Origin of the sequence: Arthrobacter sp. OV608, assembly GCA_900110595.1 — a bacterium.
Taxonomy (GTDB): Bacteria; Actinomycetota; Actinomycetes; order Actinomycetales; family Micrococcaceae; genus Arthrobacter.
This window is the reverse complement of record FOEZ01000002.1, coordinates 225,493-283,163: the sequence shown is the minus strand read 5'-3', so window position 1 is coordinate 283,163 and position 57,671 is coordinate 225,493. Positions and strand designations below refer to the sequence as shown.

43 protein-coding genes and 2 pseudogenes (2 of these 45 only partly in view) are annotated in these 57,671 nt (G+C 60.1%); 20 read left to right on the top strand and 25 right to left on the bottom strand.

Going from position 1 to position 57,671, the window contains the following annotated elements:
- The 4 genes from BMX78_RS04025 to galU form a co-directional block, all read left to right on the top strand.
- Positions 1–666 carry the 3' portion of a DctP family TRAP transporter solute-binding subunit gene (locus BMX78_RS04025; RefSeq protein WP_091416689.1) on the top strand. 369 nt of this gene lie to the left of the window's left edge, so 666 of the gene's 1,035 nt are visible here — the last part of the coding sequence; its start codon lies off the left edge, out of view; it ends in the stop codon at positions 664–666.
- 84 nt (positions 667–750) lie between these two features.
- Positions 751–2,670, top strand: coding sequence for a TRAP transporter large permease (locus BMX78_RS04020; RefSeq protein WP_091416687.1), 1,920 nt, complete (start codon positions 751–753; stop codon positions 2,668–2,670).
- Between the two features lie 4 nt (positions 2,671–2,674).
- Complete coding sequence (locus BMX78_RS04015) at positions 2,675–3,586, top strand: NAD(P)-dependent oxidoreductase (RefSeq protein WP_091416685.1); 912 nt, start codon at positions 2,675–2,677, stop codon at positions 3,584–3,586.
- 671 nt (positions 3,587–4,257) lie between these two features.
- Positions 4,258–5,148, top strand: coding sequence for a UTP--glucose-1-phosphate uridylyltransferase GalU (galU, locus tag BMX78_RS04010; RefSeq protein WP_091416682.1), 891 nt, complete (start codon positions 4,258–4,260; stop codon positions 5,146–5,148).
- 10 nt (positions 5,149–5,158) lie between these two features.
- Here the strand turns inward: galU and BMX78_RS04005 are convergent, their stop codons facing one another.
- From BMX78_RS04005 to BMX78_RS03985, 5 genes are all read right to left on the bottom strand, one after another.
- Entirely contained in the window at positions 5,159–5,617 is a 459-nt protein-coding gene (locus tag BMX78_RS04005) for a VanZ family protein (RefSeq protein ID WP_091416679.1), read from the bottom strand.
- Between the two features lie 292 nt (positions 5,618–5,909).
- Positions 5,910–6,515 (bottom strand): LPXTG cell wall anchor domain-containing protein, encoded by a 606-nt coding sequence (locus tag BMX78_RS04000; RefSeq protein WP_091416677.1) that lies wholly within the window; start codon positions 6,513–6,515, stop codon positions 5,910–5,912.
- 173 nt (positions 6,516–6,688) lie between these two features.
- Complete coding sequence (locus BMX78_RS03995) at positions 6,689–8,548, bottom strand: DUF4012 domain-containing protein (protein WP_286138769.1); 1,860 nt, start codon at positions 8,546–8,548, stop codon at positions 6,689–6,691.
- 2 nt (positions 8,549–8,550) lie between these two features.
- The gene (locus tag BMX78_RS03990) at positions 8,551–9,864 is read right to left on the bottom strand and encodes a UDP-glucose dehydrogenase family protein (RefSeq protein WP_091416674.1); all 1,314 of its coding nucleotides are present in this window, start codon (positions 9,862–9,864) and stop codon (positions 8,551–8,553) included.
- Between the two features lie 47 nt (positions 9,865–9,911).
- Positions 9,912–11,348 (bottom strand): sugar transferase, encoded by a 1,437-nt coding sequence (locus BMX78_RS03985; RefSeq protein WP_091416671.1) that lies wholly within the window; start codon positions 11,346–11,348, stop codon positions 9,912–9,914.
- 277 nt (positions 11,349–11,625) lie between these two features.
- Here BMX78_RS03985 and BMX78_RS03980 point away from each other — a divergent pair, with 277 nt between their 5' ends.
- Positions 11,626–12,765: a glycosyltransferase gene (locus tag BMX78_RS03980; protein WP_353615421.1), complete on the top strand. Its 1,140-nt coding sequence runs from the start codon at positions 11,626–11,628 to the stop codon at positions 12,763–12,765.
- Between the two features lie 343 nt (positions 12,766–13,108).
- Here the strand turns inward: BMX78_RS03980 and BMX78_RS03975 are convergent, their stop codons facing one another.
- A complete protein-coding gene (locus BMX78_RS03975) occupies positions 13,109–14,569 on the bottom strand; it encodes a tyrosine-protein kinase domain-containing protein (RefSeq protein ID WP_091416666.1) in 1,461 nt (486 codons plus the stop codon).
- A gap of 869 nt (positions 14,570–15,438) precedes the next feature.
- Here BMX78_RS03975 and BMX78_RS03970 point away from each other — a divergent pair.
- The 5 genes from BMX78_RS03970 to BMX78_RS03950 all read left to right on the top strand — a co-directional run bounded on the left by BMX78_RS03970 (position 15,439) and on the right by BMX78_RS03950 (position 22,412).
- Complete coding sequence (locus tag BMX78_RS03970) at positions 15,439–16,500, top strand: glycosyltransferase family 4 protein (protein ID WP_091416663.1); 1,062 nt, start codon at positions 15,439–15,441, stop codon at positions 16,498–16,500.
- Positions 16,501–16,505: 5 nt separating this feature from the next.
- The gene (locus BMX78_RS22685) at positions 16,506–17,624 is read left to right on the top strand and encodes a polysaccharide pyruvyl transferase family protein (RefSeq protein ID WP_286138789.1); all 1,119 of its coding nucleotides are present in this window, start codon (positions 16,506–16,508) and stop codon (positions 17,622–17,624) included.
- Positions 17,625–17,941: 317 nt separating this feature from the next.
- Positions 17,942–18,736 (top strand): glycosyltransferase, encoded by a 795-nt coding sequence (locus BMX78_RS03960; RefSeq protein ID WP_170850677.1) that lies wholly within the window; start codon positions 17,942–17,944, stop codon positions 18,734–18,736.
- 194 nt (positions 18,737–18,930) lie between these two features.
- A complete protein-coding gene (locus BMX78_RS03955; RefSeq protein WP_091416655.1) occupies positions 18,931–21,318 on the top strand; it encodes an oligosaccharide flippase family protein in 2,388 nt (795 codons plus the stop codon).
- Positions 21,315–22,412, top strand: a complete 1,098-nt coding sequence (locus tag BMX78_RS03950; protein ID WP_091416652.1) for a polysaccharide pyruvyl transferase family protein — start codon at positions 21,315–21,317, stop codon at positions 22,410–22,412. Before BMX78_RS03955 ends, BMX78_RS03950 begins: the two co-directional genes overlap by 4 nt.
- Before the next feature lie 1,450 nt (positions 22,413–23,862).
- Here BMX78_RS03950 and BMX78_RS03945 read toward each other — a convergent pair.
- On the bottom strand, positions 23,863–25,107 hold the full coding sequence (locus BMX78_RS03945; RefSeq protein ID WP_091416649.1) for an EpsG family protein: 1,245 nt from the start codon (positions 25,105–25,107) through the stop codon (positions 23,863–23,865).
- A 1,060-nt stretch (positions 25,108–26,167) separates the two neighbouring features.
- Here BMX78_RS03945 and BMX78_RS23840 point away from each other — a divergent pair.
- The 3 genes from BMX78_RS23840 to BMX78_RS23830 all read left to right on the top strand — a co-directional run bounded on the left by BMX78_RS23840 (position 26,168) and on the right by BMX78_RS23830 (position 27,654).
- Entirely contained in the window at positions 26,168–26,977 is an 810-nt protein-coding gene (locus tag BMX78_RS23840; RefSeq protein ID WP_502686266.1) for a transposase, read from the top strand.
- A complete protein-coding gene (locus tag BMX78_RS23835) occupies positions 26,931–27,083 on the top strand; it encodes a hypothetical protein (protein ID WP_502686265.1) in 153 nt (50 codons plus the stop codon). The genes BMX78_RS23840 and BMX78_RS23835 overlap by 47 nt, the downstream gene beginning before the upstream one ends.
- A gap of 121 nt (positions 27,084–27,204) precedes the next feature.
- Positions 27,205–27,654, top strand: a complete 450-nt coding sequence (locus BMX78_RS23830; RefSeq protein ID WP_502686271.1) for a transposase — start codon at positions 27,205–27,207, stop codon at positions 27,652–27,654.
- 117 nt (positions 27,655–27,771) lie between these two features.
- Here BMX78_RS23830 and BMX78_RS03935 read toward each other — a convergent pair whose 3' ends face one another.
- Together BMX78_RS03935 and BMX78_RS23350 are read right to left on the bottom strand one after the other, a co-directional pair.
- Complete coding sequence (locus tag BMX78_RS03935) at positions 27,772–29,796, bottom strand: right-handed parallel beta-helix repeat-containing protein (protein ID WP_139204875.1); 2,025 nt, start codon at positions 29,794–29,796, stop codon at positions 27,772–27,774.
- A 179-nt stretch (positions 29,797–29,975) separates the two neighbouring features.
- A pseudogene (locus tag BMX78_RS23350) lies at positions 29,976–30,327 on the bottom strand (transcriptional regulator); the annotation flags it as partial.
- 727 nt (positions 30,328–31,054) lie between these two features.
- Between BMX78_RS23350 and BMX78_RS03925 the strand changes: the two are divergent.
- Entirely contained in the window at positions 31,055–32,383 is a 1,329-nt protein-coding gene (locus tag BMX78_RS03925; RefSeq protein ID WP_091416644.1) for a MinD/ParA family ATP-binding protein, read from the top strand.
- 259 nt (positions 32,384–32,642) lie between these two features.
- On the opposite strand, the gene BMX78_RS03920 is transcribed toward BMX78_RS03925, so the two are convergent.
- The 3 genes from BMX78_RS03920 to BMX78_RS03910 all read right to left on the bottom strand — a co-directional run bounded on the left by BMX78_RS03920 (position 32,643) and on the right by BMX78_RS03910 (position 34,605).
- Positions 32,643–33,107 carry an Lrp/AsnC family transcriptional regulator gene (locus BMX78_RS03920; protein ID WP_091416642.1) on the bottom strand — a complete coding sequence of 155 codons (465 nt, stop codon included), beginning with the start codon at positions 33,105–33,107 and terminating at the stop codon, positions 32,643–32,645.
- Between the two features lie 229 nt (positions 33,108–33,336).
- On the bottom strand, positions 33,337–33,579 hold the full coding sequence (locus BMX78_RS03915) for a hypothetical protein (protein WP_091416640.1): 243 nt from the start codon (positions 33,577–33,579) through the stop codon (positions 33,337–33,339).
- Between the two features lie 411 nt (positions 33,580–33,990).
- The gene (locus BMX78_RS03910; RefSeq protein ID WP_286138766.1) at positions 33,991–34,605 is read right to left on the bottom strand and encodes an ArsR/SmtB family transcription factor; all 615 of its coding nucleotides are present in this window, start codon (positions 34,603–34,605) and stop codon (positions 33,991–33,993) included.
- Between the two features lie 266 nt (positions 34,606–34,871).
- Between BMX78_RS03910 and pdhA the strand changes: the two genes are divergently transcribed.
- The 4 genes and pseudogenes from pdhA to BMX78_RS03890 all read left to right on the top strand — a co-directional run.
- Complete coding sequence (gene pdhA / locus BMX78_RS03905; protein WP_091416637.1) at positions 34,872–36,092, top strand: pyruvate dehydrogenase (acetyl-transferring) E1 component subunit alpha; 1,221 nt, start codon at positions 34,872–34,874, stop codon at positions 36,090–36,092.
- Entirely contained in the window at positions 36,089–37,201 is a 1,113-nt protein-coding gene (locus BMX78_RS03900; RefSeq protein WP_091416634.1) for an alpha-ketoacid dehydrogenase subunit beta, read from the top strand. Before pdhA ends, BMX78_RS03900 begins: the two co-directional genes overlap by 4 nt.
- 2 nt (positions 37,202–37,203) lie before the next feature.
- The gene (locus BMX78_RS03895; protein ID WP_091416632.1) at positions 37,204–38,730 is read left to right on the top strand and encodes a dihydrolipoamide acetyltransferase family protein; all 1,527 of its coding nucleotides are present in this window, start codon (positions 37,204–37,206) and stop codon (positions 38,728–38,730) included.
- A gap of 398 nt (positions 38,731–39,128) precedes the next feature.
- Positions 39,129–39,242 (top strand): annotated as a pseudogene (locus BMX78_RS03890) (2-oxo acid dehydrogenase subunit E2); the annotation flags it as partial.
- A 99-nt stretch (positions 39,243–39,341) separates the two neighbouring features.
- On the opposite strand, the gene BMX78_RS23605 reads toward BMX78_RS03890, so the two are convergent.
- The 7 genes from BMX78_RS23605 to BMX78_RS23825 all read right to left on the bottom strand — a co-directional run bounded on the left by BMX78_RS23605 (position 39,342) and on the right by BMX78_RS23825 (position 43,707).
- Positions 39,342–39,653, bottom strand: a complete 312-nt coding sequence (locus BMX78_RS23605) for a DUF2752 domain-containing protein (RefSeq protein ID WP_170850676.1) — start codon at positions 39,651–39,653, stop codon at positions 39,342–39,344.
- A 94-nt stretch (positions 39,654–39,747) separates the two neighbouring features.
- The gene (locus tag BMX78_RS03880; protein WP_139204874.1) at positions 39,748–40,401 is read right to left on the bottom strand and encodes a hypothetical protein; all 654 of its coding nucleotides are present in this window, start codon (positions 40,399–40,401) and stop codon (positions 39,748–39,750) included.
- 141 nt (positions 40,402–40,542) lie between these two features.
- Positions 40,543–40,950, bottom strand: coding sequence for a hypothetical protein (locus tag BMX78_RS03875; protein WP_091416621.1), 408 nt, complete (start codon positions 40,948–40,950; stop codon positions 40,543–40,545).
- Between the two features lie 9 nt (positions 40,951–40,959).
- Positions 40,960–41,181, bottom strand: a complete 222-nt coding sequence (locus BMX78_RS03870; RefSeq protein ID WP_139204873.1) for a hypothetical protein — start codon at positions 41,179–41,181, stop codon at positions 40,960–40,962.
- Positions 41,182–41,330: 149 nt separating this feature from the next.
- The gene (locus BMX78_RS03865; protein ID WP_091416616.1) at positions 41,331–42,326 is read right to left on the bottom strand and encodes a DUF8320 family protein; all 996 of its coding nucleotides are present in this window, start codon (positions 42,324–42,326) and stop codon (positions 41,331–41,333) included.
- The gene (locus BMX78_RS03860) at positions 42,323–43,468 is read right to left on the bottom strand and encodes a sensor histidine kinase (RefSeq protein WP_091416613.1); all 1,146 of its coding nucleotides are present in this window, start codon (positions 43,466–43,468) and stop codon (positions 42,323–42,325) included. The genes BMX78_RS03865 and BMX78_RS03860 overlap by 4 nt, the downstream gene beginning before the upstream one ends.
- A 56-nt stretch (positions 43,469–43,524) precedes the next feature.
- Entirely contained in the window at positions 43,525–43,707 is a 183-nt protein-coding gene (locus BMX78_RS23825) for a hypothetical protein (RefSeq protein ID WP_502686270.1), read from the bottom strand.
- 1,356 nt (positions 43,708–45,063) lie between these two features.
- Here BMX78_RS23825 and BMX78_RS03850 point away from each other — a divergent pair.
- Together BMX78_RS03850 and BMX78_RS03845 are read left to right on the top strand one after the other, a co-directional pair.
- On the top strand, positions 45,064–52,803 hold the full coding sequence (locus BMX78_RS03850; protein WP_170850675.1) for a PKD domain-containing protein: 7,740 nt from the start codon (positions 45,064–45,066) through the stop codon (positions 52,801–52,803).
- Positions 52,804–53,483: 680 nt separating this feature from the next.
- The gene (locus BMX78_RS03845) at positions 53,484–54,260 is read left to right on the top strand and encodes a response regulator transcription factor (protein WP_091417090.1); all 777 of its coding nucleotides are present in this window, start codon (positions 53,484–53,486) and stop codon (positions 54,258–54,260) included.
- A 31-nt stretch (positions 54,261–54,291) separates the two neighbouring features.
- On the opposite strand, the gene BMX78_RS03840 is transcribed toward BMX78_RS03845, so the two are convergent.
- The 6 genes from BMX78_RS03840 to BMX78_RS03815 form a co-directional block, all read right to left on the bottom strand.
- Positions 54,292–54,750 (bottom strand): hypothetical protein, encoded by a 459-nt coding sequence (locus BMX78_RS03840; RefSeq protein ID WP_091416605.1) that lies wholly within the window; start codon positions 54,748–54,750, stop codon positions 54,292–54,294.
- A 98-nt stretch (positions 54,751–54,848) separates the two neighbouring features.
- Positions 54,849–55,364, bottom strand: a complete 516-nt coding sequence (locus tag BMX78_RS03835) for a hypothetical protein (RefSeq protein ID WP_139204871.1) — start codon at positions 55,362–55,364, stop codon at positions 54,849–54,851.
- Positions 55,351–56,055, bottom strand: a complete 705-nt coding sequence (locus BMX78_RS03830; RefSeq protein ID WP_139204870.1) for a hypothetical protein — start codon at positions 56,053–56,055, stop codon at positions 55,351–55,353. The genes BMX78_RS03835 and BMX78_RS03830 overlap by 14 nt, the downstream gene beginning before the upstream one ends.
- A 41-nt stretch (positions 56,056–56,096) precedes the next feature.
- A complete protein-coding gene (locus BMX78_RS03825; protein WP_091416599.1) occupies positions 56,097–56,708 on the bottom strand; it encodes a signal peptidase I in 612 nt (203 codons plus the stop codon).
- Positions 56,709–56,718: 10 nt separating this feature from the next.
- Positions 56,719–57,327, bottom strand: coding sequence for a hypothetical protein (locus BMX78_RS03820; RefSeq protein ID WP_139204869.1), 609 nt, complete (start codon positions 57,325–57,327; stop codon positions 56,719–56,721).
- Positions 57,328–57,413: 86 nt separating this feature from the next.
- Positions 57,414–57,671: the 3' portion of an alternate-type signal peptide domain-containing protein gene (locus BMX78_RS03815; protein WP_091417087.1), read on the bottom strand. It continues 285 nt past the right edge of the window; only the last 258 of its 543 coding nucleotides appear in the window; its start codon lies off the right edge, out of view — the gene reads right to left on this strand; its stop codon occupies positions 57,414–57,416.

Genomic DNA, 57,671 nt, shown 5'->3' with positions numbered 1-57,671 from the left:
TTCAAGGACACCAAGGAGGAGGCAGCTTTCCTGAACGGCGAGCCCGGCAAGGAACTGAAGGACAAGCTGAAAGAAAAGGACACCGTTGCGCTCAGCTTCCTGACCCGCACCGGCCGGGAGATCACCAACTCGGTCCGGCCCATCCAGCAGCCTTCGGACCTGAAGGGCCTGAAAATCCGCGTCCCCGGCAACACGCTGTGGACTGACTACTTCACCAAGCTCGGCGCCAGCCCCACCACCATGGCGTTCTCCGAGGTCTTCACCGGCCTGCAGACCGGCACCATCGACGGGCAGGAAAACCCCATCGAAGTACCGTGGACCAACAAGTTCTCCGAGGTCCAGAAGTACGTCTCCCTGACCAACCACATCAACGACGCCTGGGTCCTGGCGCTGTCCTCCAAGAAGTGGGACAGCCTGTCCGAGGACCAGAAGAAGGCCGTCACCGAGGCCTCGGAAGAGACGGCAACGTACAAGACCGGCTATGACGAGGAGCAGTCCAAGAAGCAGCTGGACGAGCTGAAGGCCAAGGGCATGCAGGCCAACGAGGTCAGCGCCGCCGGCCTCGAAGAATTCAAAGCCGCCTCCAAGAGCCTCTACCCGGAGTTCTCAAACCTGATCGGCAAAGAGTTCTTCGACCAGGCAGTCGCCTTCAACGCCAGCAAGTAGCACGCGCGGTCCGGGGAGCCCACCGCTCCCCGGACCCCGCCCACCGCATCCCACTCTCAACGTCGACAGTCCGGAAGAAGACACATGAAACACATCAATACCCCCGAGGAAATAGAGGAGGTCATCCCCTCAGACGCGGAAGAAATCCTCCACCATGACCACGTCCCGCCGCGCTGGAGCGGCGCACTGTGGTTCGATAAGGCCCTCGAAGGTGTGGTGGGTGCGGCCATCATCGCAGAACTCGTGGTCATCCTGCTGAACATCATGATCAGGGTCATTACCGGCGACTCCGTGCTCTGGACGCAGGAAGTCTCCGAAATCGCGCTCCTGACCATCGCCTTCATCGGCGGCGCCATCGCGTACCCCAAGGGCGCGCACATGTCCGTCCAGGCCCTCATCATGCGCCTCCCCGCGGCCTGGAAGCCCTACCTGGCGGCCCTCGTGGACTGGCTCGTCCTGGTGATGAGCGCCGGCACCTTCGCCCTCTTTGTTCCCACCCTGGTCCAGCAGATCGAAGAGAAGACACCCATCCTGCAGCTGCCCGTCTTCTGGGTCTCACTGCCCTTCTCCCTCGGCATGGTCCTCATCGCCTGGTTCGCCCTGCTGAAACTGTGGCGCCAGGAACGCCGGCCCGTACTGGTGGCCGCAGGCATTACAGCTGTCCTCTTTGCCCTCGTGGCCATGGCCCAGCCGCTGTTCTACTACGCGTCCCCCAACGTACTCCTCGCCGTGGTCCTGGCAGTCCTGTTCATCCTGCTGTTCCTCGGCCTGCCCATCGCCTTCGTCCTGGCCCTGGCCTCCGGAATCTACCTGTACCTCGGCGGCATCTCCGAAATCAGTGCCATCCCCATCGGTATGGCATCCGGGGCCAAAGGCTTCGTCCTGCTGGCCATCCCCTTCTTCATCCTCGCCGGAACCGTGATGAACTCCGCCGGACTGACCCTTCCGCTGGCACGGCTCGTGGACGCCCTCATCGGACACCTCCGCGGTGGCCTCCTCCAGGTGGTCGTCGTCACCATGTACATCTTCTCCGGCATCTCCGGTTCAAAGGTGGCAGACGTCGCGGCAGTGGGCACCACCATGCGCGGCATGCTCGAAGAGCGGAAGTACCCCCGCGGCGAAGTGGTGGCCGTCCTGTCCGCCTCGGCGATCATGGGTGAAACCATTCCGCCGAGCATCGTGCTGCTCATCCTCGGCTCCATCACCACCATCTCCACCACCACGCTCTTCCTGGCCGGCTTCGTTCCGGCGGCCTTCCTGGCCCTGGTGGTCATGGCGCTGGTCTTCCTGCGGGCCAAGAAGCAGGGCGGCGTCGCCAGCCCCAAGGCCACCTGGCGGGCCCGCGGTACAGCGACGTTCTTCGCCATCCCCACCCTGCTGCTCCCGGTGGGCATGGTGGTCGGCATCCTCAGCGGCTTCGCCACCCCCACCGAAGTGTCCTCGGTGGCAGTGGCCTACGCGTTCATCCTCGCCGCAGCGTACCGTCGTGGCAGCCGGAAGCTGCTGGGTGACACGCTGCGGGAAACCACCACGACGGCGGGCATGGTGCTGTTCATCATCGCCGCGGCCTCGCCCCTGGCCCAGACCCTCGCTGTTGCCGGCGTCTCCCAGCAGATCCATGACCTCATGTCAGGGCTGGGTGATTCCCCGCTGCTCTTTATGCTCTTCACCATCGTGCTGCTGGTGATCATGGGCCAGTTGCTCGAAGGCCTCCCCGCTGTCCTGATCTTCGCGCCGCTGCTGCTGCCCATCGCCGTCGACTTCGGCGTCAACCCGGTGCAGTACGCCATGGTGCTGATCATCTCCATGGGCATCGGCTCCTTTGCCCCGCCCGCCGGCGTCGGCTTCTACGTTGCCTGCGCCACGGGGCACGAAACGGTGGAACGGAGCCTTAAACACTTCTGGCCCTACCTGATCGCCGTGTTCCTCGGCCTGCTGGTGCTCGCGGCCGTCCCGTGGTTCAGCACGTTCCTGCCCGCCCTTGCCGGACTCATCCCCTTCTAGGCCCATGAAGACGCCCAGACTGGAAGAGCAGCAGCTTCCCGGCACCTATCCGTCCGTTGCCCTCCTGGGCACCGGACCGATGGGCGCCCCCATCGCACGGAACATCCTCAGGCGGGGAGTTCCCCTGACTCTGTGGAACCGGACACCGGAGAGGGCCCGGGCCATCGGGGGAGGCACCCTGGCGGCCTCCCCGGCGGAGGCCGCACGCGACGTCGTACTGACCGTTCTGCCCGACCTGCCCCAAGTCGAAGCCCTGCTCCACGGCGGCGACGGCCTGCTGGCAGGCTGGCGCGCTGCCGGAATACAGCACCCCATCCTGGTGATCCACGGGACGGTGTCGCCCGTGGCGGTGGCCGACTTCGCAGACCGGTGCCAGCGCAGCTGGGGCGTGGTGGTGGTGGACGCGCCCTTGAGCGGCGGCACCATAGGGGCTGAAGAAGCCCGGCTGAGCATCATGGCGGGGGGCCCGAGGGAGGCCGTGGACCGGGTAACACCGCTGTTCGGGCTCTACAGCTCAACAGTGGTGCGGTTCGGGGATACCGGTGCCGGGTCGACTGTGAAGGCCTGCAACCAGATCGTGGTGGCGGCCACGGTGACGGCCCTGGCCGAGGCGATGGCACTGGCGGCAGGCAGCAACCTGGACCTGGAGAAGGTCCAGGCGGTTCTTGCCGGCGGCCTGGCGAACTCCGAGGTCCTGGCGCAGAAGGGACGGCGGTGGGTGGAGCAGGACTTTGAAGGCGGCGGATCCGCGAAGAACCAGCTCAAGGACCTGGGCTTCATCATGGAAATCGCCGGCCAGACGGGACTGAAACTCCCGCTCGCGGCCTGCGTGCAGAACGCCTTCGAAGACATGGTGGCGGCAGGCGACGGCGACCTGGACCACACCGGGATTTACCGCACCATCCGCGCCCGTTGAGCGCGATTGTCCGGTCGTTGAGCCGGGCCCACGCCCGCAGGGTTCCCTGGCCGAGCTTGCGAGGTAAGGGTGCGGGTGGGGAGCGAGACCAAAGCTGGTGGGGGAGTCTGCGGTGACTGCCGGTGGTTGAGCCCGTCGAAGCCATAGGGGGTTTGGGTAGTAGCACCTCACCCGAGTATGGGGAAGTACGGTCTGCCTGAAGGAACGGGTATGGGTTACTCGTGTTTCCCGCTTGGCGTGGTTGTTTACTGGGAGTGCCGGCGAGGAGAGGGTTTTCGCAATTGAAGGCCAGCTCAGCACATCGCCGGCACCATCGTTGCGGTGGTTGAGGCAATGGGTCCCCCGGCAAGCCGGGACGATTCAGGAACGGCAGGATTCCATGCGAGCCAGATTATCCACTGGGGACGGCATCAACCTCTCGGCCTGCCCTCATCAATTTGTTGGCCGCTGCGATGACTGTTCCGCATCAGCAGTCCTGAGCGAATCGGACCAATTGGTGACGGATGAAGGCGGGACTACCTTCTCGCCGGACTCCGGCACTTACCCGGGCGAATAGGTGGCACCTTTGCCCAGGGCCTCGAGATGGGATCCGGGTATTCCCGAAGAAGCGTGAGCCGCAGTTCGGTGAAGGAAAATTGCCTTTGCCTGCCCCTGATTTGTATGGTTCAGCTATGACTACGGGGAAAGCAATAACCAAAGCCGTCATTCCTGCTGCCGGATTGGGGACTCGCTTCCTGCCCGCCACCAAGGCAATGCCGAAGGAAATGTTGCCGGTGGTAGACCGGCCGGCCATCCAGTACGTCGTCGAGGAAGCCGTCAAGTCCGGTCTCACCGACCTGCTAATGATCACGGGGCGCAACAAGCGCTCCCTTGAGGACCACTTTGACCGCGAGCCGGGACTTGAGCGTGCCTTGGAGCTGAAGGGCGACAAGGAACGCCTAGAGTCCGTGCAGTACGCGTCGGAGCTGGGTCCCATTCACTACGTCCGCCAGGGCGAGGCCAAGGGCCTGGGCCACGCCGTCCTGTGTGCCAGCCAGCACGTGGGCAACGAGCCGTTCGCCGTGCTGCTGGGTGACGACCTCATTGACGAGGCCGAGGACCTGCTCACCACCATGATGGAAGTGCAGCAGAAGACCGGCGGTTCCGTGATCGCCTTGATCGAAGTAGATCCGTCCCAGATCAGCGCTTACGGCTGCGCAGACATCACTGCAGTGGAAGGCGAGGACTACGTCCGCGTCAACAGCCTGGTGGAGAAGCCCGCAACTGGAGAGGCGCCCTCCAACCTGGCCGTGATCGGCCGCTACGTACTGCACCCGTCCGTGTTCGGCATTCTTGAGACGACGGCGCCTGGCCGCGGCGGGGAGATCCAGCTGACTGACGCGCTCCAGACCCTGGCCGCCGGAGAGGGCGAAGGTTCAGGGGTGTACGGTGTGGTCTTCAAAGGCCGTCGCTTCGACACCGGCGACAAGCTGAGCTATCTCAAGGCCGTCATAACACTGGCTTCCGAGCGCGTCGAGTTTGGCGAGGACCTGAAGACCTGGATGAAGGGATTCGTCGGCTAGTCTCGACGTTTTATGGCTTCTTGGAGGCCCGTTGTCGCAAGGCAGCGGGCCTCTTCTGCGTCTGGACAGCGAAGGCTGCTAGAAGGGAGCCTATGACCGCTCCTGACGTGTTTGTCACTATATCTGACGGGCTTGCAAAGCGGTCGTGAAGAAACAGCAGTTGACCGAGCTCTATACAGCCCGAAATCAGCAGTCCGAAGGCGCCAATTTGCCACCAGTGTTTGGCGGGAAATGCAAGTGCGCTTACAAAACCGACCGGCATGAAAAGAACAAGGTTCGCGAAGGCTTCAACAAATTTGTAGTCGAACCAGCCCGGCACGCCGTGCCTGTGGAGAAAGTTCAGGACCGCCGTGAGTTGTCCTGAAATAGGCTTATCAACTGGTGAGGGCCAAAAAGCAATGAGCGTCAGGGGAATAAGCATGGCGACCAGTGCCGTGCGCCAGAAGCGATAGTTCTGGAGGAGCCTCAAGCGGAACTCACGAGGTCCGTAGAAGGGCGAAGGCGGCCGTCCCGAGGGCGGACGCGGCTAGGAGGAGAAGAAGCACGTAGTGCAGCACCCTTGTGCGGGGGAGGGGAATGGAAAAGTCGAGCTTGCGTGGTGCTTTGCGCCAATGTCTCCCCATAGCCCTAATAGATACCACAACTCGTTAGTTGAGCTTGTTGCTCCGGTGGTTGAGCCTGTCGAAACCTTAAATGCAGAAGGTGGGTTGTTCTCTATTGGAGAACAACCCACCTTCTTTGGTGCTTCAGAAGCGAGGCAGTTATGCAGCGACCTCAGCCTTCGCGCGGCGGCGAACAACTACCACAGAGGTTGCGCCTGCAGCCAGTGCCCCAGCACCAACCAGGGTCCAGAGGACCAGGCCGGAGTCTGCACCGGTGCTTGCGAGGCCAGAACCGGTGTTGGCCAGCGGAGCGCCACCGGTGGTCGTGCCCGTGTTTGCCAATGAGGCAGCTACAACAACCGTGACGGGACCGACGACAACACCGGACTCGACGCCTTCGGCGGTAAGAGAATAGGTGCCTGCCTCGCTGATAGCAATCGGCAGGGAGAATGCCCCCTGAGCATCGGCGGTTGCCTGCAAGGTCTGTGCCTCAGCCACAACGTTGATTCGTGCTGCTACTGAACGGCCACCGGCGATGTTCGCACCGTTGGAAGCTGGAGCCTGGCCCGGCGTTACGCGGATGATCAGCGGTTCACCGGCGCGGAATCCCTGGCCGCGGAAGACGAAGGTCTCACCCGGCCCAACGACGCCGTCCGAGACCGCTGCCTGAGGCGGAAGTGGCGGATAGGTGGCTGCCATGGCCGGCCCTGCGCCGATGAGTGCTATGGATCCTGCCAATGCGAGTGCTGCGAGTGTTTTTTTCATGTGTGTCCCCCCGGAGACGTTAAGTTTTCTAGATGTACCCGAATTGAGGAGCTTTCCTCACCGCACGAGACCTGTGCGGAAATGACGGATAGTTATCCCAAAAAAACGTTACCATTTTGCGGGCCATGTGAGCAATGTCAATCCAAACGGTTTACATAGTGTTAACGCGATGTCTACGCACCTGGCCCGCAGTCTGAATTTTGCGTGGGCAGTATCACGTCTTCTACGTTCTGTGCTGTTGGTGTCACAAAAACGCTCGGTTCGGCATGCTGCACGATCTTACTGAATGTGAACTCCAGTGTTTGGGTCTCCCCGGGTGCAAGCTGTACGGAAACCATGCCAACCGGACGGTTGCCGTGAAGGTATGGTGCAAAATCCGTTCGCTTGCCTCCAATCGTGGCCATTTCGATATTTGCAAGCGCCGGACCGTAGGTGGCTATGTTCGTGCGCACGGATCCAGGGGGAACTCCATATATGCCATCCCCAGTCACATAGGCGGGTAGGGCGGTAGCAGCATCTGCCGGAGCCGTGTTGGTGCTGCTGACGCGAACCGTTGTCTGTTCGTAGCCGTCTTTCGCGCATTGTCTAACGAGTTGCACGCGGCGCTGGACGTAGTAGTCCATTTTCGCCCCCGTACCATCATTGAAGAAGACGCCGAACTGAGCCGGCGCCACGCTTGGACCCGCTATTGAGCCGCTAATGGGATATTTCGCGATGAGGGCCTGCTCATCCGAAGCACTGGACCAGATGAGAATGCGCCCTTCTTCTACTCCATGGCTAATGCCCGCAAGAAGGGCCTTTGCATCTCCAGTACCCTGAGACAGTGTTTCGAATATTTCCTGTGCCACGCCCGCAAAGTAGGCATCCTGAAGCTTCGGCTGCTCGATTTTCGCGTACACATCAGATAACAGCGTCTTGACAACATTCTTGCCATTTAGCTCCGCGGGGAGTCCGGTCCGCGCTAACAGAGACGGTTCTGTGCTGCTTATCCGGACAGGGCCCGTGGCCTGCAAGACATAACTGAGGGCAACCGGGTCTATTGAAATGACGCCTGCCACACGCTGACCGGTCTTGCGCTCCCACATAGACTGCGCTGTCTTGGCCGCAGTGGGAAAATCGGGAGTGAGGTTTACATCTTGCATGAACTTACCCAGGCGGCTGGAGTAGATGTGTTGTTGCTCCGCGTCAACGGCGATATTGGGCGACGCAGCGCCGAGATCTGTGGCACTGCTCTGCGAAGTCAGGGTGAGGCTTCCCCCGTCCGCATTGAGAACTGCCAGAGCGCCGGGTATGCCGCCTGACGCGCGAGACTCGGCGTTGTTCTGAATCATTAGGAGGTACTGCCGCGGTTCCTTAGACCCAAGCATGTCTGGAATGAGTTGGGACGCTGTCGCCGCGGCATCGAGGGCGCCAGTGACACCTTCCAATTGTTCTCTAGCTTCGGTCAAAGGCTCCGCGACCATTGGCAGGAGACCATCGGCATCTATTTCATCAAGGCGAGCGGCGGATGTCCGAACAGCGTGTGCCGCGGCCGTGACGCTCGGTGCTGCCGCTTGGAGTGGTTTCAAATCCGTTCCGGCGCTGCTTGGGGCTAATCTGTCCCAATCAAGTGAGCTGTAAACGTGGACGAGGGGCGTCAATCCGAGGGTTGTTACGTCTTCCGCCGAGCGAGCAACTTCGGCGACTGCGCCGAAGTTGGCCCCGAGCCAAGGAAAGGTTGAAGCAAGGGTCCAAATTGGATCGTCTGCTGCTTGCTTGGCTGCCGACGTGTGAGTCTTGAGTTGCGTCAGAGTCGCTGACGCTGCTTGAGGGTTGTCTGTAGAAATTGCCTCTTTGAGGGGTGTCACCAAGGCATTCGCTGCGTTGAGCTCATTCTTGATTGTTACAGCCTTTGCGCCGAGCCAGACTGCCCCGGCGGCGAGGAGCGTTAAAAGGACCGCGCTCCAAATGAGCGGGGTCAACAGCCGCTTTTGACTAGGAACTTTTGACCGCTGGCGTCCGGAGTTTTCTTTTCTTTGAACCATCTCGTCCATTCTTATGGACGCCCGAGACCGCGGTAAGTCCACCCGGCCGCGCGCCACTTGGCGGCATCGAGAACATTTCGTCCATCGAGGATGCGGGGAAATGACACCGCGTTTGACAGTTCATACGGATCGAGATCGCGGTACTCCTGCCATTCTGTGAGCAGCAGCAGAGCGTCTGCATTCTCCACGGCTGCCTCTGAACTAGTTTCGTAATGAAGCTCAGGGAATCGCCGGGCAGCATTGTCTAGAGCTTTTGGGTCCGTCACCGTTACAACAGCGCCTTGAAGCTGGAGTTGAGCCGCGATGCTCAGTGCGGGTGAATCCCTGACATCATCGCTTTCAGGTTTGAATGCCGCGCCAAGAACCGTTATCCGTTTGCCTAGCAAGGATCCGCCACACAGTTCCCGAGCAAGCTCGACCACCCGTGTTCTGCGGCGCATGTTGATGGCGTCCACCTCACGCAGGAACGTTAGGGCTTGGTCAGCGCCGAGTTCTCCAGCTCGGGCCATAAATGCCCGAATATCCTTAGGTAGACAACCCCCACCGAAGCCGATGCCGGCATTAAGGAATTTTCGGCCAATACGGTCGTCCATTCCTATGGCGTCTGCCAACCTCGTCACGTCCGCCCCCGCGGCCTCACAAAGTTCCGCCATAGCGTTGATAAAGGATATCTTTGTCGCCAGGAACGAATTGGCTGCTGTCTTTACCAGTTCAGCAGTGGGGTGGTCCATTACCAGTCGGGGGGTACCCGAGGATAGTGAGACTGCGTAAACTTCGTCGAGGAGTGCCACTGCGGGGTGATCTTCAGAGGCGTCCTGCACTCCGTAGACAAATCTGTCGGGGTGCAGCGTGTCCGAAACCGCGTGCCCTTCACGGAGGAATTCTGGGTTCCAAACCAAGTGAGCGTCGGGTTCCTCGGACTGGACCAGCTCGGAGAGCCTTGACGCTGTGCCAACGGGAACTGTGGACTTTCCGACTACTACGTCGCCGGCAGCTAGATAAGGGATGAGCGCGGTGATGGCTGCGTCGACATAAGTCAAGTCGGCGGCATTCTCACCCTTTTTTTGCGGGGTACCAACACAAACGAAATGTATTGCGCTTCCCCTCGCGGCGGCCATGTCCGTCGTGAAGGACAACCGGCCAGTTTCCTGGACTTCGCTTAGCAATTCCTCGAGACCGGGCTCGTAGAAGGGCGCCCGCGCGGCGGAGAGTTCAGCTACTTTCCGCTTGTCCACGTCGATGCCGACGACTTCGTGGCCCAGCTTGGCCATGCAGGCGGCATGTACGGCTCCCAGGTAGCCACAGCCGATAACTGAAATGCGCATTTGTGTTCTTCCTTCCCCCGGAGGGCAATTGTGCAAAAGAGATAGCCTCAGTAAGCGCCTGTGCTGCGGAAGACCGCTCGAACAGTGCGAAGCAAGATAACCAAGTCACCCGTTAGCGACCAGTTTTCTACGTAGTACAGGTCAAGCCGGACGGAGTCCTGCCATGAAAGGTTCGACCTGCCACTGACCTGCCATAGACCTGTTAGCCCGGGCCGTACCAACAATCTGCGCCGCACATCGTGCTCATAGGCAGCCACTTCTTTAGGGAGTGGAGGCCGCGGCCCTACGAGACTCATCGACCCGTCAAATATGTTGAAGAGCTGCGGCAGCTCGTCAATACTGTACTTGCGCAAGACATGACCAATTCGAGTCACGCGGGGATCGTCTTTCATCTTGAAGAGAACGCCGCTGCCCTCGTTCTTGGAGGCCAGCTTCTGAAGTTGGTCCTCGGCGTCAACAACCATGGATCTGAACTTCAACATGCGGAATGGCTTACCTTCAATCCCGACTCGTTCTTGACGAAATAGAATAGGTCCCTTGCTGTCCAAACGAACCAGCAGCGCCACGAGCAGCAGGATCGGTGCAGTTGCCAAGATGAGCAGGCCAGACACAACGACATCGAATAAGCGCTTGGCTACTCGTTGTCCTCCCTCTAGCGTGGGAGTCGTAACGTGGATGAGCGGAAGCCCCGCTACCTGCTGAGTGTGTATTCTAGGCCCGGCAACGTCCGTCAGCGCTGGTGCCATGATGAGCCCGATATTTCTGGAAGCAAGCTCCCAGCCGAGGTGCCTAAGCGACTGAGGGTGTAGTTGCACACCCGCGGATACAGCCACTGCATCGGCATCGCATTCTTCGATTGCCTGAAGTATCAATTTCGGATCGGAGCTGTTCCCCAGCACAGGCAACCCCGAGAGGGGCTCGAAGGATAGGTGTTCGTGCCCTCCCGGCGAGTAGGCGGCAACAGGCATATACCCGGCCTGTTTCGAACGAGAAAGTGACTCGGCGAGGTGGGCTACGGCACCAGGCCCGCCAAGGATCAAGAGCTTATGCATGCTCCGGCCGCGCTGACGATCGACGTTCAGGTGCTGACGGACCAGCCAACGGGCCAGCAGGAGTCCACCGAGACCGACCGGCAAAGCTACGCCCACGTACCCTCGCGCTGTGTCAATTCGGGTTACATAAGAAATTATGGCGATTGCGCCAAACAGCCAAAGGGAGGCAGCGGCGACTCGTTTGTACTCGTCAGCGCCGCTACCGAGTATCCGATAATGCCTGCTCGACCAAGCGCCGAGCATGAGCCACCAGATGACGACCAAACCAGCTGAAAGCCAGCCGTATGCGGCATCCTGTCCAGACATGTTACCGCTCGGATCCATGCCGAAACGGAACACGAACGCCCCTACAACGGCCCAAGTAACCACAACGGCATCTACAACAGCTAGCCAACGGGCTGTACGTATCCGCCAATCCGACTCTCGACCCAATGTGGTCCCCCATTTTTAGTTCTGGCTGGGGCTATATACGGCAACGGCATTCCCCAGGTTGAGCGCCTCGCCGTATCAATAGGTGACATGAAGGAGACTCGAGCGCCTGGCCGAGCGAAAACAGACGCTGTCTCGCTCCGCCTATCGTCGCCGATATGATGAACGAGCGCAAATATGTCCACGGATTCAGCGGGAAGTCGAATTACTGCAAGAATCGGTCTTGTTCGCGTCAAGTGGTGAGCTCGTAATCGACATCACACGTGAGAGTACACCCTTCGTGTCCGCCTACATTATATTTGTCCTATGTGCTGGGGAGCCAAAATTGGATAGCCATGTCCCGTCTGTGATTCACGTCACCGAGAGCTTCGGGGGTGGTGTTGCTGCGGCCATCCGTGATTACTGCCGGAACTTTCCCAGCGCTGAGCATCACCTTGTTTTCGCACCTAGGTCTGATGCACCGGTCGACCCTGCTGACATGGGCAGCTTCGCGTCGGTGACGGAACTGCGTCCTGGTCATTTTCGCCGGATCAGAGATCTTAGACGCTACATGCGAAGACATCCTAACGCCGTAATTCATGCCCATTCGAGTTTCGCTGGGGCATATGTGCGCGCCTCGATCGTCAAGACCGACCACCGCCCCATAATCTACACTCCGCATTGTTACGGGTTTGAGAGAAGGGACAGTGGCCGGTCAACTCGGTCTCTGTTCTGGCTCCTGGAATGGCTTTTTTCTTTCAACACAACTGTTTTCGCGGCATGCTCCAAGCGCGAAGAGCAGCTTTCAAATTGGCCAATGGCTCCGGCGCGCAGTGTTCACGTACCCAATGTTGCATCCAGCGACGTTGTCAGCGTCCAAAGGCCTATTGAGCTCGGTCGTGTCCGACACGTCGTTGGGGCTGGTCGTTTAGGACCTCAAAAGGATCCATCGTTCTTCCGTGATTGCATTCTGGCACTTCGCGATGCCGGCTATGAGGTGGATGCGACTTGGATTGGCGGAGGGGATCTGGACACTGAGCTTATGCTGGCGGAAGCTGGCATAGCAATTACGGGTTGGTTGCCGAGACCCGACGTCTTGGAAAGACTCAAAGCGGCCGATGTCTACATCCACTCCGCCAGATGGGAGGGATTTCCGATCGCGGTACTTGAGGCCTCGCTGATGGGCGTTCCCATTGTGGCTCGCGACATTGCCGCCTTTGCGGGAATCGAGATGCCGCTCCTCGTAGATTCCCCCGAGGAACTTGTCGATTCCTGGCCGGACTTGGAATCGGCAGACGTGAGGCTGGAGATGGTCAAGTCCACTGCAGCGGCGCTAGCAAATTGTAATGACCTTGCGCAAGCGGAAGCATTACGGGGTTTGTATCAGCTCGACGCGAACGGTCGTAGTGACTATTCCGTAACGGGCGACAGTGCTTCCTGAGTTTGTGGGAAGGGCTGTGCATCCTGGCGCAACTGTTCTGGACGGGCGAAATGGTTCTAATCAACTCCAATCGCGAGCGATTCGCTGAAGTACTCTTACCGTTGGATTTCCCCAAAGGGTTCATGGGTACTTGAAGGTCAGTATGTCATTTCACGCTTCAGGTAAAGAGGACGGGGATAGAAGGTCTTAGGTGCAGGTGCCAACTTGATGTCTCTGACCGTCTTCGGGCAACCCGAGGGGCGACATGAAAGCGGTCCCGGGCAGTCAAGCCCGGGACCGCTCGGTCGCCGTCGAGAAATCAAGTATTACTTCCTGATTTGTCCCCTAGGCATTCGAAAAGTAGCTACCGGCGTTCCAACTGGTCTTCAGACCGACCGTAGACAACCTGGTCGAATTCGCTGGATGCCGACTTCGTCTGCCGCCCGAGTGGGCTCTTTCTTGAAGAGGGCTGAGTGCTTTCGTAGGAAGCGTAGGTGTACGTGTAGGCGTCCTGCCCCTTAGACGGCAGCTTGTTCATGACGACTCCAAGCAAAGCGGCGTCCACCATCTCAAGAGCAGAAAGCGACTTTTCGAGGTCCGTGGTCTTGACCGCCTGACTACCCACAACCAGCACGACTCCGGAGACACGCTGTGCCAGCACGGCGGCATCAGTAACAGGGAGAAGCGGGGGCGCATCGATTACCACGCAATCGAACTGTCGCTCGAGATTGTCGATCAAATCCGCCATGGTTTCGGAGCCCAAGAGTTCGCTGGGGTTCGGCGGTACCTGCCCGGACGTCAGCACGTAGAGCTCATCTTTCCCCCAAGGGTGGAGAAGATCTTCCACAGGAGAGCTGCCAAGAAGCACAGTTGTGAGTCCGACGTTCCGGTCAAGTCCGAGGTATTCGCCGACCATTGGTCGCCTGAGATCGGCGTCGACTAATGCCACAGATTTCCCTGCTTGCGCAAGGGCGAGGGCCATATTGACTGCGGTAGTGGTCTTTCCCTCGCCGGGAAGTGAGGACGTAATGAGAACAGTCTTCGACTTGTGCGCAACTTGGGCGAACTGAAGATTCGTCCGAATTTGGCGAAAGGACTCAGCCCTCGGACTCTGAGGGGCGAACTGTGTAAGCAGAGGTTTTTTGGTTGCGTCCGAATCGTAGGCGATTCCCCCCAGGATCGGTGCGTCCGTGACTCGGCGAAGGTCCATCTCGCCCTTGATTTTCGTATTCAAAAGGTTCCTGAGTACCACCGAGCCCAAACCGACCACCAACCCCAGGAGTGCCCCAATGACGAGGTTCAAACGAGTATTAGGCGCCGATGGAGAGCCGGGAGCAGTAGCAGGTGTGACCACGGAAAGTCGCACAGGGGGAGTTCCACCCGCTGACGGGCTTTCAAGCTGGGCGACAACCTTGACGAGGCTCTCGCTGACAGCCTGTGCCACGGCGGCCGCTTGCACAGGAGAGGGATTGGTGGCCCTAATAGTCAGGAGGACCGTTTCCACGCCAGCTGTTGCGGTTATTCTGCTGGCAAGCTGGGCCGGAGTCATGTCAATTCCGAGGCTGTCTATCGCCGGCTGAAGCACTGCGGGCGTGGTGACTATTTGTGCGTACGACTGAACCCGGTCCTGACCAAAGTTATTGACTTGCTGCAACTCCTGCACGGTGCCGGAGTGCTGCGTTGCCAAAAACAATTTCGTTTCGGCTGTATAAGTTGGTTGTATGGCAATGGATATCGCTCCCCCAGTCAGCAGTCCCGCCATGGTTATGGAAACCAGCAGTATCCAACCGCGCCGAAGAATTCTTAGGTAGTCTGTCAGCTCCAAGTGATTATCTCTCCGGTAATAATTAGGGTTGATGTGTAACAGTCAGTTCGCCGACACTGGCCGTCGAGCAGAGTCCGTCTGACGGTAGCCCTAATCATAACTGCTCTCCTCCCACATCTATCCGCGAGCGCTTGAAAATTTGCGTTAGAGCATAGCTCTATGCCGATGGGCACCTACACCTTTGCAGGGAAAGCCCCCCGTCATCGCAATAGTTCTTTGTCACGAGGGCAACCACGCGTCACATCCTGGGTCCTCCGCTGTCATATACTTGCGGTGCAGGCCCTGAAGCCAGATGCAGTACCGCGCGTCCTAAATGACACGAGAATGGCTTCATCTCACCTGGTTGGAACGGCAACGAAAACAACTGTATTCTGTGCCTTATATGGCGCACATGGCGCCGGCCCAATGGCGTGGCAAGGGAAATCGCACTGCTGTTGATGAGCACGACATCACAGGAACCGGTCGACCGGGGAGGTTCTGCCTTCCGGACCCGTCCTTGATTCGGGCGATAGCACCCTGGTCAGCCCAAAAAGTTAGGATCGGTCCATGCCCCGAAATGTCAGGCTCGAAACTCGTGGGACGGCCCCAAGCGCAAACTCGCCCTCTCGATTATCACTGCAGCGCCGCTTGACCTCAGACGCTTCGCGCCTCCGCTGTATGTTGCCGCAACAGAAGTTCAGTAGGTCCCCTGCGGATGGTCAGCTCGTTCGAGCCACATATGACGAAGGTCGGGTTCGCTCGGACGAAGTTGCTTCGCCGTATTTGTTCCGAATGGGTGCGCTCCTCATCAAGCGGTTTAATTGGAAACCGTCCCAGGGAGCACTTCATGACGTCTCCAGGTCAAATTTCAAAGAAAGCGGCGCCGGCGAATGACGCGAGTATTGGTTTCCGGCCGGGTGATAGACAAACAGGTAGGCGGCAACACCCGTTACGCAAGAAAGATCTACGATGATATTTCGAGTTTCGGAATTACTCATCAGATTGCACGGCCTGCCAAGGAAAGTGCACGTTTTCGTTCCTTAAAGTATGCACTGACGGAAACTGTGACCATGCCCCTTTCTGGGCGTTGGGACTTCGACGTCCTGCATTTCCCTGCTGACACTGGGGCGGTTTCCAAAGGCCGACGTCCAATAGTCGGGACGATTCACGGGCTCGCAACCCTACATGTGCCCAACGTGCGGAAGGGAATCCATGACAAACTGTGGAGGACTCGTGTTGGACGCCTGGCTGACGTAAGCACTCGTATTATTACTGTATCTAATTCATCGGCACGCGACATCGCCACACTTTTCCCTGGAACTTCGTCGAAGATCGTTCCGATTCTCCACGGCATAGATCACGAAAAGTTCAATATTCATGCTGGTCGTGAACTGGACACAGAAGCGGTCGCTGAACTCGGAGTGGATGGACCGTACTTCCTCTACTTGGGAAACCTGGACCCGCGCAAAAATATTGTCGAGCTTGTTCGAGCCGCCACCCTGGTATACGAGGAGACCGGCGTGCCGTTGCTCATCGCTGGCGGTCGCGCATGGGACAGCGATTCCATCCTGGCCTGTATCGAGGAATCGCTCGGAGTTACGTATTTGGGCCGAGTTGATGAACGCTATCTCGTTCCTCTCATGCGCCAGGCATTGGCGTTCTGCTTTCCTTCCAAATACGAAGGCTTTGGATTTCCTGTTGTAGAGGCCATGGCATGTGGGACGCCTGTAATTTGTAGCAACCGAGGTTCATTGGCAGAGGTTGCAGGGGACGCGGCGATGGTCTTAGACAATATTGATTATCAATCCATCAAGGGGGCAATGCTGGAGATGGCTGCTAATTCCAGTCTTAGGGACGACCTGCGGACTCGCGGACTCGTAAATAGTTTGCGATTCGACTGGGCGAAGTCCGTCGAACAGCACGCTCAAGTTTTCCATGAGGTGGCGAATTGAAAGCCGTGATCATCCACGCCTACAGCTCGACAAACTCCGGCGACGGACTCTTGGTCACTGAGGCCTTGAATATCCTCAACACCGCATTCCCGGATGTCGCAGTGTCGCTGGTTGCACTCGATCCGGAAAGCTTTCACTCTCGTGAATTTGCGTCAATTCTGCATCCGCTCTCGGGCGGTTTACATAGCATCAGTAAAATTGAGACTGTCAAGCTAGGGTTAGTCAGACTCGTTCGCCGGGATCGACCCCAGACGATCGCGCAACTAGTCTCGGAAGCAGATCTAATAGTCGGAGTAGGTGGCGGCTACCTTCGCGCCAAGGGTCCAATCGAAGGCTTCAAAATGGGCCTTACAAATTTTGTCCAGCTTCCCAACCACGCTGAACGTACACCCTTCGTGTATTTACCTCAAAGTATCGGCCCCTTTTCTTTTGGGATCGGGAGACTGACCTCTCGTCGCTTGGCACGCGCTGCCGTAGTCATGGGACGCGATGACAGGACGATCGCTCAACTGGGCAAGCCCGTCGACGCGACCAGACTTCCGGACATGGCCATTCTCGGCCTTCCCGGAGTATGGCAGGGACCCTCTTCAGTCGCCCCGGAAAAGCGAGGAAATGTTGGCGTTGTTGCGCGTGAACTTGGGAGGGGACGCAGGGCAGCGGCATACCGCAGAAATCTCCTGGAGCTGCAGGAGAAAGTTGATGGGGAATGGCTTACTCAGGCGAGCGCTAGGGGCAACAACGATCCTGACTTTTATCGGTCTTTGGGCCACGAGGGCGCAACCCGCTCTCTCAAGGACGTTGTAGAGGGTGAAAGTAATGTTCCGCCAGTCATCGTGTCCGTTCGCCTGCACGGGGCCATCCAATCCATTCGCGCCGGTGTTCCCAGCGTTCATCTGAGCTATGAGCGCAAGGGCTGGGGGGCGTATGAAGACCTCGGTATCAGTGCGTACGTGCACAACGCGTTTGATTTTGATCTCGAACTGGTTGTGCGTCAAACTCGCGACTTGTCCGAGGACGCTAGCGGTTATTGGCAAGCCGTGGAGAACGCTTTGCCGGATATCAGGGCAAAGCGACAGCGTTTAGTGGACGTACTCCGCTCGACCGTTGCAACAAGTCGGATATGACCATGTGGGACGTCGTGTTCGCAAGTCACACCGCTCAGACTGGTGTCTTTCGCGTTGGAAGTCATCACTATTCACGAGAGTTCGCGAGGTCCGGATGTGAAGTCACACATGTCTCGACAGGCCTGACGCCTCTTCATCTTTCGAAGATCCGAACGCCGGATGTAAGGAGCCGCCTGCGGCTGGCTCTAAAATCTCCCATCGTGGACGAACACGGGGTGAAACACGTTGTTCCGCTCCTCATTTTTCCGACAGGTCGTCTGTCATACTCCGCAGCCAACGCGGTGATGCGTGTGCCTATGCGGTCATGGTCAGCAACGATGGATAGAGATCCCAAAAAGTCACCGGATCTTCTGATCATCGATCAGCCACTTCTCGGCGGATTGATTGAGATCTTGAGGCCGAAGAGGGTTATTTATCGGCCGACAGATGCACACTACGATCCCCGGACGCGTGAGGCTGAAAGGCGCGTAGTCGCCTTGGCTGACGGCGTCGTGGCAACTTCCCGAAGCGTCCTGGATGATGTCCTTGCGGGTGCACCCCGGGTCGTTCCTACGGCAGTGCTTGAGAATGGCGTGGAATTCGAACGATTCAGTGAGGTGTCGGAATCCGGCCCACGATCTGGAGCCGTATATGTGGGAGCCTTGGATAAGCGTTTCGACTGGAGGGCTCTCAAGACGCTTGCGAATGCTTTTCCGAACGAAAGTTTCAAAATTGCCGGCCCCGTACCGACTTCTAAGCCCATCGGACTCCCATCGAATGTGATCTTTTTAGGTCCCGTTTCGTACTCGGATATCCCCAAGCTGTTGAACTCAGCAAAGATTGGCTTGCTACCAATGAGCACTGACCCGTCTAATGACGGAAGAAGTCCGATGAAGTATTACGAGTACCTTGCAGCGGGCCTAAATATTGTTGCCACTAGCACCGAGACACTCTCAGAGCGTACAGGACCTGGTGTGCATCTTTACGAGCCAGTGGGCGATCCAGTGCCTGCGATGGCCGCTGCCTTAGCCTCATACGACGGCAACAGTCTCGGAAAAGCGTATGCAGGTGATTTCTCTTGGTCGAAGCGAAGCCAGCGTCTAATGAAATTCATTCAGGAGACCGGTGACTAATCAGTATTTTGCTCCTAATGGCGATTTCAAGAAATGTTTCGTGCCTGCTATCTGCGTGTCGCGTCAGCGGAATACGCCGGACTCACCTTTATCCGATTCACTTCGACGCTTGTTGACCCAAGTAGCCACCAAACACTGGTTAGCAGGACCCCCTAGAAAGATTTCTCGTCCTCGGTCTCCAAGAAGGTCTGGGAATGAAGCATAGGGCTGCGGGCCGTCAGATTATTGCTCCCAACAAGAACATCCTGGGTAGCGCAACCTGGGCGACTTTGCAACAGATCATTAGTATGGCCGCTACGGCGGTGAGCGGCATCATTTTGGCACGAGTGCTTGGCGTTGCCGAGTTCGGTATTTTCAGCTATGCGACAAACTTGGCAAACATTGGAATGTCGATAGTAACAGCGGGTCTGGCTGGACTGGCCATCAAGTCTCTGGTGGAGAATCCCGAGCATCAGCGGCGAACGATGACGGCACTGATCGTCATCAGGGAGTTCTTTGCCGTCCTAGCGTATGCGTTGTTGTTGTCAGTCTCCTTGACTGCTGGACAGTCCGTGGTGTTGGAAGCGACGGCTGTCGCCCTCTTGGTGCTGATATCTCGGGGCTTCGACGCGACGGAATATTGGTTTCAAGCTCGTGTCGAGAGTCGCAAGAGCGCAGTAGTCAGGATTTCTGTCGTACTTGCATTCCTGGCTGCCCGGCTATGCGCTGCAGTCCTAGGAGTGGATCTTTGGATTTTCCTCTGGATGTATGTTGCTGAGTCAGTGTTTATTTCCTTAGGGCTGCTCCTCCGGTTCTACTTGGACAGACAGTCGGTGGGGCTGGGACGGCCAAGGATTCACAGCGTTCACCAACTATTGGGCAAGTCTTGGATTCTTCTTCTCTCCGGGATCGCCCAACAGGTCAATAGTCGGGGCGACATTCTGATTATCCAGGCCCTCGTTGGCAGCGTTGGCGTTGGAATCTATGCTGCGGCGTCAAGATTCTCAGAGATGTTCTACTTTTTGCCCGTCGTCTTCATGACTGCGACTTTTCCTAGTTTGATACGTGTGCGTAAGAAGTATGGGGGTGCTAGTAGTCAGTACCGCAGATCTCTTCAGCGATCATACGATCTGGCATGCTGGACAGGCATAGGCATTGCCGCTGCTGCGTTTTTGCTGGGGCCAGCATTCCTGACGCTGTTGTACGGGTCTGATTATTCGCTGTCAGGGCAAATACTCCAGATTCACGTATTAGCCCTGCCTTTCGTATTCATGGGTGCTGTTTTCAGTAAGTGGATCCTTGTCGAAGACCTACTGTTTGCCTCCCTCATTCGCCACTTTCTAGGAGCAGCGCTTAACATTGGCCTCAACTTCTTGCTTATTCCTACTATGGGATTGGCGGGCGCTGCAGTTGCGACATTAGTTTCCTACATAGTCGCGTCTTTTTTATCGTGTTTTATAGGAACCTCAACGAGGCCGGCCGGCCTCCAGATGGCGCTAGCCTTGATCGCGCCGGTTAGATATCTCATTGCTTTTATGGGTGGAAAAGGAACGGAAATGAAGATTTCGCCAAACTTGCGGAAGTCGCTTGGCCGTCGGCGCCACAAAGTCATTCAGAGCCTGCGCAGCGGAAGTCGAATTCACAGATTTGTCTATTATTCAATGTTCAGTGACGCTTTCAAGCGCGAGGAGTTTGTGGTCGCTAAGGGCCACCAGGCCTTTGCCAAGAGATATGCTGACGGCAAACAAGAATTCCTTTTGCGGCGCAACATTCATATGCTGGAGAAAGGCCTAACTATGGTCCCTCGGCGCGAAACCTTTGGGGTCGATTACATTGCGGAAACTGTTGCCTTGCTGCGTTCGGCCAAAGACCACCAACCGAAATTCATCAGTGACGAAGTTCAAGATTGGGCCCGCGAGGTTTTGCGTCGATACTTCGAGGCGACCGAGTTGAGCACCAGTGCTGTCATCCGGCAGGCTCAGTCCACTTTTTATGCGATTGATTGGGCATCAGACGGGAGTCCTGAAAGTGGACCGCATGCGCCTTACACTGACGAGCCCCCGGTCGATATCGAAACATTGACTCAGCTAGCCGTTCGTCGAAAGTCGGTTCGGTGGTTCGAACCAAAGCCGGTCCCCAGAGAACTGGTAGATCTCGCCATGAATGTGGCCCGTGAGGCCCCTTCGGCCTGCAACAGGCAGCCGTTTACTTTTCGAATTTTCGACGATCCGGAAATGATTCGCCAGGTGGCGGCTGTGCCCATGGGTACAGCGGGCTATGGACACAATCTGCCCGGGCTGGCTGTCATCGTTGGGGACCTTTCGGCATTTTCGGACGAGCGTGACCGCCATCTCATTTACACCGACGGTTGCTTGGCAGCTATGTCCTTCATTCTTGGTTTAGAGGCTCAAAACGTTGCCTCGGTGTGCATCAATTGGCCGGACATTTTAGAACGCGATAAACGAATGGGAAAGCTTCTTGGGCTGAATAGCCACGAGCGCGTGGTGATGCTAATTGGCTTCGGCTTCGCCGATTCAGCAAGCCTGACGCCGTATTCTGCCAAAAGAGACCTCGATGCGCTTAGGAGCTACAACACGCTATGACTATTGACCTGCGGGGCGTAAACACCCACAACAAGGGTGCCGAGTTGATGATGTATGCCGTCGCTGAACGGCTGGGAGGCAAGTTTCCCATAGCCGTTTCACCAAACGGGTCTGCATATGATGTCCGAGCCCGCTTAGGGATGCGACAGACGCTGCTGATGAATCAGGCGCCCCTCGCTAGTGGTTTCGTAGGTTCCTTGGTGCCAGCAAAACTGAGAGACGCCTTCGGTCTCACTAGCGAGACTGACGTGAGCGGCGTCCTGGATGCCGCCGGGTTCGCTTACAGCGACAGCTTCTCGCCTGTTCGCAGCAAGCGCGAAGCGCTTGTCGCCGATCGCCGCAAGAAACGTGGCGTTCCAACAGTGTTTCTCCCACAGGCGTTCGGTCCTTTCAAGAACGAAGAGCAACGAAAATGGTCCAAGCAACTTCTCGTCAGTGCTGAACTTGTTTTTGCTCGGGACCAAGTAAGCCTGGCCCATGTCCGCCAACTGGATCCTGCGATCAACGTCCAATTGTCGCCAGATTTTACAATTGGGCTGAAAGCACCGCGAAGCTCACGGTTCAGTGGTGATTACGCTGCCCTTGTTCCGAATGTCAAGATGATTACGCACACCGGATTGGGCGAGGATGCCTATACCGACTCCTTTATCACGGCTGGGCAAGTCCTGCGTGCTGCTGGGATCGAACCGGTGATCGTCGTTCACGAATTCAATGACAACGACATCGCCCACCGGGTCGCTCAGCAGCTTGACTGCGACGTATTCCGGGATAAGAATCCACTTGTGTTGAAAGGTGTGATCGGGAATGCGCGCGTCGCCATTGCAAGTCGTTTCCACGCTATCGTTGGTGCCCTTTCTCAAAACACTCCAGTTCTCGCCTTCGGCTGGTCTCACAAGTATGAACAGTTGCTGGGTGACTATGGGGTGGAGCGCTGGCTCTTTTCCGCAGAACAAGATATCAAGGAGTCTATAGAAAACCTCATAGCGGATGACGAAGGCTTAGCTATTTTGGAGGCTAAGCAACCCGAACTACTTGCCGAAAATGATCGAATGTGGTCTGCGGTCATCGATGTTCTGGGCTCCGCGCGTCCTTAATCGAAGGACGCGTGTCGTGGTCTAATAAAGGGACGTCGTACACATGTACTGAGGCTTGATGCCTGCGTGGCTCCTGCTGAATTTGGATTGACTGGATAGTCGAAGGGCTAGTAGCTCTGCCTTAATGACGTTCTCTTTGTATCAATTGGAATCATGAGCCGCGAGCTTTGCCGACTCTTCAAGTTTTGTGGAATGTTCTGCATGAGAGGTTTTCATGCCTGTGGCAGCATTTGCCCAACTGGGTCTACGTTTGGACCGGTTCGTTTGATGTGTTCGATGGCCGTGTTGTTTGCTTCCGATTTCGCCGTTGACGGCTCTTTGTGTTTGGTGGGGAAGTGAGCCCGCGTCGCAGCTAAAAAGCGGGGCACGTGGCCCAGCTGGGATAAGTGTGTCTTACCTTAAACGAAGGACAGGACCAGGAGCCTTGAATGAGGCAAACCGGGTTGGCGCCTGAGGCTGCCACTCCCATAAACCGTGAAGAGCCCCGTTGACCATACGGTGACAATGAAAACTTTGTCCTCTTTCCACCAAATCAGATCGTGGGACAGAGCCAGTGCGTTTCTGACGCACGATTTGTCGCATCATACGGCGGTCGCATCGGCATCGGCATGGGGCCGGTGGCCAGCAGCGTCCGGACCTGTTCTCTGACCAGCAGGACAGTCGGCAGCACCCCTGTGGCGTCGTCAGGGCGAACGCGGCGCTGAGCCTATTTCGCGACCTGTCCGAGGGTGCGTCGCCACCGGCCGTGGACCTGTTGGGTTGGTCGCTGCCGGACTTCGGTGAGCATATCGTTGCTGAGCTTGACGGAAGGAGTCGACCGGAACGGCCGTGCCTAGAAGCCATTACGTACGGCCTTGAATGCTGGGGCGTTCGACAGCGAGGACTTGCACGCCGAGGCGCCAGTGAAGTGCGGGGAGACACAATCAGGGCTCGCTGTTAGCGATGATCGAAAAGTGGGCCATTTCGCCGACGTGGCTTCCATCGGTTCACTTTTCGACCGTCACCGAGACTGGTAGCTCCTGACTTTTGATGGACGCGTGGAGAACATCCATCAAAGCAGGGCAACGACCCTTTCAGCTTTCAAACACGAAACTTGATTCACTACCAAGTACGAAGAGCCCGGAATCTCACCGTACTCAGCTGCTGCCGATTTGCTCTGACTAATAGACTCGACGCTATTGGCCCCAGGCGGAGTTGGGGATTCTCGCGGCGCTTTCGGATTTCGCTGGCGTCTTGCAGGCGTCGCTGTGCAGAGTTATTGCACCGGTGGTCTGCCGGTTGTTCCTCGAACCGTCGTGATAACCAGCAGTCCGCGGGTGAGGAGCGGCATCTGCCACGATGTGTGCCGGGTTGAGGCATCGTCGCTCCTGGGTGCGTAATCTAGCCTGTTATGCTGATCGGCCTGCCGTGGGGGAAAGATAACTTCGTCTCTCGACGGGAATGCGTACGATCAATTGGCTCTTAGCCATTCATCCAGTATTGCCGAAGTGTAGTAGGCCTCGTTGCGGCCCAGAACGATCAGCAGGAAGTACGCTGCAGCGAACGCGACCGTGGCCAGCCCTGCGCCGAGCCGGTATTTTGGAATCAATCCCACTATCAGGCCGTACCCGATGATGCGAAGATAGCCGAAGTAGGCCAAAAGCCGATAAAACGGGTAACTAATCTCCCGTACCGGAAGTAGCACGAGCTCCAAAGCAAGGAGTGCCAGCACGACGATTAGGGCGCGCCGGGTCATCTGCTGAGCCTTCGACAGAGCTTCGACGGCCGACTCGCGTGGCTGCGGAAGTGGCATCACGAGTACCCCCCCACGAGAACGGGGGGCGCGCACTAGCGCAGGTTTCGCACCGGATTGCCGTGTCGCCGCGAGCACCCAGATACCGACCAAGAGCGGCACAGCTCGATAGAGGGCATCAACACCGAAGGCCCGGCCTCCGCGCGCGCCTTCGCCAAGGTATTCCTGGTACTTCGAGTCGGCGAGGGAGTTGCTTAGCAATTCGAGGATCGGTGCGACCGCAGCAAGCGCGAGCGCGCCAACCACGAGGACCACCCACACGGCCCGGCCGACTCGATGGCGACGAGTTTTTAAGTACACCGCCACGCCCCACATGATGAAGAACACGATGGCGGAGTTGTGGAAAAGGAGTCCTGCCCCACCGACCACGAGTCCCAGGCCATACCTTGAGCGGAGCACGAGCGCCAGGCCGAGTACAGCAAGGGAGAGGGCGGGGCTTTGTCGGAGGAGATTGAATCCCTCGACGTAGGCCGTTAACAGGTATGTGAGCCACATCACTGTTGGCGACCCGTACTCGCGAAGCAGCATGATCGCCATCAGAATGATGCTCGAGGTAAAGGCTGCTAGGACGGCGTAAAAGACATGAGGGTCCGTCGTGTAACGGCTGACTAGCCAGTTGAGGAAGTAGTACCCGGCTTCTCCCTGAACGTTTTTCGCTATGGCGTAATTAAACATCCCAGAGAGTTCGGGGGTTGCCGCCATCGCGTTAAAGACTCGGTTGCCGTAGATCATGACGTCTGGGCCGCCGACTTCCAGGTCGCGGATGCCGGCGAAGACGCTGACAAGTAGGATCGCGATGGACGCCGACACCCAACGCACCAGAATGAACTTGCCCCTGAAGGAGCCTGCAATACCGACGAACATGGTGGTGACCGCGAAAAGAATTACATATGGCGCGATCATCCTTCGTTCCTGCCATACCGATGCGTACCGGAGTCGAACCAGTGGCCATGACTGGCAAGCGTGCCGCTGATCCTATGGGTTAGCCATCGGATGAACGTAGCGCACCCTAAAGCCCATGCCGCCACTGAAATGCCGTCTGTCTTTGCTAGCAGCCCGGTGCGCTTGAGCAGTAATCTCACAGCTAACGTAAGCGCCCGCTGGAGTGGAACGAAAACCACGGCCGCTGCAAGGATGGACTCCGCAAATGGGCGTGGAAGATTGGTGTGTGCTGCGTTTGGCAATGAGGCCCCCTTCGCGCCAAGCTTACTAGGCCAACGTTGACTACTTGGGCCTGTTACCTGGGGGACCTCCAGGTACTTGTTGTTGACTAAAGTCCGCTTCGGCGGCGTGGGCCTATACCATTAGGCTCACTAGGGCAGAGGGGGCCTACCTGCTGATCGCCCCCGACGGTACTTCGGTCAGCGGTGCGAAGTGTGCCTATCCCGGACGAGGACCATGGCTCATCCCGCAGCGACACCGACGCTATTGATAAGCACCTGGCCGTTCCGTTGCAAATTCCCTACCTCCCTCATGACCCGGCATGGCCGAGAGAGACCTCTCGCCTTCGACGGGCTCCAGTCAAGGTCTCGGGGCGGCACTAGGGGAACCCCAGGCTGATTTTGGGTCGGTGGCCGGAACTGGAAGGCGAGCCTGCGGCTACAGGACCGCGTCTCCGCATCCTCGAAGGAGAAACTTGTCTGTATTGAGTGTTCTACTCGGACCTGGACAGAGATATCAGTCGGAGGGCGGCGCGCGATAGCTCACCTTGACAGCTGCCTGAGGGCAGATCCACGTTGTGGTGTATACCGGCTAGAAGGCCTAGGAGACTGCTGAACAAAGTGGTTGTGGGGCGCGTCGGCTGGACTGGTGCGGCTGGTGGTTAAGACTGGTCTAATGCAGGGACGCGAGGATGCGCAACGCGGGTATTTGGATGTGGAGGCGCTGGCCGGGGGAGTTGTTGGCTCCGGGCAGTGTTTTCGCTTTTTTGGCCAGGCATCGGGGGCGGTTGTGTCCGGATTCGATGATGGAGGACCTCTTCCCGTCGCGGCGGGGCCGTCCGTCGGTTCCCGCCCCGGTGATCGGGTCGGTGCTGGTGTTGCAGGCTTTGCGGGGCCTCTCTGATCGGGAAACCGCGGAGGCGTTGACGTATGATCTGCGGTGGAAGGCAGCGTGCGGGTACCGGCTGACCGACACGGGATTCCACTCGAGCACGCTGACGTATTGGCGCAAGCGTCTGGCCGCCTCGTCGGACCCGCACCGGATCATGGAAGCCATCGGCGAGGTCGTCGGGGAGACCGGGGCCCTGAAGGGCAAGCGCCGCAGGGCGGTGGATTCGACGGTCCTGGATGATGCGGTCGCCAGGCAGGACACGATCACGCAGCTGATCGCAGGTGTCCGCCGCTTCGGCCGGGATGTCTCCGGGGGCCAGGAGCTGCTGGCGCACGCGACGGGGTATGACTACGCCCGTACCGGCAAGCCGGACATCGCCTGGGATGACCAGGACACCAAGGACGGGCTAATCTCCGTGCTGCTCACCGACGCGCTGGCGCTGCTGGCCGCGGTCGATCCCGGGACTCTCGAGGGCAAGGCCGCCGATGCGTACGCGCTGCTTGCACTCGTCGGCGGGCAGGATGTGGAACCGGCCGAGGACTCAGACGGGACCGGCGGGCGGTGGCGGATCGCCCGGAAGGTCGCCCCTGACCGGCTGATCTCCACCGTTGACCCCGACACCCGGCGCGCACAAGACCCAGTCCCGGCAGCAATACGGGTTCAAAGCCCATATCGTGATCGAGCCCGACACCGGGCTGATCACCGCTGCGGAACTGACTAAGGCCTCCGGTCCGGAGAACAGTGACGGAGCGGTCGGTGCCCGGCTGATCGGCATGGACCCCACAATCGTCGGAACCAGCGTCCAGGTTCTGGCCGACTCGGCCTAGGGCACGGGAGAGATGCTCGCCGCCCTCGCGTCCACCGGTGATCAAACCATGGCCGCTGAGCCCGACCGTTGAGCGCGGGTTCACCCTCGATGACTTCACCGTCAATGAAGCAGCCGGCACCATGACGTGCCCGAATGGTCTCACCCGCAAGATCACCGCCAAGCGACGGGTCACGTTCGACGCCGCCTGCACCGGCTGCCCACTCCGGCGCCGGTGCACGCCTCGCCGCAGGGACGCAAAATCGAGCTGCACGAACACGACGCGCTGCAACGCGAACACCGCAACGGGCCAAGAACCCGGCCTTCCAACACGACTATCGTACGCACTGGCCAGGGTCGAGCGGTCCCTCGCCTGGCTCACCCGCGGCAACCGCCGCGTTCGGCACCGCGGCGTCAGCCGGAACAAACGCCTGGCTGCAGCTACGGATCGCAGGACTGAACCTACGACGCTTCCTTGCCCTCGGACTAACCGAGAACGACGGATCATGGGCGCTGGGATAAACCACCGCCAGAAACCCCCGCCGCATCAACAAAATCACCTGGATGATGAAACGGATTCTGAGGCAGAATAAAGCCAAGCAGGCGGAACGACCCCGTTGTCGCACCCAAGGGTGCTGACCAGAACACGCCGCTAGACGGCCACATGATGGCGTTCTGCCCGCCCCACAACCACTTTGTTCAGCAGTCTCCTAGACGACGGTTCCGATGCCGTTGACCCAGTCCGCGCCGTTTGAGGTCACGGCGTAGCCTAGGGTCGAATCGTAAATCTGGGCGCCTGCCGTCACAGTCGCGGCCTTAGGACGCGTCGCTGTTGTGTAGGAAGGCAACCGCGGGGCTGTCATAAACCGCACCTGCGAAAGGGCGCGGTTTACTTGCATGGCGGCGGTGACCGTAGAGCTACCGATAGTCTGATACGTGCCCACTTCGAGCGAACTGTCGGAAGTGGTGGCGATGCGAAATAGCGAACCCGAAGCCACCCGATAAATGACCGACTTCAGGGCGCCATTCGCGGAAACCATTTCGAACCGTGTGTCAGAGCTAAGAGCATCCCCTACGACGGCCCGAGGCCCAATATCTGACTTCTCGTCGTTTTGTACTCGTGTCCCCGACCATACGTTAAATTGCAACAACGCTTTCGATGTCGCCGACGATGTGATAAAAGTTCCCCGGTTTGTAAGGGGGACATCCCGGTCGTCCACAATAGTGTTCATTTTCACGCGGATTTCGCCCCAGTCCGCGGCGCTGTCACCGCCCGAAAGCAAAATTCCGAAGTTTTGGTTTTCGGCTTCCGGTCCGACCGTCGCACCAGTGCTGTCTGTTGTCGAACCGGGGCGAGTGATCACGTTCTGAACCACGTCGATATTCGTGGACCTGGAAGTCACCAGGATTCCGCCGCGTGCGGCGTCGATGATTTCGTTGCCGGAGATAAGCACGTTTCGGCACCACAGCGGACCGACTGTATCACCCGCAACGGGGACGTAACCGCCGACGCGGATTCCAACTCCGATGGCGCGTGAATTGGCGTCGTGCTGCTCCGTGCCGCGGTAGACGGTGTCGATGGTGTTGCCAGTCACGACGCCATTGGTCGGGCCGATGAACAGGCCGATGCCGCCCTCGTAGGAGCGCAGGATGTCGTTGCCGGTGCAGACGAATCCGACCGGGCCTGCGTTCTTATCGAACCCCGAGATGAACACCCCGTAAAACCATGAGTCGCTGAATGTGTTTCCGACGCAAATGACATTTTTGTTGCCACGCGAAAGTGATACACCATTGTCCGCGGAGTAGTAGACCCGGTTATTCATGAAAGTCACGGACTCGTTGTGGGTGAAACCGGTGTCCAGAGATCTCTCTGCGACATACTCTGTGACCACTGTGTGGCCCCTGACTCCGGATATGAGAACGGGCAGGCTCTCCATCCCATAGACCTTGACCCGTCGGATGGTGACGTTTCCGACTGAAGGGTAGGTCGACGCAGAATTGGGCACGTTGTCGCCGCGAACCTTGATAGCTGATGCCAGTCGGTCAGTGGCAAATACTCGTGTTGCAGATGGGTCCTTACCAGTCACACGAGCGGGGCTCGTCCCGAGTGCAGCGCCATTGGTCAAGCCTCCGTCGAAGAGGAAGTTCTCGATCGTGATATCGCTGGCATCGCCCGACCCATTCGTAATACGGAAAGCCGACTCGAGAACCCCGGCGCCGGCTTTTGCCTTCACTGTTGATCGGCCGCCCTGGCGGCCGCGGATCGTAACGCCTGCCAACCCACCAATATCTACCGGTGACGCGAACTCGTAGCACTCCTTGCTACCGACAATCTGAGAAACGCCCCCCAAAGCTGAGGCCGCTCGAGCGGCGCCGATTGCCCGAGCCCAAGCGAGGTCATCAGATGCGTCGCCGCTTAGGGCGTGGCTCTCAACAAGAATCTGCGCGGGTGCATACTTGGCAGAAAGGTCGGGAAGTTGTGTGGGTAGGATTTGCGCATTTGCATCTAGGGTTGCGACCCCTGCTGGGGAGCCCTTCTCAGCGACGGGGACGTAGGTGTTGGGCGGGGTTTTATCGCCAGGGGCAGCCTGAGCGCTGGTGGCACCGAAGGCTGAAATTGCGGTAGCACTTGTTAGCGCGCTCATCAGGCTTCCGAATCGGAGCAGCCCTCGACGCTTTATTCCGGGGTCGCTTTGCGACACCAGTTGATACTTAATGCCAATTTCTCTGTCCACATCAAGAAGCTATTCGCCCAGAGCTACGCAAGCCACCGTGGAAGCTACTCGTCTTATTACTTGGCAAGTACTCATTTGGTACTTTTGTTACTCAAGTCTTCAATTACCGCCGGGCCCTTCGAGTGCTCGTACGATTTTGGCAGGCCCAATTTAACGAGGATAAAATGTTATCCACGGCACAACAGCAGAATTACGTCAATGTCTCCACCCGCGAGTGCGATGTGGTGCACGCCTCCGGGATGGTGCGGAGTTGCTCGCGGAGTTCCCGCCCCTATGCTGATGCCTTGGATGTCAAGTAGGCAGATACCCTATGCCTGGTCTTGATTGGGTCCACCAATGCCGTGAACTTCGTAAGGACACCGTCGCCGGTGAGTCTGGCGATCTGTGTCTAGGCTTGGGCCGTGAGATGTGGACATTTTCTGCCACTCGGGTGGTGACAGACGTTCGGCCGTCCCCGGTCAGCTTCGAGATGATCCAGCGGTCGATGTTGTCCAGCGGCGATGATTCGGCACCCGCGTCCGATGCTGCCATTTTGTCAACTACTACTGTACGTATCCGTATCACAATTGCGATTCGTCTACGGAAGCATGCCCTCGCGCCCTAGTTCGCCGCAATTTACTTGCTCCGCCGGAATCATTGTGCCTGCGGCCTCTCAACATGGGAACCTTAGCGGGACACAGTATGCGCGCGACTCTCGGCGAGAATCCCGGTGGCTCAGTTTTTAGCGGATTTCCGATCTTCTCTTTGGCTTGCTGGCCGCTGCCACCGCTGGGATCGGCGCTGACACGTTCAGCTCCGGCCCCTATAAAGACGCGATTTGTCGCGATTTGTAAATGGCATCGACGTGCAGGTAAGGTCCAGCTTGATCTGGTACTGGGGGATCAAGGTTAACCGATGGAGGTTCGTTTGGCTCTCGCCAAGTATGCTCTGGCGCTTTGTGCCCTGTTGGGCACATTATTGATTCCCTTTGCCGTCCTGCTCCAAATATCGGTTGAAGCACCGCGTCATCGGAATCACCGCACACCACCACAGCACCCGAGGTAGTAACCGCAGCATGCCGTACGTCGACATTAACCCGCACAAGGGCCGGCCCAAATGGCAGGGATATGCCGTCTTAGCCGTCCTGCTCGTCCTGACCGCAGCCGTGGTGGGAACAGCGCTTACTCGCATTTGAACAGGCATATCCGCTGAAGCCCCTAGACTTACTGTTTGAACCAGTGCTGCAAAACTTCTTGCCGAACGTCCTGGGGGGACATACATGCCCGATCCGGCGGATCAGAACGCACGCGCCCATGCCGAGGATGCAGGGCAACCGCAGCTGCGCCGACGCCGCGACCTTCGTCGCGCCGACGGCGAGCAGTGGGATGCCCAGACAGGAACCATGCCAGCTGTAACACCAAACCCGTCAGTCCAGCCCGACGGTAAGCCGTTGACGCGCCGCACCTCCTGGGCGGATGCGGCCGCCGCAGCCGATGCCGGAAAGCCGGCCGCCCCCAGCCGGCGACCGGAATCAGCGCAGCCTGCCTCACCAGACACTATTTCCTCTGTACCGGATCCAGCCGACGCGGATGTGTCGATTCCAACCCTGGCCACCGATGGATCGCCCGAGTTTCGCCGTGCCCGACCGACGGTCGCCAGCGCCATCGCCGAAAGCCCGATGCCGGACTTCATCAGCTCGCCGGGGCTATTCGTGAAAGAACAGAAGCCGCGCCCTGTGGGTGGGTTCCGTGGTGCCCTCTATAAAGTGACCGGAGGCGCCTGGAACCTGGGGCCCGGTGCTAAGCAGCGCCAAGAAGACGAGTTGGCCCGCCGCATTTCGCGCCAACTCCAGGGCAGCTACAACACAGCAATCCTCAGCCTCAAAGGCGGCATCGGCAAAACCTCGACCACGGTGGGCGTTGGTTTAACCCTGGCGGAATACCGCGGAGACGCCCCCTGCGCCATCGACGCCAACCCCGACTCTGGAGATCTCGTGGAACGCGCTCTCGGCGAGGGCATTTACCAGCAAGCCAGCCCGCGGACTATCACCGACCTGTTAAAAAACATTGAATCGATTGATTCGCTAACTGCGCTCGCCCGATACATGCATCACGCTGGCCGGTTGCATCTGATAGCAGGGGAGCAGGATCCGGAAGTTTCGGATTCGCTCACCGCTGCGGAGTACTTGCGCATCAGAAAACTTATCTCCAGCTATTACTCCGTTGCGTTGACCGACTGCGGTACTGGCGTGACGCACAATGCCATGAGCGGGATCCTTCAGTCGGCAGACAACCTCGTGATTGCCGCCGGCTACGCCGTGAGCGGTGCGAAGCGGGCCCGCAGCACCCTGCATTGGCTGGCCAGCCATGGGTACGAGGACCTGGCTCGCAACGCCATCGTGGTGATCACTGACAAGGACGAAGTCTCCTCCCGCGTGGACAAGGATGCTATCGAGGAACACCTTTCGGGCATCTGTCGTGAGCTGATTGCTGTTCCGCATGATCGCGGAGTTGCGGATGGCGACCTAGTCACCCTGGACGTCCTTAAGCCTGAGACGCGGCGCGCATACAAAGAGATCGCTGCCGCAATCGTCGACGGGTACAGGTAGACACAAGCCTCGCAAGCTTTTCTTTGTCTGCTGTTCTGGTCCTTAATGCTGCCCGAATCTTGACCAAATCCTCCGCCGAGCCTTCGGCCAATGCTGAGCTTCCTGTCGTAGCTTGGGGTTCATCAGGGCAGGACATCACGAAGGAGTGGCGGAATGACTATCACCGAATACGCCGTAGCACTGGGCGGAATGCTGGCATCACTCGCGGGTATGGGACTTCTGGCCGCAGGGCTGATCAAGGCGAAAGCGCGCCACTGATCTAGCGCGTATCCAGATCCTCGAACACCAAGAACGTCTGGGTGTCGAGCACTCCAGGCATGGACTGCAGTTGGTCGAAGATGACCCGCCGCAGGTCGATGTTGTCCACGGCGCGGACCAGCAGGATCACGTCGAAGTCGCCGCCCACCAGGGCCACGTGGTGCACCTCGGGGATGGCGCCGAGCTGGTCGCGCAGCTCGCGCCAGGCGTCCTGCTTCAGCTTCAGGGTCACGTAGGCGGAGGACCGGAGCCCGGCCTTGATCGGGTCCACCAGCGCCGTGAACCTGGACAGCACGCCCTCGGAAGTGAGCCGGCCGATCCGGGTGTACGCGTGCGCCCGCGAGATATGAACGTTCTCGGCCACCTGGGTCACGGACATCCGGCCGTCGCGGGTCAGCTCCGAAATGATCCTGCGGTCGATGTCATCCAGCGGGACTGGTTCCGTCCCCGCATCCCTGCTTGCCATTGTCCACAACGCCTGTCAGTCAGCGAGCCCACATCTACAATTCGTCTTTCAGTGTAGATCAAAGCGTTCAGGCGTCTGCGGTTCCAGCCGAAGCTGAATACGGAAGTCCACGCGGATGGACGCATAGCATGCAGAGTGACTTTGCAGAGTGAGGGCAGGCGCGCCGAGAAGGCCGTACTACGCCAAGGCAGCCAGCCAAGAACCAGGTGCCGGCTTACCGATCAGCTAGTCAGGAACGCGGGGACGCGGCCTCGCTGTGGAGGGCATCGTGCCGTTCCGCTTCCCTGCGGATGAAGTCGCAGTCGCTGGGGGAGAGGACCGTTTCTCCGTGCCGGTCCTGGTCCAACTCCACTCCCGTGGCCTTGCTGATCGCTGCCACCACGGCCCGGGGGAGGATCACACACCCGGGATTATCAACAAGCCACTGCCGCGTTTCCGTGTCCAGCCGGTCCCACAGCTTTTCGATCCCCATGACGGTTACTCCCACCCATTGTGATTCCCGTGTATGAAATGCCGCCCCGGCCCCGCAAGCCGAGGCGCTTGTTTCCACCGCCCCATCTTCCGCAGCTGCGGTCACCGCGAAAGGTGATGGAAAGGCGGAGGAAACCTCGTTGTCCCCTCCGCGTCCATCCCCGCTCCAAGAACCCCCAATAAGGGCCACCCCTGCCACTTGGTGCGAAGCGTTCTCCCTGTGATCAACAGGAGAAGAAACTCAATAAATTGGACGAATTGACGTTTTCGTCAACTCACTTAAAAAGTCTCGTCCTAAGGCAGGCCAGAGGTCAACGCAATTTTTTGTCAAGGCCGGTGCACGGTCCGAAAGAAGCATTGGCCACGGCGGGCCCGGGGCGGACGGTCAGGCCTGTCCGGGGACCTGCAAGTCTCAGGCGTCGCTGCTGTCCTCGCCTGTGCGCAGTTCTTCCAGCGCGGCTTCCAGAAGCGTGATTCTGCAGGTGCGGGCCACCGTGATAAGCCGGCCCGCTGCCGCCTCCGGGCTGCAACCGGTCCGCGCCGCCATCGCCTGGCACGCATCCGCAATCACCGAACGCGAAACCAGTGCGGCTTCCGGCGCCGAAAACCGCTCGCCCCACAGGGACGTGAACGGTTGCACTTCCGGCGTGGGGCCCAGGGAACTGACCGCTTCCCCTGTCCGGGCCTGCAGCACTGACCGGGCAGCAACCAGCAGCTCGGCTGCTTCCGGGTACGCCAGCCGATAGACCAGCCGGCCACTGGACCGGAGGCACTTGATCAGGTGCTGCCCGCGCATCTGGGTCAGATGCCGGGACAAGTGCGAAGGCTTCAGCCCCGTGCCGTCGCACAGTTCCGGGATGGTGCACTCACCCTGGGTGAGCAGCTCCAGGATCTGCGCGCGGGCCGGGTGTGCCACGGCCTTGAACAGCTCCGCCGCAGCATCCATCGACGCGCCGGCGTGCCCGTCCGGAACAGGTTCCACCGCAAGGGCCTGGTGGCTCTCCGCCCCCATGTCATAGCTGCTCATACGCGTCGCTCCTTCGGGCCGTGTATGCCATTATCCTCCGCCCTCCGGTCCGCAGACCCAAAGAACCACCCCCTGTACATCCATGTGTGCCCCCTCGCATGTCCAATTTGTCCAGAGCCAGCGTCAGTAAGCTGGCTCACAATGACAATTCGTCTCCCCGCGGCGGCAGAATCAATCAGCTTCTCCACGATTCCTCCAGACGCTGGATACGAAACCTGCTGCGGGCAGATACTGGGAAGGAATAGTGGCAACAGAAGGACGGAACAATGACGATCTCCGCAGACCACACCGCACGCGAGCATGCCAGCCCGGTGCCGGCAGAGGACGCCCTCACCGAGGCCGCCAAAAAGTTCGGCATCACGGCCGAGGACTACATGCTCCCGGCCCGGCACCAGATCGAGATGGTGGACCCGGACGGCCGGCTCAAGCCCGAAGGTGAGCAGGGCACCGAACCCGGCCACGAGTACCCCTTGCCCGGCGATGAGGAACTGCTGGCCGCTTACGAGCAGCTCGTCGTCGGCCGCCGCGTCAATGACCAGAACTCGGCACTGGTCCGGCAGGGCCGCATGGCCGTGTACCCGTCCAGCCACGGCCAGGAAGCCTGCCAGGTGGCGGCCGCCCTGTGCCTGTCCGACGGCGACTGGATGTTCCCCACCTACCGCGACGCCGTGGCCGTGATGACCCGCGGCGTGGACCCCGTGCAGGTGATGACCATCTTCCGCGGCGACTGGCACGGCGGGTTCGATCCCCTCAAGCACAAGGTGGGCATCCAGTGCACGCCGTTGACCACCCAGCTGCTGCACGCTGTGGGCGTGGCCCACGCCGCCAAGCTCCGCGGCGAGGACACTGTGGTGCTGGCCATGTGCGGCGACGGCGCCACCAGCGAAGGCGACTTCCACGAGGCCCTGAACTTCGCCGCCGTCTTCCACCTGCCCGTCATCTTCTTCGTCCAGAACAACAAGTACGCCATCTCGGTGCCGCTGGCACACCAGTCCGTGGCGCCGTCGCTCGCGCACAAGGCCGTGGGCTACGGCATGGCCGGCGAACGCGTGGACGGCAACGATGTCGTGGCGCTCCTTGCGGTCCTGGACCGGGCCGTTGCGCTCGCTCGGGAGGGTTCCGGGCCGCTGCTGGTGGAGGCCAACACGTACCGCATGCAGGCCCACACGAATGCCGACGACGACACCCGCTACCGGGAGAGCGCTGAGGTTGCCGAGTGGCGGGCGAAGGACCCGGTGAACCGGATGCGCGCCTACCTGACGGACCGCGGCCTGCTGGATGACTCCGTGGAGGCGCGGATTGCTGCGCACGCTGAAGCGGTGGCCACCCAGCTGCGCGAAGGCCTCAGCGAGGACGTGCCCGTGGACCCGCAGGAGCTCTTCCGCCACGTCTTCGCCAAGCAAACGCCGCAGTTGAAGGAACAGTCCGCCCTGCTCGCCGACGAACTGGCCCGCGACGCAGCATCTACCGAGGAGGCCGGCAAATGAGCCCCAGCATCACCACCTCATCCGAGGCCAACGGCAACGTTTCCGCGGCGACCGCCCGGGCAGCCGCCTCCGCCGCCGCGTCTGCCGAGGCCGCCGGCCCGCAGCCCGTCACCCTTGCCAAGTCGTTGAACACCGCTTTGGTTGATGCCATGCAGGCCGACCCGTCCGTGCTGGTGTTCGGCGAGGACGTGGGGACGCTGGGCGGGGTCTTCCGGATTACCGACGGGCTCACCGCCACGTTCGGGGAGCAGCGCTGCTTCGACACCCCGCTGGCCGAGTCCGGCATTGTGGGCATGGCCGTGGGCATGGCCATCAACGGGATGCGCCCGGTGATCGAGATGCAGTTCGACGCGTTCGCCTACCCGGCATTCGAGCAGATCGTCAGCCACGTGGCCAAGATGCACAACCGGACCCGCGGCGCGGTGAAGCTGCCCATGGTGATCCGGGTGCCGTACGGCGGGGGCATCGGCGGAGTGGAGCACCACTGCGATTCCTCCGAGGCCTACTACGCCCACACCGCCGGCCTGAAGGTGTTCACGCCGGCCACTGTGACCGACGGGTACCGGATGCTCCGCGAAGCCATCGACTCGGACGATCCCGTGGTGTTTATGGAGCCCAAGAAGCTCTACTGGTCCAAGGACCTGGTGGACCTGGCTGCGCTGCGGTCCTCTTACATGGAAGGCACGACGGCGGGCCGCACCACTGAGGGGCGCGCCGCCGTCGCGCGTCCCGGCACTGACGCGACGCTGATTGCGTATGGTCCGTCCGTCCCCACCGCGCTCGCCGCCGCCGAGGCTGCCGCTTTGGAGGGGCGCTCGCTGGAAGTCATTGACGTGCGGACGATTGTGCCGTTCGATGACGCCACCGTGTGCGAGTCGGTGCGGAAGACCGGCCGGGCTGTGGTGATCGCCGAGGCGCACGGGTTCGCGTCCGTGTCCTCCGAGATCGTGGCCCGGGTGCAGGAGCGCTGCTTCCACTACCTGGCCGCCCCCATCCGCCGTGTCACCGGGTTCGACATCCCGTACCCGGCGCCCAAGCTTGAGAAGTACTACCTGCCCGGCGTGGACCGCATCCTCGACGCCGTCGACGACCTTCAGTGGGAGAACTGATTATGAGTGAAGCGCGCGTGTTTTTGTTGCCGGACCTGGGCGAGGGGCTGACCGAGGCCGAGCTGGTGTCCTGGCACGTTTCGGTGGGAGACACGATTACCGTGGACCAGCCGATTGCCGAGGTGGAGACTGCGAAGTCCACCGTTGAGGTGCCGTCGCCGTATGCCGGGATTGTGGCGGAGCTGCACGGGCGGCCGGGCGAGACCCTGGACGTGGGGAAGCCGCTGATCTCGGTGACGCCGGTGGGATCCCCGTCGGTTGAGCCTGTCGAAACCAAGCCTGCCGGAACCTCGGAGCCGGTGGTTGAGCCTGTCGAAACCGAGCTGGGTGAATCGACGGATTCGGCTGCCGACGCACATCCTGAGGCTGAGGCCTACCGGGAGGAGGAGAAAGCCGGTTCCGGGAATGTCCTGATCGGGTACGGCACTCCGGGCGGCCATGGCGTTGCCCGGCGCACCCGCGCTCGCAAGTCATCCGTTTCGGTGGCTGAGCCCGTATCTACGGCAACCGAAACGAAGGACCTCGACGACCTCTCCCTCCTGCGCACCCGCGTCCCGGGCAAGCTCGGCGCGGTGATCTCCCCGCTGGTCCGTCGTATGGCTCGGGAGCACGGTGTGGACCTCGGCGAGCTCCCGGGCTCCGGCGAGGGCGGAATCATCATGCGCAAAGACGTCGAGAAGGCGATCAGTACGCCGGTGGTTGAACCTGCCGAGACCAAGCCTGCCGAAACCAAACCCCGGCCGTCGGTTGAGCCTGTCGAAACCAGCGAGGCTCCTGGATCTCGACAGGCTCGATCACCGGAGGCAACCGACGCCCGCACGGGCCTTGCAATCTCCTCCCGCACACCCGTCAGGGGAGTGCGCAAGGCCGTTGCCGCGAACATGACGCGCAGCCGCTCGGAGATCCCCGAGGCAACCGTCTGGGTGGACGTCGATGCCACCGCTCTGGTGGAGCTCCGCAAGGAACTCAAAGCCGGCGGATCAGACGTACCGGGCTTGTTGGCGTTCATCGCCCGCTTCGTGACCGCCGGGCTCAAGAAGTACCCTGAGCTGAACACCCGGATCGAAACGGCGTCCGACGGCTCCCAGGAGATTGTCTCGTTCGCCGGAATCAACCTCGGCATTGCGGCCCAGACCGACCGTGGGCTCGTAGTGCCGTCGGTCCGGGCAGCGGAGAAGCTGACCGCCAGGGAACTGGACGCGGAGATCCGCCGGCTGACCGACGTCGCGCGCCAAGGGAAGGCCACGCCGACTGAGCTGGGCAGCGGGACGTTCACGCTCAATAACTATGGAGTGTTCGGCGTGGACGGCTCCGCGGCGATCATCAACCACCCGGAGGTGGCTATCCTCGGTGTCGGCCGGATCATCGACAAGCCCTGGGTGGTGAACGGCGAGCTGGCGGTCCGCAAGGTCACCGAACTGACGCTTACCTTCGACCACCGCGTCTGCGACGGTGGCACGGCCGCAGGCTTCCTCCGCTTCGTAGCTGACGCAATCGAAAACCCGAACTCTCTCCTGGCGGACATCTAACCCAAGCCCCCACCGACGCTCTCTCACTTAATGTCGGTTCAATCCAAACGCTCTCTCACACGATGTCGCTTTAACCCAAAGCCTCTCTCACTCGATGTCGAGTTCGGGGCGGCCGGGCGCTCACGTTGTCGACTCGGATAATCCTTGCCGCCACGCAAGGGGATGTCGCTAGCCAAATATGGGTAGCGCCATCCCCTTTACGTGTCGTGAGGAAGGCTTCCACCTTCGGAGAGCGACGTGCGCCGCGGTCTCGTGCCGAAGAAAGGCCGAGAGCTGTAGTGCGAGATTCACAAAATACACAAGATTCATAGACATTCATAGGAGCGGCCATGGAGAACCCCTTTCGCCCTATGGCAGGAGCGGCTCCGGTCGATTAGTAGGGCGGGGGAGTCTTGGACGAGTTCGCTTACGCCTTCGATCACCGCGTCTGCGACGGCGGCACCGCGGCAGGCTTCCTCCGCTTCGTGGCCGATGCCATCGAAAGCCCGAACAGCCTCCTGGCGGACATCTAGTAGCGAAGCTGGTGGTTGAGCCTGTCGAAACCTCCAGGGTTTCGACAGGCTCAACCATCGTCCCGTCACTGGAGCGAGCGGACGTCCACGTGCTCCGGCTCAGGCGGGTAAAGGCCAAGCCCATATCGCGAGATTCCGAACAACGCCGAATACCAGTATTGCCGCGATGAGTACATCAGTTACTGCCTCGTCAAGACGGTGCGAGAGCAACGGTTGCCTTCTCATCAGCATCAAAACGCACCACAGCCAGAGGAATGAAAAGAGTGGAAAGGCGGCGTTCATGCTGGCCGACCTTCCCCAGTCGCCTGTGACAAAGCTGTAGGTCGCCCTCGTAAAACCGCAGCCCGGGCACGCGTACCCACTGACTTGGCGGAACAGGCAGGGATGAGCCAGAGCCAGGTAGGGGTTCATCTTCAGGGTCAGGATGACCCAGGCCGCGGGCGTAACGGCTAAGGAAATTCCAAGGCAGAGCCGTACTTTGCCCCCGCTTATGCGGTACTCGCAGCTACTTCGAGGCCAGGGGAGCGCCCATCTCACCTTCATACGTCCCGTTCACATCAGAGGCGGCGACAACCGACCGCACCTTGAAAAATGTGTCATTGATATTGCTCTGCCAGCGAAGGACCCTGTTCCGTGCCCGGTCCAACGTGATGAACCCCTTCGTCCCCCCGGACCTGGACGGCTTGGCCGTTATGGTCATGTTCCAGTGGGTTATGGTCCGGTTTCCGGCCGTGATAACCAATGAATCGCTGGTTACCGAACTAAAGTAGATCGTCTCAAGCAGTGGAGCGTTTTCGCGCAGGTCTTCAACCTCCAGGTTCTGGAGGATCACCTCCAGCATCTCCTTGGGGTCGTGCACGACGGAGAAAGAAGCGGTAGGAATTGAATTTTCATATTCCTCCTTCTTCCGCCGCTCTTCGGCTTCGGCGTTCCGCCGCTTGACCATGGGAATTACCTTCGCGGCCACGACGCCGGCAATGACCAAAAAACAAAAAACCGAAAAGAGATCCACTCGGGCTTCCCCCATGTAGTAGCGATTGATGATATAGAGCTGGGTTACGGAAGGCGCTCGTCGAGCGTTCAGTTCCTCCCGGTTGTGGGATGCAAGTTGCCGGGGAGGCTGGGCAGCAGTTGCCTCGGCCGCCCCGGTAACCTGCATTAGCTACTTGGTCTTTGGACACTTGGGGAGCTGCGAACAACGGTGGTTAGAGAAGTTGTTCTTTTTGGCTTCACGGCACCAGGCACAGTTACAGTTGCACATCTTTTCCCTCCTTCCTTTCGATGGAAGGCTTCGCCCAAGCTAGTTGGCGATTGCCTGTGAGTATGCGTTATACGCAAGTGCGGCTGCACGGTACGTGTTGGTCAGGGCGTGCATATTCGAGAACTCCACATAGAAGGCACCCCGCATGAACAGGCCTCCCTCGCCCACAAAGGAGAGGCCCATGACGGCGTACGGTGCTATCGCGGTCAGGGCTTCGAAAACGTGGTCGGAATCGATGGCGATCAGTACCTGGAAATAGATCTCATTGATGCCATTGTCGGCAATCATTTCAACCGGTTCCGCTCCATTAACGGCGACGGACATCTTCCACATGGATTTCGCACCATCGATCCGCTCCAGCGACACAACGTCTGCGTCGTTTTGCAGGATGTACTCGATGTCACCCGAAGCTAGTCCTGCCGGAAACGAACTCAATTCGGTCTTCATCTCTAGGGACTATCCCTTGTTGCGGAGATGCCGTGCGATTTCCGCTTCGACTTCGCGGCTGGACGAGACCCCGTATTCTTTTGCCAGGGTTGCTGCTGCTTGGCTGATGTTTGCCTGTGCGACGTTCGTCGCCAGCCCGGCCACAACAATCAGGCCCTTAACAGCCTCTACGATCTTGATTTCTGGAACTTTGCCCATGATGCCCCCTTTATTCTGATTCGCGGTGGTCACAAACCTAGTGAGCAAATGGCTTTTCTGGCCCGCCGTGGCTCGGTCTTGGCAGCACATGTCCCCGGAAGAGGGGACACCTTCAAGGATTTTGCAGTTGCGGGAGACCCCCGCTTGTTCCGCTCTGCAGTTCTTTCCGGCTCCGGCGTGGCTTAGGGCTCGGGGGACCCGTCGGTGAATTCGACGAAGGTGGCCTCGTCCGGGTTTTCGGGAGCGGCATAGATGGTGACGGCCAACTCTCCGCCTTGCGGTCTGGCGCGGGCGGTAACAGTGCCGGTGCGGGCTTGGTCAAGGATGCTGACGACGCGTTCAGTGACGACGGCCAGCATTCGTGGGGTGAGGTTCTCCCGCCGGTCATCAAGGAGTTGAACCGTGACCCCGCGTTGGCGGGCGTTTCGGGCGGCTTCAACCACTTGCGCCGTCGCCAAGACCCGGCCCCGAATCTCATCACGGAACTGGGCCTCCGCAAGTTGGTACTCCAGCCGGTCGCTTTGTGTGATGCCATGGTCCGGATCCGCGATTTGGTCAAGGGCGGGAGCGGCAACCTGGCGGACATGCTCCAGCCATTTGGTTCGTGCCACGTGCAAGGCCTGTTCGGCGGCGAACCAGTCGGCGGCAGCTTCGGCATCGGCCCTGTACTGGCCCACCTTGCGGTCATTGGTGCGCAGCAGATGGCCAATTCCCGTACTAACGGTTACCCATCCCACCGTGGCGATGTTCAGCAGCAGGCCGCCGACGAACCCCATGGTGGTCTGCGAGGCCCACAGGGTGTTCAGGATGACGGAGAGGAGCACACCGATCCATGACAGCAGCACTTGCCCCCGGACATTCACAGCCACCAGCAACGTGTAAGTCGCAGCAAGGTGCCATGAAGCGTATCCCGGCCACTTGTCCGTGGGCAGGACACCTGTGACAAGAACGGTGAGGGCCGTAACTGCTACGAGCACGAAGACGGTGGAACGCAGGGACAGCCGTCCCGGGGAGGGCCTGAGGACCACGCCAACGGCAGCGAGGTAGATGGCCATGGCCAACAGTACGGGCCACGTCGAGGACACCATGTCCAGGGAAAGAAGTCCCAGCGCTATGTGCACGGCGACGAACGCTGCACAGAGGGCGCCCATTACTTTGGTGGAGATGGCGCGGATCACGGTTCAACTCCTTCCCAGTCGAGGCGGACCTCGGTGCCGGCGCGGGGTGCGGTGATGATTCTCGCTGAGCCGGCGACGGCTTCCATTCGCCCTACAATTGAGACCTTTATCCCGAGGCGTCGGTCTGAGACTGAGCCCTGGTCAAAACCGGAACCACTGTCCTTGATGGAAACTCGAAGTTTCGCGTGACCTTCCGTACGGCGTCCGATGATGCTGACCTCGCAGCGGTCTGCTCCGGAGTGCCGGACTGCATTCTGCACTGCCTCCGTTGTGGCTTCGAAGACAGCCCGGACGACGCCGGCGGGCAGGAGCAGGTGCTCCGGAGACTCGCAGGTGACATTGAGGACCGGAGCTGACGTACCCGACCCAACGGTAAAACGGATCCGTGCAGCAATTTCGGAAACCGCGGCAGGTGCCGCTTCCGGGGCTTCTGTCGCCTGCTGGCGGAGCCGGTCCAGTGCGCTGGCCGCCAGGCTGGCGCTGGCCAGCCGTTCTTCGGGAGAACCGGCGTGGGCGGCCGTCAGGAGGGCGGTCATCACGCTGTCATGCAGCAGTCCGTCAAGGCGCAGCCGCTCGTTGCTCAGGGCAGTAGCGGAAGCGGCTTCCCTGTACTGCTCAATAGCCTTGTCCGCGGCTGTATCCGCGCGTTCCGCTGCCCGGCGGAGTATTCCGATCGTGACGCAGATGATGAGCCCCAGCACGGTGGCAAACGTAGCGTCCTCAACCGCAATCAGCCACCCGCCGGATCCGCCCTGCGGCGTTGTTCTCACTATGCTGAACACCCCGCCAATAATCAGCGCGTAAAGGCAGCCGATGCGGGCTCCGAAGGCGTAGGCACACCACGCCGCGCCAACGTTGATCATGGACCACAACCAGGGCGTCCCGAAGCTTTCCGGCACAGATGGTGGAACGGCCAAGGGCCAAAGTGCCAGGCCGGCGAGGGCCAGCACTGCAAGGGCGCCGGCTAGAAGGGACAGCCCACTGCCCCGAACCGAGGCCAAGGTGAAAACCACCACCAGTGCCAGGAACAGCCAAAGGAACACAACATTCCACCACGCAGCAGCGTGGGGCGTTTGGCCGGCTATGGAACCCGCGGCCTGAAGCAGCAGCAGCAGCGCGAAGGCCGCAATGCCGCGGGCCATCAACCGGTGGGTGTCTCTGGCCGAAATACCAGTCAAGGAATCGCCGGTCACGAGGGTCAGCGCTTCCGCAGGGGCAGCAGAGGGGGGAGGATACCGTCTTCGACGGCACGCCGGTAAAGGTCGATCTTCGTGGTGGCGGGGCGCCCGGCGGCCTCATATTTTTCGCGGATCCGGTCAATGTTCTTTTTCACGGTGCTCTCGGCGACACCCATGCGCCGCGCCACTTGATACTGGCCCAGTCCGGCCGCATATAAAGCGATACATTCGCGTTCCCGGTCCGACAGGTTTGCTTCGACAAAGTCGGTATCCACCTCAATGGCCGCAGCCAACTCCTGGCTGTCAATAGTTTCGCCCAGCGCAATGCGGCGGAGTTTGGCGAATGTCCCGGAAATTGGTTCGGATTTCAGGGACACTCCCATAGCTCCGTTGGCGATGGCGTCCTGAATCTGCCCCACGTTGTCGCCCAGTGTGAAGACAAGGATTTTGTAGCCGGCTGCCGTCAATTTCGAAACGTTATGGCCAGGCTGGGATCCGTCAGCAAGGGACAGGTCAAGGGCAACAACATCACAGATGCCTCGTCCGGCACCAAGAAAGGCCTCAACGGTGGGGGCACCACCAATAACCCGTACATAGGGCGTTTTGCCATCGACTTCACGGGCCGCCGAGGCCGCGAACCCCAACCGGACGGCTTCGTGGTCGTCGATAATCCCCGCACGTACTGTTTCCACCCTTGCCCCCTGTGTCTTCTGGCAGCCTTCAAAGAAGATCAGTTTGGGGTTCCATTCCAAATGTTCCAACTGTGACGCAATGAGTTTCCGCGACGTCCCAAAAGTTACGTGGTGTCCCCACTTCCGGGGACATGGCCGGGCTTAACCCGCTTTTGCTGGTGCCGGGTTCGGGGGCGGGCGTTAAAGTCGGGCAGAACTACTGGATGCAGGTAACGAGCGGGCAGCCGCTACTCCGGTAATAGCCGGGAAACCAGCGGTCATATTGGGGGGGGGCCGCTGGATTCTCACAAGCAAGAAAACGTCTGACAAAAAACAATTACCGTATGAATCCATCGTCACGCACTGGTGCCTCGAATAAATAGCAAACAGATGTTGGTGACAGATTCTGTCACATGCTCCCGGAATGGCTCTTTCGGGAAATCCGACTTATTTCACCGGACAACGTAACTTTTTCTGTTTCTGATATCTTCCATTCGATAGCGCTATTGCCGCATTTGGGGGAACAACATGAAACAAGGTCCTGCTTCGAACGTGTCCGGGATGGCCCGACTGAGGCGGGCAATCTCTCTTGGGCTCACCTCGTCACTCTTGGCGGGATACATGGTCCTGCTGCCGGCCTCGGTAATCCCTGCAGGTGCGGTGGAGCCCCTGCCCTCGCCGTCGGAATCCTCAGCCGCACAGGCAAGCCCTTTGGCGCCCGAACCCCTTCCCTCACCTTCGGAGTCATCAGCCGCACCGGCGAGCCCCCTGGCGCCGGAACCTACTGCACCTGGCAGTGTGCTGCCTGCCTGGACGATCACTCCGCAGAACCAAAGCGAAACCGATCAGCGAATGCGGCCGGGCACGTATAGCCCCAAGGTCCTGTCAGTGCGGCTGACTGATGAAACGGCTTCTCCGGTGGCAGGTGCCACCATCAAATTCGATGTCACCGCCGGTGAGGCCTTCTTTGACAGGACCAACACCACCACCCTGGAATTGTCCACCAACGCGGAGGGCGTGGCCTCAGCCAGCAGCCGGTACAGCGAAGCAATGAGCGGGCTCGTTGCCGGCGCGGGCTACACGGGCAGCATCACGGTAGAGGCGAGCGTGACTGGCTCGTCCGCATCTTTCACTTTCGACCAAATACACTCCACTGTCGCCGAAAGGCTGGAATATGTGGCGGGCCGCGACCAGCAGCTCCGCAGCCCCTACGAAGTGCTCAAGCCGCTGTCTGTCCGTGCGGTGGACGGTGATGGCCACCCGGTTCCTGATACCCAGATCGAGTTTGCGGCCAAGGACGGCACAGCCAACTTCGCCTGGTCATATCCCACCGCGACCATCGCAACCGACCAGGACGGCGTGGCTTCCACGAGCGAGGGCCACAATTACTACCAGGTGCTCCGGTCGGGCGTCAGCCCCGAGGGGTACGCGGTGGCCGCGGACGTTGAAGCGAGGCTCGCGGGCGCTGAACCCGTTCCGTTCTCCATTCCTCTGGCCCCCGTCGAGAGAATTGAAATCCTCTCCGGTGACAACCAGGAGGTGGCAGGCGAAGACTACTACCAGCCCCTCCAGGCGGTGCTCAGGGACGCCGACGGCCAGACCTTGGCGTACCGGAGAACCGCCTTCGTGGTGAACGGGGAGGCACACTTCACAAACACCAGCGAGGCCCAGAAGACCCTCGAGGTATCGAGCCAGTGGGACGGCACAGTGACGGTGCCCAGATACACTCTCCGCGCCAACGGGGGCCACACGGCGGCGGGGACGTCCTTGACGGTGAGTACTTCCAGTGGCGACAAGAGCACCGACTTCCATCTGAAGGTCGCCGGCCAGCCGAGGGCATGGAACCTGATGCCCGAGTACGGAAGCGGCCAGACGACGGCGGCCGGTGACGCGTTCGCTTCACCGCTCGGCGTGTATGCCCGGGACGAGCAGGGCCGCGCAGCCGGATACGCTCCTGTGACGTTCGAGATTATCAACGGGGGCGGCGCCTATTTCGCGGTGGCCGATGGTACCCGGACGACGGCGTTGACTGTTGAGGCAGACCGCTACGGCCGGGCAAGTACGCCGCCATTGCGGAGCGGGAATACGCTTGGCAGTTTTACCGTCAAGGCCACCACCCCTGACTTCGCCGGCCAGGTGGCTTTCGACCTGGACGTCGTCGGGCAGCCTGCGTCCGTACGTCTGTATCCGGAAACGGGCACCACGGCGTACCCCGATTCAAGCCTGGGATGGCCCTACGCAGTTGTCACGGACAGTGACGGACGGCCCGTGGGCAACCAAACGGTCACCTTCACGGTCGAGAGCGGAGCGGTCGGTATTGGCCGCAGCACCGACGGAAGCGAGAAAATCCGGACCGGCATCACCGATTCCAACGGCGTTGCTTACGCAGGGGATGCTCTTTACACAGGCGCAGGGAAGTCTGCCTATGGCCCGGCTGCCGTCAGCGCCACCCTCACCGGTGGGCAGCGGGCTGACGCGTCGTACACCGTGGTGAGCTACCCGGCCGTCAAGCAGTTGCTGGTGGCTGGCGGCGAAGGCCTCTCGGCGAGGCCAGGTGAAGTGTTTGGAGCGGTAGACATCCTTGCCGACAGCCAGACCTGGCCTTACGCCGGCTACACGGACGTGACTTTTGAACTCGGTGGAAGCACGGGAAGCTATTTCGTGGACGGACAGGGCCAGCGGGTGGACGGGCCCGTGACTGTTACGGCTTCACGCTACGGTTACGCGCAGGCCCCCACCATCATCGCCGGTGAAACACCCGGAAGTGTCAGCCTGAGTGCATCTGCACCAAACGTTCCCAACGTGCAGGTCAACCTTTCAGTCAGTGGTGGGGCCAGCGGCATCACCAAGACTTCCCAGGATGGCCTTCAGGTACTTCCCGAGGACAGCTTTGGCTACCTCAGTGTGCGGGTACAGGACGAAGCCGGGAACCCCGTCGGCAACGAGGAAGTCACCTTCACTGTCCGGGAAGGCGCTGCGTCCTTCTCCGGCTACTGGTGGGGGTACTGTGGCGGCCAGGCGAGCGGCAACAAAACTGTCACCGTGAGAAGCGATCCCTTCGGTAACGCCTACTCGTCCGTGGCCCTCTGCGCCGACGCCGGCCCTGATGCCCCGGGAGAAGTCATTGTTGACGTCGCCGCGGCCGGAATCCAGGGCGAGCCCTTCACGTTTACGGTGAAGTCGTTCCCCGCGGCGGCCGCCTTGCACACCTACGACCAGGCGAGTCCCCACATCAAGACCGGCGAAGATCTTTATGGCTTCCCCTATGCCTATGCCCGCGATAGCAGCGGCAATTCTGCTGGTTATGCCGAGGTGACCTATCGCATTGAAGGAGACACCGGCGCCCGATTCAAAATCACGGATCCAGCAACGGGCATCATCAGCTTGGAGGAACAGGTAGTCCTCAGGGCAGACAGGTGGGGCAACCTTCCGACCCCGACGATTGCCGCTGGGGAGACCAGGGGAACATTTTCTGTCACGGCCAGGAGCGGCGAATCGAATGAGTTGCGCTGGGACGGACTTCGCGTCGTCGGTCCAATCGCCTCCGTGACCGCCATAGCCGGGGACGGCCAAAAGCTCTACCCCAACAACTACACATCAGGACTGCGTGTGGTGGCCAGAGACTCGGACGGATACGCCGTTCCAAACCAGGTGGTCACCTTCATGCTTCCGCCTGAGCTCGAACACCGCTTCGCCTACACCTGGTCCACTGCCGTCGCGGCAACAACGGACGCCAACGGTGAAGCGGCGCCAGGTTACTCCTACTACTCCGGTGTCTATCTCGGTAGTACCACCGGACCTTTCACCGTGTCGGTAGAGCACGGAAGCCAGACCTACACGCCCTTCAGCCTCGAGGCTCTGGCATACCCGGTGGCGAACGTGCTGGACAACCTCGGCGGGGGAGGCCAAAGCGTTCAGCCCAACAGCGGCTTCCCTGCACGCCTCTCAGCCCGGGTCTCCAACTCGGATACCGCCGTCGGAATCCCCAACGTCCCCGTCACGTGGGCCATTGAAGGAGCAACAGACGCCTACTTCGTCCTCGACAATGGGGCGCGCGCTTCTTCGGCCGCCACGACGTCGGATGCCGCAGGATATGTAGTGGCACCCGCACTCTTCGCGGGAAGCCAAGGTGGAAGCTTCACCGTCACGGCAACCGCTGACGGAATCTCGCCGGCAGTCTTTGACCTGGCCGTACTCAGTTCCGCGCGGATCCTGGAGAAAGTCGCCGGGGACGGCCAAGTTGCAAAGGTCGGCAAGACTTTCGATCCGGTACAGGTAGTGGTTAAGGACGACGCCGGGAATCCGGTAGCGAACCAACGCGTCCGTTTCACCGCTGAGGCGCCCAGCCGGGCGAACTTCGCCGGAACCTTCAGGACCTACGCCATAACCGACAGCCAGGGACGGGCGAGCTCCGGCCCGATCACCGCAGGAGCCGAAACAGGCGAAGCCGCCATAACTGCAGCGTCGGGAACCCTGGAACCACAGACCTTCACCCTGACCACAGAGCCGCTGGCCAGGCCAGCCGTACTGACCGAAGCCACGGGCAGTGGACAATCTATACCCGCACGAGGAGTTTTCCCGGTACCGCTGGGCATCCGTGCCCTGGACGCCGAGGACAACCCGACTGAGCAGGTCAGCGTCACCTTCACTGTTACCGGCTCGAGCGGGTCAACCTTCGCCGATGGAGCTGCAACCTACACAGGAAAGACGAACGCGGACGGTTGGGTCTACTCGCCCCTGGTATCTGCGGGGGCAGCAGCTGGCACATTATCGGTTGTTGCCACAGCAGAAGGTGTTGCTCCCTTCGCGTACGACCTAACCATTAAGGATCCCAACACGGCACCGCAGCTTGAGCTTGCCACTTCAGCCGCCGCCGTCGAGATTGGCAAGCCGGTGACATACACGCTCAACGCCACCGACGCGGACGGGGACCCACTGTCCTACGCCATCGACTTCGGTGACGGCGCAGGCGTTGAGGGCCGGTATCCAAGCAGCCAAACGATCACGCACGCTTACACTCAAGCCGGGTCCTACCTGGTGCACGCCACGGTACGGGACGCCGCGGGGTCAACATCCACGACTGCACGGATCAGCGTCGTCCTGCCGGAGCCTCTCCTGGCAGACGCCGGCGAGCCACAACAGGCCGAAACTGGTCAGCCGGTCCTCTTTGACGCCGGCCGGTCCAAGCCCTTGCCCCTGATTCAGGAAGCCATTTGGGACTTCGGTGACGGAAGCACTGGCAGCGGACTGCGGGCCCAGCACGTTTACTCGACTGCGGGTGAGTTTGTTGTTTCGCTGACGGTCCGCAATGGCAGCGAGACTGCCACGTCGTCCACCACGGTCAAAGTGGAACAGGCGAGTGTCCTGCCGGGGCTGGCGGTGACGGTGAAGTCCGGTGCGAATCTGCTGTCCGGTGCCGTTGTGACAATCAACCTTTCCGACGGCCGGCGCGTGACTGCCACTTCCGGCACTGACGGTGTTGCAGTCCTTCGCGGATTGCCCGACGGCGAACACAGTGTCTTTGTGTCAGCCGGCGGTCACCTGCCCGTGGTGGTGCAGGGGGTAGTTAGCGCGGGAACAGGAAATGCGGAGGCGGTACTGACCTCCGGCGACGTTGGTTCCGCCGTTATAGATACGCGCACGTTGACCATGGATCAGATCGTGGACCTGGGTATCGATCCGGCGGCGCCTGAGAACCAGCAGGTCTTTGAATCCGAAATCCACCTCGCGGTCAACGGTGAAGAAGCTGCTGAGGCTCCGCCGATCCAGGTCTTCTGGAACATTGAGGACAAGATCGGTGTCCGAACGGATCCGTACGCTCCGGTCCACTGGGTTGGAACCACCGCTACCGGACTTACGATCGGAGACTACGACTTCGCCCCGAGTACCACCACCGTTGGTGGCCAGCGCATCGTGCAGTGGCTTATTGTTCCGACGCGGGGGAGTTACCTCAAAGAGTTCTTTGAAGCCCGCCTCGTTGTTCAGAACCTCTCTGATGCGGCATTCACCTTTTCCAAGGGACAGGCTGAAATTGCCCTTCCTGCAGGGATAAGCCTGGCCCCCACGGCGGCTCTGCAGACGGCACTCGTGCCGGCAGCGGACATCCCGGGCGGCGGAAGCGCCACAATCTACTGGACCCTAAGGGGCGACACCGAGGGTGAATACAACATCGCCGCTACATACACCGGTGTTCTGGAACCCGTCGGGGCGCCGGTCCGCCTTGAGGCCAGCACGGAAAAACCCCTGAAGGTTTGGGGTGGCTCAGCACTGGAGATGGAAGTTATCGCCGACCCCTCGGCCGAAGAACTCCACCCGTTCCGCGTGACCGTGAAGCTGCGGAACCAAACGCCGGATGGCTCCGGGATACCGGTGTACAACCCGGCGTTCGAGGTCTTGGCAGGCACGAACTACCTGCTGGCACCCGACGTCGACTACAAGATGTCCGCCGCCGCGCTCCTCCCTGGCGAGGTGCTGGAAAAGGACTTTATTGTCTACTCGCTCGGTTCCGGTGACATTGGGATCGACGATGAAGACCTTCGGAAGAGCTTCATTGTCTCGACCGGTGGAAGCGTGGACGTGGACTACGCTCCCGTCAGGACGGCGCACTCCTCGCGGACGGAAGATCTAAATGTGAAGGGAGTTTGGGGCGGCCCTTTGCTCGACATGGAGCTCACCGTAGGTTGGCAGGGGACCGGCGATGCCGCTGAGTACTTTTTGTTTTCACGGGATGATCTCGATTCGGGAGAATGGAACCTTGTGACGGAAGGGCACATTCCTCTCCTTCCTGTAGTCCGTGAACTCTCAGGCGGCAGCAGCCAGCTCGGGAAGTACTACGCGGTAGTCACGAAGTTATCCGGCGGCGCCGTGGTGCCCAAGCATCGAATTCTTCAGATGCCGATCAATCCACCTGTAGTGATCCCGGAGACGAACGGCGGATCTGCTATCGGTGGGAGCTCGACGGACCCGGCGCAGTGTGTCGACGTTCTTTTCATTGGTGCAGCAGGATCCGGCGAAGGCCTGCTGGGCAATGGTATTCAATCCTTGGCCAACAAACTTTCAGAACAGTTAGGTGCTGACCGCTCCTACAAAACCGTGCGGGTGGACTATCCCGCTGCTCCTGTCCCAGTTGTCAGTTTCAACGTGACAGTAGACCCTGTTGACTACGTAAGCAGCATCGAGTCCGGTGTGATCGAGCTCAAGCGTTTCCTGACGAAGCGAGCGGAAAAGAACTGCGTGGATGAAAAGTACGTTTTGGCAGGCTATTCCCAGGGCGGCATCGTCGTTTCACGTGCAATTTCGGAGTCCCCGGAACTGGTTCCAGGGGACAAGGTTGCCGGTGCCTTCCTCCTCGCGAACGCGTCGAACAGCCCGGTTATTGGAGGACAAACCTGGGGAACGGCCCAGTACAAATTCGGGGTCTCAAGGCCCATTTGGAGGCCGACTGTTCCCGTCCACCTGGCCGATCGAACATACTCCCTATGCGACGAAAACGACATGGTCTGTGACACCCTCACAACGGTGGCTTCCGAAAGCGCTTCTCCTGTGGTTTGCGACGCTTCCAGTACTTCTATCTGCGACGACCTCACCGCTGTGCTCTGTCATGCGAACGTTGCCGCAAAGCTTGCGTGTGACGGCACCAGGTACATCGATGGTTATCTCGTCCATACGAGCTACCACGTGAAGCGAGACGCGGCACTGCATGAATTCGCGAAGCTAACGAGAGATCGTCTGATGCGCGTTGCGGTTCCAAAGGCCGACCCCCACACAGTCGAGGCAGCCGGGAACGGCCGATTCCAAACAAAGCTCGAGACCAAAACCATGGAGGGTGCCACGGCGCTCTGGCGACTTGATTCCGAGACCTTACCGCCGGGTGTTGAACTGGCAGTGGCTGCTGATGGCGGGGTCAGCGGTAAGGTGCCCCCGGGGTTCTGGAAATTCCCCGTATCGGTGATCGGCGACCCGGGGTTTGGACGGCGGGCCACGACGCTCGAAGTACGGGCCGGGTGGGCTGCGGAGGTCGCCCTGATATTCCCGCAGACGGTGCTGGCCCCGGAGTCTGAGCTCAAGCCATACCGGGTCAAGCTCCTGGACAGCGCAGGAAACGCGGTTGCTCGAGCGGAAGTGGAGTTCAAAATTGAGGGCCCGGCATCCTTCGCCGGCGGCTCACAGAGCTATAAAGTTCTGAGCGACGCCAAGGGTTACGCGGACTCCCTCATCCCCGTGTCTACTGGGGCGAACGGGACAATAGCAGCCACGGCGACGGTTCCTGGCCGCACACCCATGACACTCCACCCGCAGGAAGTTGTTCCTCAGGTCCTTCCGAACGGGGTCAGCGCCGTTGTTACCCCTAAATTCCTGGCAGGAAAGGTAATCCTGGAAGTCCAGGTTTCGAACTCCTCGAACGAGTCGCAAAGGGTGACTTTGGAAAGCCGCTTCGGGATCAAGGACCTCGGAGAAATTGCGCCCGGCTCCGCAGCTACACACACGTTCGACACGGAGCAAAAGCAAACTCCGCAGGGTTCCGTTCGCGTATCCGCTTTCGGAGCAGCATCGTCTGGGTCGGAGGTCAAGAACTACGCTGCCTACAACCCCGCAGCCGGACAGAAGCCCACGAAAGCGGTTCCGTAGGCAGCACGATTGGTATGCCTGAACCGGCGAGGAGGTGAGGCGTACGACGGCGGCCGCGTGCCGCCGTCGTACGGCTTCTTCCGGTGTAGTAACGCGATGAACTTCAGAGTTTCTTGACGCCTCGTGTCGTCAGTTGGCGATGACCAGGGGCGCTGGCGGCTGCTTGAATGACGTTGTCGGCAATGGTTCGGCTTGGCGGTGCCTGCTGCTGCCGAACATCGCCAAGCGCTGAAACCGTCGGAGGGTTTACCCCAAACCGAGCACTGATCAGCTGGACCCAGCTCCCAGTTGCACATCCGTCCGAGTCAGGCCTACACCCGCTACTGCGCACGGCTCGACTCAAGGGCAGCGACACCTTTCGGCAGGAAATGCTCGCAAAAGATGGTGAATTGGTTTCCCTCGTGAAGTGTGTGCAGATATGCCACTTAGCCGATTCTCTGCTGTCTATGCGGGAATCGGATATGAGGTGAACAGGTTTCATCAGGCAAAATTCTTTATGAACTTTTCAATACGGCGTTGTGGGGATCATTCCTGGTTCGCTGCTCCCGAGAAGGTAAGCCAAATAGCGAGTGACTCTTCCTGGCGATATCTTTGACCTTTTCTGGGTAATTGGGAGGTAGGCCAGGTTCCAAGCGTTGGAGTGTTTGGGGGAAGCTGGGGCGACGGTTCTTGGGGGGACTATGAGTGATGTTGGTGTGGCAGTGGTGGTTGAGGACGATACGGATATGCGCCATCTCCTAGCGGGGGTGCTCGGGCAGGCAGGTTTTGAGGTCCACACAGCACATGATGGGCGTACCGGTGTGGAGATGGTCAGGGACAGGCAGCCCAGTGTAGTCACGTTGGACGTGGGGATGCCGGACATAGACGGATTCGAGGCTTTGCGTCGTATTCGGCAATTCAGTGACGCGTACGTTCTGATGCTTACCGGCCGGACTGCGGAGTCTGATATCTTGACCGCGCTTCAGGCCGGGGCCGATGACTACATCGCGAAACCTATTCGTCCGCGTGAGGTGAGGGCCAGGATTGCGGCGCTGCTGCGCAGGCCCCGGTCGGGTCATTCTTCCGGGTCACAGGTGGTATCCCGTCCGGAACCATCCTCTGGTGCGTCCCAGCGCGAGGAGTCGGTGCTCCGGCACAACGGGTTGTCCCTTGACCACCGGATGCGGACTGTAGACGTAGGGGGAGTGGGGTTGGATCTGACGCGCAGCGAATTTGATCTCCTTCACGAATTGCTTCGTAGCGCTGGCGCGGTCCGGTCACGAAGGCAACTCGTAGGCACGCTCCGCGGACGGTTCAGTCCCGGCGGCTACATCAGCGAGGCAGATGAGCGCGCAGTTGAAGTCCATATTGGTAATCTCCGCCGTAAGCTCGGGGACGATCCTCAGTCTCCGCGCTGGTTGCAGACGGTCCGTGGGGTGGGGTATTGCTTGGCGAGGAAGCGCTCGGGTGATACGTGAACGGGGGGACAGGCATCTGCGGCGGACGGTTTTATTCGCCCACTACTGAGTAGCGTGTTTCGATTTCCTTCAGGGTGGCCTCGCCTGCTGTCGCCAGGCTGGCGAGCAGCAGCGCGGAGTCGTTCAGGATGTCTTTGCGGATCGCATGTTCCAGGGTTTCTGCGATGAGTGACAGGCTCAAACCGCCGATCATTGCTGATGACACTTTGATGCTGATTGCCGCGTCCAGGGCCCCGTTCCGATCATGGTTCTCGATGCCGGCGGCAAGGCGTCCGAGTCGGTGCTTCCAGAGTGCGGCATAGTCTGCGGCGAACCGGCACATCAATGCGTAGTCAGCGAGTTCGTCTTCGAGTTCATCGAGGATCCCGCCGTCCAGTATGGGCAGGGCCGTGCCGGGGAGATCCTGGATCGTTCTCCCGTTCCCGCAGACACTGGCTTGGACTGAGGTAACTTCAGGCCATCGGGCGGAAGGGGTGTTGTGGCTTGCCATGGGTCAAGGCTAGGGGACGGAATCGGAGGAATAGGCTGTTTTTCGCTGATCCTGTGCAAACCTGAAGTCTTCCTTGAGCAGCGGCAGGGGGCAGGGCGTCAGGAGCAGGAAATGGTGGCCAACAGCCCGACCAGCGGTATGCTCGCGCGAATGGTGCTCCAAGCGATGGGCTGGGCCTGCCACGAACCATACTTTGCCGTGACTGTCACAGAATAGGAATAGTCACCCACGCCCAAAAGCGCGGGTGTGATCTTTTCCGAGGTGACCGCGGCCGCGTAGCTCACGGTCTTGATGGTTTGCCCATTCCGGGTCACAGTGACGTCATAACCGGTGGCTCCTGCCCGTTGAGGGGTCCAGGTGACCAGGACCGCTGTCTCGTTGGGGACCTTGGCGCATTGAAGGTCTGGGGAGGGCAACGTACCCGCCTTCACCTGCATGGTCATTGAGGAGCTCTGGCTCCACAGCGCGAGGGCAGAACCGGTGCCAGCTGCTATGAGAAGGGTGAGGCAGAACCCGACGATGACCGCGCGGAATGACTTTAGCTCCACCCCGCTGGCCCTGGCGAAGCGGCGATATGCTTCCTTGAAGCGGGGAAGCGGGTCATTTTTTGTCATCAGATCCTGATCCTGCCTTGTTCCGCCGGATGTACGCAAGGATGCCGGTGCCGGCCGTCAGGAACGCAACGGCGGCCAGGGCCCATGCCCAAGGATCCGGGACCCCGGTCACGGCGAGCGGAGCACCGGGTACTGGCGGGGGCAGAGGGACAGGGGTGGCTACGCCGGGCATTACTGTACCCCCGCTGGCGCGGCAGGCGCCGCTGCGGGCGGAGCCGTCCTGGTCCTCGAGCAGGAAGCGCACATCGAAGCCGCTGCTCTGCCGCCTTGTGGCGTTTGATGAGTTCCGGTCCATGTCCAGCGTGAAGGTGAGGCGGAGGCTTTCACCAGGCGAGAGGGCCCAGCCGATGGCAAGATCCGTGCAGGAACCGGCACCGCCCAGTGGTGTTCGGGGTGTGGAGCCCAGGGTGGAGTGGATGGCCAGTCCCAGGTCTGCTGCCAACTCCTCGGCGGGTCCGTTTCCTAGCGCGGCGACCGAGAGGAATGCGTTATCGGTGGTGGCGTTGCGGATCCAGATATCCGCCGATGACGATGACCCGGGCACGAAGCCGGAGGTGGTGTCGAAAACCGGGCGGGCCAGTGTCTGGGAGTAAATGACTCCGTCGGAGCTGAGCAGCAGGTCCGAATCGGCGGCGCGTGCCGCGCCGGCTGATGTTCCCAGCATCGCAGCGGCCGCCGTCGTACCAGCCAAAGCGGTCAGTATGCCGCTCGAGTACGGAGACCTGTCCCCGGTCATGGGCCGGGCGTCGAAAGTGGATGCGGGTCCTCTTCCGTGACAGAGGCCGGGGCCGGCGTGTGATCCTTTCTCCTGCCGAGGACGCCGCGGACGATGCTGAACAGTCCGTATCCGACCAGGCCGACGGCGATGAACGGCAGTACTCCATCCCGTCCGCTGGAGGCGGCGGTGGCGAGGAAACCAATATGCGGCACGGCGTAGAACAGCTTGCCCCGGACCTGGACCTCGAGCACGGGTTTGTCATCCTCGACAGAGTTGTTGTCACCCTTCGTGATCAGTGTTCGTTCGCCTTTTTGGGTGGAGCTTACGGCGACGATGCGGTGCGTGATGACATCTGCCCGGCCCGATTCGATCTGGTAGGTGATGACATCACCGGTTCGGAGCGTGTCGAACGGTATCGGCCTGACCACGAGGAACGTTCCGGGTGAATAGGCCGGAGCCATGGAGCTGGTCAGCACGGTGTAGGTGTAGGAACCAGTAAGCCGTGGAACGACGATCAGGACCAGGGCGGCCAGAACAGCAAGGGACATGGCAGCCATACCGGCCATCTGGAATAACAGGGCGGGTTTGCGGCCGCTGCGGTGCGCCGTATCGCGGTGTCTGGCCATCTTCGGGCTCCTACGAGATCTGGTTTACGAACAACGGAACTGCAATGGACGCGGACTGCCCCTGCAAAGCGGAGGGTGCGGCCGCGGTGAGTTGGATCTTGAAACAGATCACGGCGGATCCGCCCTTGGGGATGAGAACGCCGGGGAAGGAGTCCTTGTAGGCGTCTGCTGGCAGCGTCGGACACTGAGTCAAGTCCGTTGCCGCCGCTGACTGGACCGACATGTACTGAGCAAGGCCAGTTCCCGGGCCGTTGTCGGTGATCAGGGCCGGTTGCGGGAGCGTTGCCTTCACGGTGAATGCGGAACCGGCGGCAGTCGCGTTTCCTACCGACACCCCCGCATACACCGGTGTGTCCGGGAATAGTTGATCCAGTGGCGCTGCGGCACTGCTGAGTGCAACGGTCGCGGGAGTGCCGTCCGCAAGGACCATGTTGTACGTGCCGGTGTTGTTCGACCCGGTCAGCGTGATGAGGAAGTCCGCCGAACGCACCGTGCCGGTGCCCGCGGGGACCAGCTTGTTCCACAATGCGTAGGAACCTCCGACGGCGGTCAAACCCAGGGCAACCCCCGCAGCAAGCAGGGCTGCCCCTTTCGCTGCCCGTATTGGGCGTCTCGGCACAGTTCCTCCCGTCATCTCATTCCACGCCGGTGCCCGCGGAGCCATAAGACTCCGCGGGCACTTGCCTTACTGCTGCCCGGTCAGGGCTACGGTACTACGGGATTTGCGGGCGCGATCTGGTCAAGCTTGAACGCGACGGCACTGAAGTCGTAGGTCGCATCAACGCTATCCCGGCCGTCCGTTGACTCCAGGAAATCGAAGGTCACCGAAGCGACGGCGTTGGTGACGTCGTCATTCTCGTCCAACGGGTTGGCGATTTCCTCGCCGTCCTTGACCAGAGTGACGGGGGAAGTGGTGTAGGTGCCCTGGGCGAAGTTGGTGTTGACGCCGGCCGGGTTCACGAC

Coding starts and splice junctions, on each gene's coding strand:
- BMX78_RS23830 (WP_502686271.1), top strand. CDS start 27,205: ATGACGTGCCCGAATGGTCTCACCCGCAAGATCACCGCCAAGCGACGG.
- BMX78_RS23840 (WP_502686266.1), top strand. CDS start 26,168: ATGATGGAGGACCTCTTCCCGTCGCGGCGGGGCCGTCCGTCGGTTCCC.
- BMX78_RS03950 (WP_091416652.1), top strand. CDS start 21,315: ATGACTATTGACCTGCGGGGCGTAAACACCCACAACAAGGGTGCCGAG.
- BMX78_RS03900 (WP_091416634.1), top strand. CDS start 36,089: ATGAGCCCCAGCATCACCACCTCATCCGAGGCCAACGGCAACGTTTCC.
- BMX78_RS03960 (WP_170850677.1), top strand. CDS start 17,942: ATGGATAGAGATCCCAAAAAGTCACCGGATCTTCTGATCATCGATCAG.
- BMX78_RS04000 (WP_091416677.1), bottom strand. CDS start 6,515: ATGAAAAAAACACTCGCAGCACTCGCATTGGCAGGATCCATAGCACTC.
- BMX78_RS03990 (WP_091416674.1), bottom strand. CDS start 9,864: ATGCGCATTTCAGTTATCGGCTGTGGCTACCTGGGAGCCGTACATGCC.
- BMX78_RS03895 (WP_091416632.1), top strand. CDS start 37,204: ATGAGTGAAGCGCGCGTGTTTTTGTTGCCGGACCTGGGCGAGGGGCTG.
- BMX78_RS03955 (WP_091416655.1), top strand. CDS start 18,931: ATGAAGCATAGGGCTGCGGGCCGTCAGATTATTGCTCCCAACAAGAAC.
- BMX78_RS03825 (WP_091416599.1), bottom strand. CDS start 56,708: ATGGCCAGACACCGCGATACGGCGCACCGCAGCGGCCGCAAACCCGCC.
- BMX78_RS03860 (WP_091416613.1), bottom strand. CDS start 43,468: ATGGCCCGCGGCATTGCGGCCTTCGCGCTGCTGCTGCTGCTTCAGGCC.
- BMX78_RS03835 (WP_139204871.1), bottom strand. CDS start 55,364: ATGACAAAAAATGACCCGCTTCCCCGCTTCAAGGAAGCATATCGCCGC.
- BMX78_RS04015 (WP_091416685.1), top strand. CDS start 2,675: ATGAAGACGCCCAGACTGGAAGAGCAGCAGCTTCCCGGCACCTATCCG.
- BMX78_RS03945 (WP_091416649.1), bottom strand. CDS start 25,107: ATGATCGCGCCATATGTAATTCTTTTCGCGGTCACCACCATGTTCGTC.
- BMX78_RS03920 (WP_091416642.1), bottom strand. CDS start 33,107: ATGGCAAGCAGGGATGCGGGGACGGAACCAGTCCCGCTGGATGACATC.
- BMX78_RS03925 (WP_091416644.1), top strand. CDS start 31,055: ATGCCCGATCCGGCGGATCAGAACGCACGCGCCCATGCCGAGGATGCA.
- BMX78_RS23605 (WP_170850676.1), bottom strand. CDS start 39,653: ATGAACCCCTACCTGGCTCTGGCTCATCCCTGCCTGTTCCGCCAAGTC.
- BMX78_RS03840 (WP_091416605.1), bottom strand. CDS start 54,750: ATGGCAAGCCACAACACCCCTTCCGCCCGATGGCCTGAAGTTACCTCA.
- BMX78_RS03910 (WP_286138766.1), bottom strand. CDS start 34,605: ATGAGCAGCTATGACATGGGGGCGGAGAGCCACCAGGCCCTTGCGGTG.
- BMX78_RS03845 (WP_091417090.1), top strand. CDS start 53,484: ATGAGTGATGTTGGTGTGGCAGTGGTGGTTGAGGACGATACGGATATG.
- BMX78_RS04020 (WP_091416687.1), top strand. CDS start 751: ATGAAACACATCAATACCCCCGAGGAAATAGAGGAGGTCATCCCCTCA.
- galU (WP_091416682.1), top strand. CDS start 4,258: ATGACTACGGGGAAAGCAATAACCAAAGCCGTCATTCCTGCTGCCGGA.
- BMX78_RS03880 (WP_139204874.1), bottom strand. CDS start 40,401: ATGCAGGTTACCGGGGCGGCCGAGGCAACTGCTGCCCAGCCTCCCCGG.
- pdhA (WP_091416637.1), top strand. CDS start 34,872: ATGACGATCTCCGCAGACCACACCGCACGCGAGCATGCCAGCCCGGTG.
- BMX78_RS03970 (WP_091416663.1), top strand. CDS start 15,439: ATGACGCGAGTATTGGTTTCCGGCCGGGTGATAGACAAACAGGTAGGC.
- BMX78_RS03915 (WP_091416640.1), bottom strand. CDS start 33,579: ATGGGGATCGAAAAGCTGTGGGACCGGCTGGACACGGAAACGCGGCAG.
- BMX78_RS03875 (WP_091416621.1), bottom strand. CDS start 40,950: ATGAAGACCGAATTGAGTTCGTTTCCGGCAGGACTAGCTTCGGGTGAC.
- BMX78_RS03995 (WP_286138769.1), bottom strand. CDS start 8,548: ATGGACGAGATGGTTCAAAGAAAAGAAAACTCCGGACGCCAGCGGTCA.